The organism is Lacimicrobium alkaliphilum (assembly GCF_002591895.1).
Lineage (GTDB): Bacteria > Pseudomonadota > Gammaproteobacteria > Enterobacterales > Alteromonadaceae > Lacimicrobium > Lacimicrobium alkaliphilum.
The window spans coordinates 57,672-115,342 of sequence record NZ_NISX01000012.1 but is presented as its reverse complement, the minus strand read 5'-3'; the positions used below and the strand labels follow the sequence as shown (position 1 = coordinate 115,342).

The 57,671-nt window shown below is 50.6% G+C and carries 41 protein-coding genes (2 of these 41 cut by a window edge); 24 read left to right on the top strand and 17 right to left on the bottom strand.

Going from position 1 to position 57,671, the window contains the following annotated elements; all coding sequences use genetic code 11:
• The 5 genes in view from CDA54_RS12600 to CDA54_RS12580 are tightly spaced (at most 5 nt apart) and all read left to right on the top strand, a layout consistent with a single transcriptional unit that may run on beyond the window.
• Positions 1–553: the 3' end of a sugar MFS transporter gene (locus tag CDA54_RS12600; protein WP_099035375.1), read on the top strand. The gene continues 701 nt to the left of window position 1, outside the view; only the last 553 of its 1,254 coding nucleotides appear in the window; its start codon lies beyond the left edge, outside the window; it ends in the stop codon at positions 551–553.
• Positions 550–1,575 carry a carbohydrate kinase family protein gene (locus tag CDA54_RS12595; protein WP_229748153.1) on the top strand — a complete coding sequence of 342 codons (1,026 nt, stop codon included), beginning with the start codon at positions 550–552 and terminating at the stop codon, positions 1,573–1,575. Before CDA54_RS12600 ends, CDA54_RS12595 begins: the two co-directional genes overlap by 4 nt.
• Positions 1,572–2,768, top strand: coding sequence for an AGE family epimerase/isomerase (locus CDA54_RS12590; protein ID WP_099035374.1), 1,197 nt, complete (start codon positions 1,572–1,574; stop codon positions 2,766–2,768). The genes CDA54_RS12595 and CDA54_RS12590 overlap by 4 nt, the downstream gene beginning before the upstream one ends.
• A gap of 5 nt (positions 2,769–2,773) precedes the next feature.
• Positions 2,774–4,990, top strand: coding sequence for a GH92 family glycosyl hydrolase (locus CDA54_RS12585; protein ID WP_099035373.1), 2,217 nt, complete (start codon positions 2,774–2,776; stop codon positions 4,988–4,990).
• Complete coding sequence (locus tag CDA54_RS12580) at positions 4,987–7,215, top strand: GH92 family glycosyl hydrolase (RefSeq protein WP_099035372.1); 2,229 nt, start codon at positions 4,987–4,989, stop codon at positions 7,213–7,215. The genes CDA54_RS12585 and CDA54_RS12580 overlap by 4 nt, the downstream gene beginning before the upstream one ends.
• A gap of 463 nt (positions 7,216–7,678) precedes the next feature.
• Here the strand turns inward: CDA54_RS12580 and CDA54_RS12575 are convergent, their stop codons facing one another.
• Together CDA54_RS12575 and CDA54_RS12570 are read right to left on the bottom strand one after the other, a co-directional pair.
• Positions 7,679–8,434, bottom strand: coding sequence for a GntR family transcriptional regulator (locus CDA54_RS12575; RefSeq protein ID WP_099035371.1), 756 nt, complete (start codon positions 8,432–8,434; stop codon positions 7,679–7,681).
• Positions 8,435–8,547: 113 nt separating this feature from the next.
• Positions 8,548–11,280: a TonB-dependent receptor domain-containing protein gene (locus CDA54_RS12570; protein WP_099035370.1), complete on the bottom strand. Its 2,733-nt coding sequence runs from the start codon at positions 11,278–11,280 to the stop codon at positions 8,548–8,550.
• A 233-nt stretch (positions 11,281–11,513) separates the two neighbouring features.
• On the opposite strand from CDA54_RS12570, the gene CDA54_RS12565 reads away from it, so the two are divergent.
• Both CDA54_RS12565 and CDA54_RS12560 read left to right on the top strand, forming a co-directional pair.
• Complete coding sequence (locus CDA54_RS12565; RefSeq protein WP_099035369.1) at positions 11,514–12,713, top strand: anhydro-N-acetylmuramic acid kinase; 1,200 nt, start codon at positions 11,514–11,516, stop codon at positions 12,711–12,713.
• A 116-nt stretch (positions 12,714–12,829) separates the two neighbouring features.
• Entirely contained in the window at positions 12,830–13,258 is a 429-nt protein-coding gene (locus CDA54_RS12560) for a universal stress protein (protein ID WP_099035368.1), read from the top strand.
• Between the two features lie 44 nt (positions 13,259–13,302).
• Here CDA54_RS12560 and CDA54_RS12555 read toward each other — a convergent pair whose 3' ends face one another.
• On the bottom strand, positions 13,303–14,349 hold the full coding sequence (locus CDA54_RS12555) for a metallophosphoesterase (RefSeq protein WP_099035367.1): 1,047 nt from the start codon (positions 14,347–14,349) through the stop codon (positions 13,303–13,305).
• A 49-nt stretch (positions 14,350–14,398) separates the two neighbouring features.
• The gene (locus CDA54_RS12550) at positions 14,399–17,440 is read right to left on the bottom strand and encodes a TonB-dependent receptor domain-containing protein (protein WP_099035366.1); all 3,042 of its coding nucleotides are present in this window, start codon (positions 17,438–17,440) and stop codon (positions 14,399–14,401) included.
• Between the two features lie 326 nt (positions 17,441–17,766).
• Between CDA54_RS12550 and CDA54_RS12545 the strand changes: the two genes are divergently transcribed.
• On the top strand, positions 17,767–19,860 hold the full coding sequence (locus CDA54_RS12545; RefSeq protein WP_099035365.1) for a winged helix-turn-helix domain-containing protein: 2,094 nt from the start codon (positions 17,767–17,769) through the stop codon (positions 19,858–19,860).
• Here CDA54_RS12545 and CDA54_RS12540 read toward each other — a convergent pair.
• Positions 19,841–22,576 carry an insulinase family protein gene (locus tag CDA54_RS12540; protein ID WP_099035364.1) on the bottom strand — a complete coding sequence of 912 codons (2,736 nt, stop codon included), beginning with the start codon at positions 22,574–22,576 and terminating at the stop codon, positions 19,841–19,843. The genes CDA54_RS12545 and CDA54_RS12540 overlap by 20 nt on opposite strands.
• Positions 22,577–22,884: 308 nt before the next feature.
• Here CDA54_RS12540 and CDA54_RS12535 point away from each other — a divergent pair, with 308 nt between their 5' ends.
• From CDA54_RS12535 to CDA54_RS12525, 3 genes are read left to right on the top strand one after another with little or no spacing between them, the layout of a single operon-like run.
• Positions 22,885–23,214 (top strand): GntR family transcriptional regulator, encoded by a 330-nt coding sequence (locus tag CDA54_RS12535; protein ID WP_099035363.1) that lies wholly within the window; start codon positions 22,885–22,887, stop codon positions 23,212–23,214.
• Positions 23,211–24,083, top strand: coding sequence for an ABC transporter ATP-binding protein (locus CDA54_RS12530; protein WP_099035362.1), 873 nt, complete (start codon positions 23,211–23,213; stop codon positions 24,081–24,083). Before CDA54_RS12535 ends, CDA54_RS12530 begins: the two co-directional genes overlap by 4 nt.
• A complete protein-coding gene (locus CDA54_RS12525; RefSeq protein ID WP_099035361.1) occupies positions 24,080–25,501 on the top strand; it encodes a hypothetical protein in 1,422 nt (473 codons plus the stop codon). Before CDA54_RS12530 ends, CDA54_RS12525 begins: the two co-directional genes overlap by 4 nt.
• A gap of 35 nt (positions 25,502–25,536) precedes the next feature.
• Here the strand turns inward: CDA54_RS12525 and CDA54_RS12520 are convergent, their stop codons facing one another.
• The 5 genes from CDA54_RS12520 to CDA54_RS12500 form a co-directional block, all read right to left on the bottom strand.
• Positions 25,537–26,274, bottom strand: coding sequence for a substrate-binding periplasmic protein (locus CDA54_RS12520; RefSeq protein WP_180237210.1), 738 nt, complete (start codon positions 26,272–26,274; stop codon positions 25,537–25,539).
• A gap of 149 nt (positions 26,275–26,423) precedes the next feature.
• Positions 26,424–27,524, bottom strand: a complete 1,101-nt coding sequence (gene mnmH, locus CDA54_RS12515) for a tRNA 2-selenouridine(34) synthase MnmH (RefSeq protein WP_373286096.1) — start codon at positions 27,522–27,524, stop codon at positions 26,424–26,426.
• Position 27,525: 1 nt separating this feature from the next.
• Positions 27,526–28,578, bottom strand: a complete 1,053-nt coding sequence (gene selD, locus CDA54_RS12510; protein WP_099035358.1) for a selenide, water dikinase SelD — start codon at positions 28,576–28,578, stop codon at positions 27,526–27,528.
• Between the two features lie 73 nt (positions 28,579–28,651).
• The gene (locus tag CDA54_RS12505; RefSeq protein WP_099035404.1) at positions 28,652–29,545 is read right to left on the bottom strand and encodes a glycosyltransferase family A protein; all 894 of its coding nucleotides are present in this window, start codon (positions 29,543–29,545) and stop codon (positions 28,652–28,654) included.
• A gap of 111 nt (positions 29,546–29,656) precedes the next feature.
• On the bottom strand, positions 29,657–30,313 hold the full coding sequence (locus CDA54_RS12500) for a GntR family transcriptional regulator (RefSeq protein ID WP_099035403.1): 657 nt from the start codon (positions 30,311–30,313) through the stop codon (positions 29,657–29,659).
• A 113-nt stretch (positions 30,314–30,426) separates the two neighbouring features.
• On the opposite strand from CDA54_RS12500, the gene CDA54_RS12495 reads away from it, so the two are divergent.
• The 9 genes from CDA54_RS12495 (at position 30,427) to CDA54_RS12455 (ending at position 44,548) form a co-directional block, all read left to right on the top strand.
• Positions 30,427–31,659, top strand: a complete 1,233-nt coding sequence (locus tag CDA54_RS12495; RefSeq protein WP_099035402.1) for a M24 family metallopeptidase — start codon at positions 30,427–30,429, stop codon at positions 31,657–31,659.
• Positions 31,660–31,710: 51 nt separating this feature from the next.
• Positions 31,711–32,148, top strand: a complete 438-nt coding sequence (locus CDA54_RS12490; RefSeq protein WP_099035357.1) for a nucleoside deaminase — start codon at positions 31,711–31,713, stop codon at positions 32,146–32,148.
• A complete protein-coding gene (locus CDA54_RS12485) occupies positions 32,129–32,902 on the top strand; it encodes a substrate-binding periplasmic protein (protein ID WP_180237208.1) in 774 nt (257 codons plus the stop codon). The genes CDA54_RS12490 and CDA54_RS12485 overlap by 20 nt, the downstream gene beginning before the upstream one ends.
• A 107-nt stretch (positions 32,903–33,009) precedes the next feature.
• A complete protein-coding gene (locus CDA54_RS12480) occupies positions 33,010–36,234 on the top strand; it encodes a DEAD/DEAH box helicase (protein WP_099035355.1) in 3,225 nt (1,074 codons plus the stop codon).
• A 337-nt stretch (positions 36,235–36,571) separates the two neighbouring features.
• Positions 36,572–39,535 carry a TonB-dependent receptor gene (locus CDA54_RS12475; RefSeq protein WP_099035354.1) on the top strand — a complete coding sequence of 988 codons (2,964 nt, stop codon included), beginning with the start codon at positions 36,572–36,574 and terminating at the stop codon, positions 39,533–39,535.
• A gap of 170 nt (positions 39,536–39,705) precedes the next feature.
• The gene (locus CDA54_RS12470; RefSeq protein WP_099035353.1) at positions 39,706–41,274 is read left to right on the top strand and encodes a tryptophan halogenase family protein; all 1,569 of its coding nucleotides are present in this window, start codon (positions 39,706–39,708) and stop codon (positions 41,272–41,274) included.
• 16 nt (positions 41,275–41,290) lie between these two features.
• Positions 41,291–42,010: a SapC family protein gene (locus CDA54_RS12465; protein ID WP_099035352.1), complete on the top strand. Its 720-nt coding sequence runs from the start codon at positions 41,291–41,293 to the stop codon at positions 42,008–42,010.
• Positions 42,011–42,021: 11 nt separating this feature from the next.
• Complete coding sequence (locus CDA54_RS12460) at positions 42,022–43,032, top strand: cupin-like domain-containing protein (protein WP_099035351.1); 1,011 nt, start codon at positions 42,022–42,024, stop codon at positions 43,030–43,032.
• A 31-nt stretch (positions 43,033–43,063) separates the two neighbouring features.
• A complete protein-coding gene (locus CDA54_RS12455; RefSeq protein ID WP_099035350.1) occupies positions 43,064–44,548 on the top strand; it encodes a tryptophan halogenase family protein in 1,485 nt (494 codons plus the stop codon).
• A 448-nt stretch (positions 44,549–44,996) separates the two neighbouring features.
• On the opposite strand, the gene CDA54_RS12445 is transcribed toward CDA54_RS12455, so the two are convergent.
• From CDA54_RS12445 to CDA54_RS12435, 3 genes are read right to left on the bottom strand one after another with little or no spacing between them, the layout of a single operon-like run.
• Positions 44,997–45,998 carry a LacI family DNA-binding transcriptional regulator gene (locus CDA54_RS12445; RefSeq protein ID WP_099035348.1) on the bottom strand — a complete coding sequence of 334 codons (1,002 nt, stop codon included), beginning with the start codon at positions 45,996–45,998 and terminating at the stop codon, positions 44,997–44,999.
• A gap of 34 nt (positions 45,999–46,032) precedes the next feature.
• Positions 46,033–47,364: a glycoside-pentoside-hexuronide (GPH):cation symporter gene (locus CDA54_RS12440; protein ID WP_099035347.1), complete on the bottom strand. Its 1,332-nt coding sequence runs from the start codon at positions 47,362–47,364 to the stop codon at positions 46,033–46,035.
• Complete coding sequence (locus tag CDA54_RS12435) at positions 47,365–48,738, bottom strand: GH1 family beta-glucosidase (RefSeq protein WP_099035401.1); 1,374 nt, start codon at positions 48,736–48,738, stop codon at positions 47,365–47,367.
• A gap of 213 nt (positions 48,739–48,951) precedes the next feature.
• Between CDA54_RS12435 and CDA54_RS12430 the strand changes: the two genes are divergently transcribed.
• Positions 48,952–50,220, top strand: coding sequence for a sugar MFS transporter (locus CDA54_RS12430; protein WP_099035346.1), 1,269 nt, complete (start codon positions 48,952–48,954; stop codon positions 50,218–50,220).
• Positions 50,220–52,766, top strand: a complete 2,547-nt coding sequence (locus CDA54_RS12425; protein WP_099035400.1) for a glycoside hydrolase family 3 protein — start codon at positions 50,220–50,222, stop codon at positions 52,764–52,766. The genes CDA54_RS12430 and CDA54_RS12425 overlap by 1 nt, the downstream gene beginning before the upstream one ends.
• Before the next feature lie 61 nt (positions 52,767–52,827).
• On the opposite strand, the gene CDA54_RS12420 is transcribed toward CDA54_RS12425, so the two are convergent.
• Complete coding sequence (locus tag CDA54_RS12420; protein WP_229748150.1) at positions 52,828–53,757, bottom strand: hypothetical protein; 930 nt, start codon at positions 53,755–53,757, stop codon at positions 52,828–52,830.
• 13 nt (positions 53,758–53,770) lie between these two features.
• Positions 53,771–54,007 (bottom strand): VF530 family protein, encoded by a 237-nt coding sequence (locus CDA54_RS12415; RefSeq protein WP_099035345.1) that lies wholly within the window; start codon positions 54,005–54,007, stop codon positions 53,771–53,773.
• Between the two features lie 295 nt (positions 54,008–54,302).
• Between CDA54_RS12415 and CDA54_RS12410 the strand changes: the two genes are divergently transcribed.
• Positions 54,303–55,115 carry a polysaccharide deacetylase family protein gene (locus tag CDA54_RS12410; protein ID WP_099035344.1) on the top strand — a complete coding sequence of 271 codons (813 nt, stop codon included), beginning with the start codon at positions 54,303–54,305 and terminating at the stop codon, positions 55,113–55,115.
• Positions 55,116–55,118: 3 nt separating this feature from the next.
• On the top strand, positions 55,119–55,667 hold the full coding sequence (locus CDA54_RS12405; protein WP_099035343.1) for an aldehyde dehydrogenase family protein: 549 nt from the start codon (positions 55,119–55,121) through the stop codon (positions 55,665–55,667).
• A 197-nt stretch (positions 55,668–55,864) separates the two neighbouring features.
• On the opposite strand, the gene CDA54_RS12400 is transcribed toward CDA54_RS12405, so the two are convergent.
• Together CDA54_RS12400 and CDA54_RS12395 are read right to left on the bottom strand one after the other, a co-directional pair.
• Positions 55,865–56,170 (bottom strand): Mpo1-like protein, encoded by a 306-nt coding sequence (locus CDA54_RS12400; protein ID WP_099035342.1) that lies wholly within the window; start codon positions 56,168–56,170, stop codon positions 55,865–55,867.
• A 3-nt stretch (positions 56,171–56,173) separates the two neighbouring features.
• Positions 56,174–57,671 carry the final stretch of an EAL domain-containing protein gene (locus CDA54_RS12395; RefSeq protein WP_180237207.1) on the bottom strand. Its footprint extends 3,008 nt past the window's final position, so the window shows 1,498 of its 4,506 coding nt (coding positions 3,009–4,506); the start codon falls outside the window, past its right edge; it ends in the stop codon at positions 56,174–56,176.

Here is a 57,671-nt window from a genome sequence, read left to right as displayed (position 1 = left end):
TACGCTGGCAATCTTTTTATATGTGGGCGCCGAGGTCACCATCGGCAGCTTTCTGGTCAACTATTTTGGTCAGCCTCATATCGGTGGTTTAAGTGAACATCAGGCCAGCCAGATGGTGTCCTACTACTGGGGCGGAGCCATGATCGGGCGCTTTGTGGGGGCCGCGCTGACCCGCTTTGTCGCACCCATCTATGTACTGGCGTTTAACAGTATTATGGCCATTGTGTTATTACTGGTATCCATCAACAGCAGCGGCGCACTGGCCATGTGGTCGGTGATCGCCGTCGGCTTTTTTAACTCCATCATGTTTCCGACTATTTTTACTCTGGCGATTCGCGGGCTCGGCCCTCTGACCAGCCGTGGCTCGGGGCTGTTGTGCCAGGCCATCGTCGGTGGTGCAATTCTGCCGCTGATCCAGGGACTGGTAGCCGATAGCACCTCGGTACAGTTCAGCTTTGTCGTGCCCATGCTTGCCTATCTGTATATCGGCTGGTATGCACTGGTAGGATCGAAACGCCCCGCCGCACAACAAGAGGTCCCGGTAAGCTTATGAACCCTAACGCTATGAAGCAAATCGTCTGCTTTGGTGAAGCACTGATCGATTTTCTGAATTTTAGTCAGTCACAACAAGGACCACTTAGGCTACCGGAATTCCGCCAGTACCCCGGCGGTGCACCGGCGAATGCCGCAGTGGCAGTGGCCAAACTGGGGGGCAATGCCCGTTTTGTTGGCCAGGTGGGCCAGGATGCATTTGGTGATTTTCTGATCCAGGCCATGACCACCTACGGTGTTGACACTTCGCTGGTTTTTCAGCATCCCGAAGCCAAGACCGCACTGGCGTTTGTTATGCTGGACGAGCAGGGAGAACGCAGTTTCTCCTTCTACCGCCATCAGACTGCCGACGTACTGTTTAATCAGCAACAATGTGATCCTGACTGGTTTGATAGCAACAGTATTTTGCACCTTTGCAGCAACACCCTGACCACAGAAGCCATCGCCGGATGCTCGTTACATCTGGTCAGCCTGGCAAAACAGCAAGGTGCGCTGGTCAGTTTCGATGTCAACCTGCGTCACAACCTTTGGTCGGCAGGCGAGGCGGATCGGGAGCGCGTAAACCAGCTGGTATATCAGGCCGATGTGGTGAAATTCTCTAAAGATGAGCTGGACTATCTGGCCGATGGTGAAACTGACACCTATATCCATCAATGCCTTCAACAGGGTTGCCGCTTGTTGTTGGTGACTGACGGCGCCAACCTGATCCATTACTACACTGCCAACCATCGTGGGGCGGTACAGCCACCTCAGGTTAAAGCCACAGACACCACCGCAGGGGGCGATGCCTTTATCGGTGGTTTTTTGTTTGCACTGAGTGTCATTGAAAACCCCGGGGCACAGATTGCCAGGCCAGAGACACTGGAGCCTTTGCTGATCTTTGCCAGCCACTGTGGCGCCCACGCGGTGACCCTGCCGGGAGCCTTCCCGGCACTGCCAACACTGACCACTGTGTTTGAGGCACTGGCTGAAAAAGGTTACCAGCCGGAACAATTCAGAACAATATTCGGGAGCCCGGAATGAATTTTTACGATCAGGATTTTCTTATTCAACATTGCCAGAGCATTGTGGATTTTTATACCCCAAGGGTAGTGGATGCCAGCGGCGGCTATCATCAGAACTATCTGGATGACGGCAGTTTATTCGATACCCACTTCAAACAACTGGTGAGCAGTACCCGGATTATTGTCAACTACGCCAATGCCTGGACGCTATTCAAACAACTCCAGTATAAAGACATTGCCCTGCATGGCCTGAATTATCTGGAAACCGTGCACTGGCAAGCGGATAGCCAGCGCTACGCCTGGACACTGAATAACCATCAACCTCTGGATATGACGCAACAGGCCTATGGCTATGCCTTTGTTTTGCTCGCCTATGCCGCACTGCGAAAGGCCGGGCTGATCGACAATGATCAACCTCTGCTTGACACCTATGCCCTGCTCGAATCGAGATTCTGGCAAGCTGAATATGGTCTGTATGCCGATGAAATAAGCGCCGATGGCGTACTCAGCCCGTATCGCGGTCAGAACGCCAACATGCACTTATGTGAAGCCATGTTGGCGGCCTGGGAAGCCACAGAAAAACCTCAGTTTTTGCAACGGGCGCAGCAACTGGCAGAGAATATTGCCCTGCACCAGGCCGATCTTACCGATGGCCTGGTGTGGGAGCATTTCACTGAACAATTCAAGCCAGACTGGGAGTATAACAAGACCGATCCGAAGAACCTGTACCGCCCCTGGGGCTTTCAGCCCGGCCACCAGACTGAATGGAGTAAATTGTTGCTGACGCTGCACCGCCACGCCCCTGCCCCCTGGCAACTGGAACGCGCCAGCAGCCTGTTTGACCGTGCCTGGGAAAAGGCACTGGATACAGAATATGGGGGGCTGGTATATGGTTTTGACCCTCAGGGCAATTGGTGTGACGACGACAAGTACTTCTGGGTTCAGGCGGAAAGCTTTGCAGCCGCAGCCATGTTATACAAAGCCACAGGAGAGAGTAAATACTTACACCGATATGAATCACTGTGGCAGTACAGCTGGGAGCATATGGTCGACCATCAGCATGGTGCCTGGTTCAGATTGCTCAATCGGGATAACAGCAAAACCAGTGACCAGAAAAGCGCCGCCGGCGCAAAGTGTGATTACCATACGCTGGGAGCCTGCATCGAAGTGCTGCGCAGCCTAAACGGATATGATGCTGAGTTCAGCAGTTGACTATTATGCTTAAAAAATCTCTGACAGCTTTACTACTGGCGGCGCTGTTAGGCGCCTGCAGCCAGCAACCCGCTAATACCGCAGACACCTCAGTCCAGACCGATCCGCTGGATTATGTGGATCCTTTTATCGGCACAGACGGAAAAGGAAAAACCTTTCCCGGGGCCACTGTGCCCCATGGCATGGTGCAACTGAGCCCGGATAATGGCCGGACCGGCTGGGACTGGATTGCCGGGTATTTTTACCCTGATAACGTTATCGCCGGGTTCAGCCATAAACATCTGTCCGGCACAGGCGCCGGTGATCTTTACGATATTTCTTTTATGCCCCTGACCCGCCCTTTCATGCGCCAGCAACTCGAAGGAGGGGCTGAACAGGGAACCATTGTATCGTCTTTCAGCCACGACAAAGAGGGCGCCTCACCCGGCTATTATCAGGTGTACCTTGACGACTACAAGGTTAATGTAGAGCTTACGGCTGGCCCGCGCAGCGGACTGCAACGCTATCGTTTTGATTCACATAATGGCAATGGCGTTGTCCGGCTGGATCTGGGTTATAGCCGCAACTGGGACAGTACCACCGCGACGCATATTGAAATTATCGACAATCAGACTATCGCCGGATACCGCAAATCCAGCGGCTGGGCAGAGGATCAGCGGGTCTATTTTTATACCCGTTTCTCTACGCCTTTTAACCAGCACCAGCTCGAACTGGATGGTCAGACGCTTGCCGCCCGAACAGCCTCAGGCAGAACACTGGCGGCAGAATTTGATTTTACCCTGCCTCAGTCTGGTGAGATTCTGGTGCATACGGCCATCAGTTCGGTAAGCAAAGCCAGCGCCAGGGCCAATCTGCAGGCAGAAGGCAATCAACTGGATTTTAGCGCAGTGCACCGACACGCGCGAAACGCCTGGCGTGAAGAGCTCAGTAAGGTCGAGGTTCAGGCCGATAAGGACACCCTTACTCAGTTTTATACCGCCATGTACCATGCCTCCCTCGCCCCACGGTTGTTTTCAGACAGCGATGGGCAGTACAAAGGTCCCGATGGTGAAATTCATCAGAGTAAAAATCATCCCAGATATGAGTTTTTCTCGTTGTGGGATACCTTTCGTGCCCTGCACCCCTGGAAAACGCTTATCGATACACGGCGTACCGGTGAGATGATGGGTAGTCTGATGGATCACTATGAGGTCAGTGGCCGTTTGCCGGTATGGATCTTCGAGGGCAACGAAACCGATATGATGATGGGCTATCATTCTGTGCCGGTACTGGTAGATGCCTACCTCAAAGGCCTGACAGATATTGATGGTGAGCGACTTCTCAAAGCAGCGATCCAGAGTGCCACTCAGGACGAATTCGGCATCAAAAGCTATCAGGAACTGGGTTATGTGCCCTTCGATGAGCGCAAATGGAATGTGTCGCTGACCCTGGAATATGCCTTTGATGACTGGGCTATCGCCCGGCTGGCCGACGCGCTGGGCAAAAAGGATATTGCCGATGAATTTGCCCTCCGCGCACAAAACTACCGCCATCACTATGACCAGAAAAGTGGCTTTATGCGCGCCAGAAACGCAGCCGGCTCGTTCCGCCAGCCATTTGACCCCAATGCTTATTATCCGGAAGACTATTGCGAAGCCAACGCCTGGCAGTACAGTTTCTTTGTGCCCCATGATGTACCGGGTATGATCGGGATGATGGGCGGTAAACAACAGGTCACTAAGCGACTGGATGCCATGTTCAACACCGAACAGGCAGTGGAGGATTTTCCGGAGTGGATCTCGGGCTACATCGGCCAGTATGTGCATGGGAATGAGCCCAGCCACCATGTACCCTACCTGTATCAGTATCTGGATGAAGCGGGCAAAACCCAGCAGCTGGTGCGCCGGATCATGGACACACTCTATACCACCAAACCCGACGGCCTGGCCGGCAATGAAGATGCCGGCCAGATGTCAGCCTGGTATCTGTTCAGTGCATTGGGCTTTTATCCGGTGGATCCGGTCTCCGGCGAATATGTACTTGGCAGCCCGGCGATTAGACGGGCGACAATCAATCTTGAAAATGGCCGGACTTTTACTGTAGTGGCAAGGGATCAGGGGCCGGATAACGTGTATGTCAGTCAGGTGACCCTGAACGGCCAGCCACTGAATGGATTTAAACTGACCCACCAGCAGATTATGGCTGGGGGTGAACTGATTTTTACAATGAGTAATACGCCATGAACAGACGTCTTTTCTTTTTGGCCGCGGCCCTGTGCAGCCAGATCGTAACCGCCGGGCCCGCCGAGTATGTGGACCCGTTTATAGGTACTTCCAACTTTGGTGCCACCCACCCCGGTGCTCAGTATCCTCATGGGCTGGCTTCGGTCTCCCCCTTTAATGTAGCCTTCGGCCAGCCGGATCTGAACCCTTTTGAGAAAGACGACGCCTGGAATTCCAGGGTCTATATCCACGAAAACCGGTTTCTCACCGGATTCAGCCATCTCAACCTCAGCGGAGTAGGCTGTCCCGAAGCCGGAATAATGCTGTTAATGCCCACTACCGGCAAGCTTAATCTTGATGCGAAAGAATACGGCAGCACCTATTCCAGTGAGCAGGCCAGCCCCGGATACTATACCGCCAGATTAGATAAATATGATGTAAAAGCCGAAGTCACCAGCACGGCGCGCAGTGGCCTTAGTCGCTTTACCTTTCCTGCAGGTCAGTCACATATTCTGCTGAATCTCGGGCTGGGGCTGACCAATGAAACCGGCGGTAGTGTTGAGATTGTCTCCAACACAGAAATTCAGGGCGTGCGTAATATTGGCACCTTCTGCTACCACCCTGAGAATGTGCGGCCGGTTTACTTTGTTGCCCGCTTCAGCCGGGCGGCTGAGGATTTCGGCGCCTGGAAGAAAATGCCCGCTTATAAAAATGTAGAAGCCGATTGGGTTGCCCACAACAACAGCATTAAACCCTACGCCAACTACCGCCATCCCCTTAGCGGCGACGATATTGGTGCCTGGTTCAGCTTTGATACCCAAAAAGATGAGCAGATACAGGTGCAGATAGGTATCTCTTTTACCAGCATAGAAAACGCCCGTGCCAATCTTGATGCTGAGCAGCAGGGCTTTGACTTTGCGTCTGTCAGACAGAATGCCGTAGAAGCCTGGGACAGATTACTGGGTCGTGCCGAAATAGAAGGAACAGCGCAGCACAAGACCATGTTCTATACCGCCCTGTATCACAGCCTGCTTCACCCCAATATTATTCAGGATGTGAACGGTGACTATCCGCTGATGGGGCAATCCGGCACCGGCAATACCAATGAAAACCGCTACAGTGTCTATTCACTGTGGGATACCCACCGTAACGTTCACCCCCTTTTAAGCCTGCTGTACCCGGAAATACAAACACAGATGGTGCGCTCGGCAGTGGCTATGGCCAAAGAGAGTGGCTGGTTACCGAAATGGGAATTATACGGCATGGAAACCCGGGTGATGGTAGGCGACCCCGGTACGGCCATGATCGCCGACTCCTACCTGCGGGGAATCAGAGATTTTGATGTGGATACAGCCTATAAAGCCATGATCCGCGCCGCCAATCAGCCAAAAGACAACCTGTTACGCCCGGAGATCAGTGACTATCTGAAACTGGGTTATGTGCCGGTAGATGATGAAGGCCCTTATGACGGCAGTGTGGCCACCAGCCTGGAATATTATCTGGCCGACTATAACATCGCTCAGCTGGCAAAAGCGCTGGGCAAAGAAGAGGATTTTCAGACCTTTAGTCGCAGAGCCGACAATTACCGCAAGCTGTTTGATGCCACCACCGGCATGCTCAGGCCGAAAAAACGCAGTGGGCAGTGGCTGACACCGTTCGACCCGGAACTGGGTCGCAACTTTGAGCCCGCTCCCGGCTATATTGAAGGCAATGCCTGGAACTATCGCTTTTACGTGCCCCATGACACGCCGGGGCTGATTCAGTTGCTGGGCGGCAATGAGGCATTTGTGGCCCAGCTGGATGCCACCTTTGACAGCGGTAATTTTGATATGACCAATGAGCCGGATATTACCTACCCGTTTTTATATAACTATGTTGACGGGCAGGCCTGGCGAACCTCGTTGAGAGTGCATCAGTTAATTGAACAGTATTTCGGTACCGGGCCCGATGGTTTACCGGGCAATGACGACACCGGCACCATGTCGGCCTGGCTGGCATTCAGCATGATGGGGTTGTATCCCGTTACACCTGGCAATACAGATTACGCTTTGTTTACGCCTTTGCTTGATAGCGTCACATTGCACCTGGATACCCGGTATTACCCCGGCTCCGGACTGGTAATTAATAACGCAACTACCGATAACACTGAACAAGGTGGTGATATCAACTTTAACCAACGAAAACTCAAGAAACCGTTTTTAGATCATAAGACTCTGGTTCAGGGAGGTGAAATCACTTTTAAGTGAAGGTTCATCGCTAGCCCATACAACATGGTGAGATTGTTAGCTTAAATGCAACTTAAAACCGCATCTTAAGCGAACGCATGACCAAACCGACAGGAAAAAATGGTATGAACAGAGCCGTATTTACCTTACTTCTTGTTACTACCAGTGGTCGCTGGCACTGACACGCTTAAAGTAGAGAGTTTTAACCTGCGCTACGATAATCAGGATAACGTTATCAATGCCGGGCTCAAACGGTGCGAAGTGGTTATTAGCCATATCCAGAGTGTGAAGCCCGACATCCTGGCATTACAGGAAGCGCTTGCTCACCAATTTTCGGGATGCTCTGAGTATCAGGCGCTTGTATTACCAGGCATTGTCCAACCGGGTAGCTGATCAGGTGACTTCCCGTCGGAACGCAGCCCGAAAAAAAGCACAATGCTACAGCAAAGGCTTAAGTATAGCGTTGGAGGGCTGAGAGCCGGTTTCAGTCCTGCTGAGGATCATTGTCCATACGCAGATGTGAAACAAATACATACTTATCCCCCCGATAAACCGAATGGGTATACTCCACGGGTGTTCCATCGGCAAGAAAAGTTCGGCGCTCTATTCTTAAGACTTCGGTGTGCTCCTGGATATTCAGCAATCCGGCTTCTATGGGGGAAGCCTTAGACGCTCTGATCTTCTGCGTTCCTTGTTGTGGATGCTTATTATTTTGCTTCAATGTCTGATAGAGAGAGTCCTTCACAGCTTCAGGATCACCAACAAACTCAGCGGGAACCACAGCGTGCTCAATTGCAAGCGGTTCACCGTTGGCCAGGCGCAGTCGTCCAAAACGAGCTACCATGGCCCCATCCGGCACATTAAGCAGACGCGACTCATCTTCTGTGGCAGGAGCCAGACTGCGCACCAGCCATACCGAGCTCGGTGACTCACCTCGGTTTTTTGCATCAACCGTGAAACTGCTTAAATGGTCACCTGACTGTTCTCTGGGCGGAGCAATATAGGTACCAGAGCCCTGCCGGCGCAGCAACAGGCCTTCCTCCAATAATAACCCTAATGCTTTTCTGATTGTCACGCGTGAAGTGCCGGTAATCTCCATCAACTCCCGTTCAGAGGGAAGCGCCTGGCCCGCACTGACTGCCTGCTCTTTAATCAGACCACGAATCTGTTCTGCAAGTTGCTGATAAAGGGGGGTCGCATTGTGTTGATCTGTAACGATGGTTTTAGGGAATGATGCCATGGCAACTAAGTAGACCTCTGAGTACTGGCTATTTAAACAGATTCAAGCGCAACAAAACACACCCCGGCAACAAGCCTGCGACTTTTCACCGGGGTGTTTCTCAACCGCCAGAATTAAGGACGATAGCGCAATGATAACCCTATTGTCCGGCCAACAGCATCATAGTCGCTGACACTGCCATACAGGTTGCCACCGGCCAATGGTTTTGGTGGCGCTTTATCAAACAGGTTATCGACACCCGCTGTCACCTGCAACGCATCGGTTACCTGCCAGGAGGCCGCCAGATCAATGTAATTCTGGGCCGACAGGGTATCCGATTGATCCAGAGCATTCGCGACACTCCCGATACGCCGCCAACTCAGCTGTACATTAATATCATCAATCAACAGATCCACCGCTGCACGATGACGGTAATCAGCCTGCAAAATACTGGCAAAATCACCTGTACAGGACGTTCCGAAAGTTCCTTTACAATCCAGCGCCGGCACGGTGGCGTTATTCTGACGACTCTGGGAGGTGACCACATTACCCTGGTAGCTGAATTGTAGTGTTTTACCCATATCCAGCAGACCGTCAACGCGATAGCGCATTCCCAGGTCAAAACCCGCCTGTTCCAGGGTAGCCAGATTGAAATCATTCACCAATGCCTGACTTATCAGGCCGGTATCAGGATCTCGCTGCACTGCATCACACAATGGATTGCCCTCGACCGGATCATCAATATAACAACTGGTGAGTGCCGAAATAGGCTGAATCTGACTAACCGCATCGGTAATTTCAATATCATAGTAATCCAGTGTGACATCAAAACCGTCCAGATAAGCTGGCGTATAAACCATACCAAGGGTATACGTCAGAGCCTGCTCTGGTTTGATATCCGGATTGCCACCAAAAGAGTAGGTCGCCTGGCTTGAATCAAATGTTGTACCCGGTTCTGCTGCACCATAACGGGCGCATTGTTCTGCATTACCGCGACCATCAAGGCAAGGGTCGCCATCAAAACGACCGCCGAGGCGAGGCACAAAGTCAGCGCTGGTCTCATCGAACAAAGACAGGGACAGCAACGTTTCGGGACCGGCAAACTCACCTAAGTTTGGCGCCCTGATCGCTGTCTGGCGGGTAGCCCGGAAACGTAAGTCATCATTTACTGCCCAGCTAAGACCCAGTTTATTAGTATTCGCCGAATCCGTATTGGAATAATTGGACGTGCGGTACGCGCCTTCGATATTCAGTTCTTTCACAAAAGACATATCGGCCAGCAGGGGCACTAACAGCTCAGCATAAAACTCTTTAGAGTCAAAACTGGCATCCATATCGAAAATACCACCCAATCCATAAGCTGTGCCATTTCTTAAAGCACTGCCAGCTGTCTGGATACCATGCTCTTTGCGATACTCATAACCCACTGCGTAGCTCACTGGTCCGGCTGGCAACTCCAGAATATCGAAGGTATCCCCGGAGAAAGTCAGCGCCATGACACTTTGCTCTCGCTGACGATCAGAGTGCAAGATAGGTGAGCTCAGGCTGCTGAGATCCGTTTCAGGATTGAATATATCCACCGAATTGGCGATGTTAGCGAACTGGCTGTTGCCAGCGGCGTCGTTACGGATGCCATTGTTATAAACGGTTGCTTTACCGTCGGTTCGACCATATTGCCCGTAAAGGTCCCAGGCAATATTATCGTTAATATCCCCCCGCAAACCAAACTGAACCTGCAGCGTATTGCGAGTCATTTTGGTTTCCTGTAAGCCCAAACCGAGATTACGCTCAACATTAACCCGGGCCAGGCCGTCATCACCGAAGGTGAGTAAATCGCGAATACGGTCGGTCAAAAAAGGGTTGTCGGCACTGATACTGACCGGCTCATTAACGGAAACCGGTGTTTGCCCGGTTGACCCCGCACCGGTTACCCTCACCTGAGTAAACAGGGCTCGCCCATAGGCCTCGGCTTTGCCTTCGATCAGATCGTAATTGAAAAACACACCGCCGGTGAGGCGCTTCATCGGCTGAACAAGATAACGCTCAGAGGTCACGTTGGTGGTTTGTCTTTGTGTGCTGAAATTACCGTTATTATCAAAGGCAAAGAAATTACCACTGGCAATATCAGTAAAATTGCCACCAGTACTCGGTACTATGGTTGCCGTATCAGCCGTAAAATCACGTTCGCCGGCCAACAGATCCTGGCGCTCAGCATAACCTACATAGCCACTGACATGGCCACGCCCATCGTTAATATTGCCACCAAAGGTGGCATCAAAGTTAAATTGTTCAGCGCCACCTTGTGGCATCTCATAACTACTTGATAATTCAAAACCATCAAACTGATCATCAAGAATGAAATTCACCACTCCAGACACCGCATCGGCACCATAAATAGCCGCAGCGCCTCCGGTCAGGATATCGACCCGTTTAATTAACCCTGCAGGAATCGAATTTACATCTACAGAATTGCGGAAACTGAAGGGTACAGCCCGAGTGCCATTTATCAGCACCAATGTGCGATTCTGACCTAAACCACGTAAATCAATTGTGGATGAACCCAGAGAATCCCCCACAGTCGCGCCGGTACTGTTAGCGCCGCCAGCAGCCTGCGGCAATTTCATGGCGATGTCTTCAACGGTTACGGCTCTGTCGAGTTGAATCTGAGCTTTATCCACCGACGTCACCGGGCTGGTTGCCGTTAGCTCAGTGCGGGCTATGCGGGATCCTGTCACCTTAATGACTTCGGTCTCCGATGCTGCCGGGTCACTTTGCTGTGCCATTAGTTGACCGACAACTAATGATTGAGTAAGCACAGATGTGACTGCAGCTCCTGTGAGGATCCTGGTAATTCTGTTTTTCTTCATATTGCTCTCCTGTTGAGATAATACATTGGTATCTTATTGGTATTATACTAATCATTACATTTAATACCACATGAACAAAATGATCCAGTTTTAGTCATAAGCTCCGTCTCGGAACTACCAATAAATAAAGGGATAATTGAATTTTTTGACGTGTAAAGATTGGCTGAGTTGAACTATGATACAGTAATACCACTTAACCAAATCAGTTGTCAGAGACATCAGGATAAAACACCATGCACAACCATATTCAACGACTCCACCAGCTTGCCAGCAAACCCGATCGGTTGATTGTCGGATTGATGAGCGGCACATCACTGGACGGACTGGATGTGGCGTTATGCCGGATTAGTAATGCGGGCCTGAGCAGCAAAATAGAGCTGCTCGAATTTACTACCGTTGATTATGATCATACCTACCGCCAACGGATTAAGTCGGTGTTTTCCAAACGCCAGGTTGATCTGCAGCAACTCTGCCTGCTTAACCCCTGGATTGGCACCCTGCATGGCAATATGGTGCTGCGATGCCTTGAACAATGGGGAGTCAGACCTGAACAGGTTGATCTGATTGCCAGCCACGGTCAGACCGTCTATCACGCCCCGAAATCAGAACATCAGCTGGAGAATTACCCTAACGCCACCCTGCAGATTGGCGATGGCGACCACCTGGCTTGTGCAGCCGGAATCATCACCCTCAGTGACTTTCGCCAGAAACATCTCGCTGCGGGCGGAGAAGGCGCACCGCTGGCGGTATATGGAGACTACCTGATTTTCGCCAGCCCAAAACAGAACCGGGTGATGCTGAATATGGGCGGTATCGCAAACCTGACGTATCTCCCATCCAGCATGGACGCCAGTGCCGTATTCAGCACTGATGTAGGGCCGGGTAATACGCTGATGGATGCCTATATGCAACAGCATTTCAATCAGAATTACGACGCCAATGCCGCTGTTGCGGGATCTGGTGAAGTATCCGGGCCGCTGCTGAAGGCACTGCAGCAAAACAGTTTTTTTGCCCTGCCGTTCCCCAAAACCACCGGACCTGAGCTGTTTAATCTGGATTATCTTGCCCGTGCCCAGGCTGCCAGCCAGACTGAGAACCTCGATCATCAGGATGTGATGGCGACCCTGAATCAGTTCTCGGCCAATATGATTGCTCTGGCACTGAAGCGCTGCGCAGATAAGCTCGGCGACTACCATCTGTATGCCAGCGGTGGGGGCTACCACAATCCCCTGCTGATGGAGAATATCGCCAAACAAGTCAGTGCAGTGCCAATCCATTCTACCGCCGAACTGGAGATTGATCCCGATGCTAAAGAAGCAGTGCTCTTTGCAGTATTAGCTAATGAATGTGTGGCCGGTGGTAAGGACAAATTCAGCAATATTAATGAGGGAATACCCGATATCACTATGGGGAAAGTCAGTTTTTACGATTGATACCAATCCATCGGGATCATTATCGTAATCAAATGGTATAAAGTTTGACCTGCCTCAAGCCAGCCTGCTCAATTTTGACTACAGTATGTGTGTACCCAAGCAAATAGGAGCTAAGCATGTATAAGAACGTTTTGATTGCTATCGATACCTCACCGGAAGCCAGGCAAGTACTGGATGCGGCGCTCGACAACGAAGCTGCCAAAGGCGCCCGGTTCCGCTTGCTGCATGCCACTGAACTGCCCGGGCCCGGCATGAGTGCTTATACGGGCTATGATTTTAATTTTGATTTCGAACGCATCCATACTGCGGCACGGGAGAAAATCGGCGAACTGACAAAGGGCACGGCTATCAAAGACAGTGACATCCAGATTCAGACGGGTATGGCTGCGGATCTTATTGTAGATATGGCCAAAGAGATGGATGCCGATTTGATTGTCGTCGGCAGTCACGGCCGCCATGGCATCCGTCTGCTGCTGGGTTCCACCGCCAACAGCGTACTCCATCACGCGCCTTGTGATGTACTGGCGGTCAGGGTTAAAGATTAAGCAGTAATACCAATTGCATAAGGCGTCTTATTGACGCCTTATGCTCACAACACCAGCCTGCTGCCATCAAGCAACCCCCGAAAAAACAGTTGCTTTTCAACCAGCAACATTTCACCGGTTTTACCCCGTTTTATCCCTGCATCCACAGCAATGACTTTGTTGTCAAAATAGCCCGTCACTTCATTCTGAGTGGTATGCCCGACTACAATATGATGCACATTGAAATGCTCTAATAATCCGTCGAGCTGGGCTTTTGTGGCCTGCGGTTCACGGAAATAGCCTCTGTACCAAACCGGCCCATCTGATTTGTGCAGGTAGCGGGCAAACCCATGACGTTCCTGCTGCCCTTCAATCAGATTACCTGTGAATTCCTGATTAATGTCGCTAAGTGTCTTTGACTGTGTGACCAGATCAGGATGAAGCCCACCGTGGGTAAACAACATATCATTGATCTTCACTAACACGTTGCGGCTTTGTAGCCATTGCCCCAGAACAGTGTTCTTCCCATATAGTTCAGGCAGAGATCTACCCAATACGCTTTGCACTGTTTGGTATTTATCATGCAGGTAGCGCAGATCATTATTTAGCACCATAACTTCATGGTTACCTAACAGATAGTGCACGCGACCACCGGCTGCTCTGGCCTGAAAATCCAGTTCATAGAGTAACCACAGGCTTTCCGTCTGTTGCGGGCCACGATCAAACACATCTCCTACCACCACCAGGTGACCATCAGAGAAGTTCCAGTTACCTTGATAATCCGTTATCCCCTGGGCCGCAAGCAGCGACCTGAGTATTCCTGCCTGTCCATGGATATCACTGATCGCAGCAATCTTCGCTACATCGTCGTAAATTAGTTCCGGTCTCTCAACAGACCCGACTGAAATGTTTGCAACGTATCCACATTTTTCAATAGACATCGGCGTCTGCGGGGGCGAAAACCGATACTCTTTTTTCACCCCCTCACACACCCAGAATGCCTGCCATTGCTGTGGCAGCTTAAAAACATATGGGCCATCACTGACCTCTGATTCAATCTGCTCACCACAGCCATACAATAACAATAGCAATACAGCTAGTAGCACTCTCATGGGCACTCCTGATTTAAAAAAGGCCAGGCTCTGCGCCTGGCCACCAGCTTCAGAAGTTCATGGAAAGGCCAGCATAAACATACCGCCCTACACCACCACCGAACTGACTTTCGAAATTGCCGCGACTGCCTGACTGGACATCTCCTACCCGGGGGACAAACGGACCCAGATTATCGAACAGGTTTTTAACCCCGGCATACAGTCGCATATCAGCCCCGGAAACCTCCTCGGGTAAATCGTAGGACACCGAAAGGTCATGGGTGATATAGGACGGGAAATAGAGATACGCCGGCACTTCGGGGTTTGTTATGCAGTCATCAGAGTTCTGCGCACAAGCAGTATCGTTCTCAGCAAAGAGTTCGAGATAGTCTTCTTCCCGTCCGAAGTCATCTACAGAATCACTTTTGTAACGGGCTTTCCAACGCAAACGCCAGCCATCCTGGCGCCAGGTGATCGATGCGACCGCGGAATCCGTAAAGATGCCGGAGTCCAGCTCACCGTCATAGCGATTGCTCTGAAGACCATCGCTGATCGTTTCCCGGGTAACGGTATATTCGATCACGTGGGTCCAGTCAGTACGGAATGTAAATTCCCCCCAGTTCTGTGTTTCAAAGCGATATTCGGCAGCCACATCATAGCCGCGGGTGATGATCTCATCCAGATTAAATACCCGCTGAAGAATTTCCTGCAGCTGCCCGTCTTCATCCCGGCGAATATCGTTACAAAAAGGATTGCTCTCCCCGTAGGGTGCGGAAGAGTTGTAGCACTCTGTAAGAATATCCTCATTTTCCACCTGGCCAATGGCATCTTTAATGGATATGTCATAGTAATCCAGAGCGATTCGTAGCCCTTCTATCTGCTCTGGTTGGGCCGATATCCCCAGCGTGTAGGTATCAGCAGTCTCTTCTTTGAGATTGGGATTTCCCGTATTAGGCGAGTAGCCGCTGGTTTCATCCTCGAACACACCATTTTGTGCTATGGCAGCCTGAATTCCAGGATCCTGTCGACAGGCCTCGTGCCCCTCGTCTGTAGAGTCGGCAGTGACGCCGTCACAGATGTCATTGAAACTATCATAGTCGCCCCGAGGTGGAGACAGTAACTCAGTAATATTGGGGGCACGCTGTGCACGGGCGAAATTTGCCCTGATTAAATAACCGTTCACCGGCACCCAGGTCAGACCGGTTTTGAAACTGGATACGATATCGATGTTTTCAGGACTATAATCTGCCAGACGCAGTGACAAATCCATATCCAGGCTTTGCGCCAGTGCAGCGTCCCGTACCAAAGGCAGCGAGAGTTCACCGAAGGCTTCAATAACATCCATGTCCCCTTTAAATGTAGGAACCACATTGAAGGTGATGCCACCATAGCGCTGCTCTTCACTGGTGCTTAGCTTTTGAGTGTCGCGGCGATACTCTATACCAAAGGCTGAGGAGACAGGTCCCGCCGGCAATTCAAACAACTCTCCGGACATATAACCAACTACATTTATCTGTTCAATATCCGTTGTAATAGTGGGGTTGGCGCGGATCCAATCTGCCATCTCCGGGGTAATACTGCCAAGCCCGAATAAATTAACAGGCACACATCCCGCTTGCCTGGCGGCGGCATCCTTACACTGAATGGTGCCATCATTGAGACGCTCAGCATTCAGCCCCTGGCTGAGGTTAATAATATTGATCTCATTCAGACGCGTCTGTTCTTGCTTAAATTTGCCGTAGCCTGCAGAGACATCCCAGTTCCAGTCATTAAAAACAAAACCGCGCAAACCGGCAAACGTGCGTAAGGTTTCGCGTTTGTTGTCGGTGGTCACATTGCCGACTTCAGTAAAACGGCGATCCCAGTCAATCTGGCTGCTGTGATTAGCGGCAATCTCATCCGGGATAAACGGATTGTCCGGCTGGATTTCTCCCGGTTCTGGTAGCTCGGCAACCGGCAGGTTGGTGTCTGGGTCCAGCAACAATTCGTCGTCATTCTCGTCCTGCCCTTCCGGGGTCTTGACGTTATAGGACTCGTTCAGGGAGTAGTGCAGTTGTCCGTAGAATTCCGTATCAGCACTAATCGCGTAATCCACTTTTACAGCGGTGGCAAATCGATCTTCGGGTATCTTCAGATTACCCAACTGAGACGAGGCGTAGCCGTGCTCATTCTGGTTAAAACCTGACTGCAGGCCCGCTTCAGTATAGTACCAGCCTTTGCCTTCATCGGCGCCTTCCTCTTCGAACACGCCTCCGGGAGCATCATCGCTTTTGTTGGCCCAGTCAGCCTGAGTAATATCGCGCATGCACTGGTCGCCATCGATGGTATCCATCTCGTTACACAGTAAGCTGGTGTTGTAATCAAAATCTGCCTCTACGGCAGAGCGCCCACGGTCAGTGGCCTTGATACCAAACTCTCTGTCCCAGGAACTGGCCATATAAACATAGCCCTTGCCATTGTCGAAACTGGAACCATAACCTGCATCCAGGCTAAACTCTTCGCCACCACCGTTGGTCGTACCGCCACCTTTGGCATTGATATTAAAGCCTTCAGAGCCCTGAGTAGTAATAATGTTTACCACGCCGGCAATAGCATCTGAACCATAGACGGCGGAGGCACCACCACTGATGATCTCCACTCTCTCGACCATTTTCGCCGGGATCGTACTCAAGCTAATATAATTACCACTGTAACTATTCGATACCACGCGGCGTCCATCAATTAATGTCAGCGTTCTGTCAGTACCCAGATCGCGTAAATCGATCGTTGACAATCCGGTATTCTGTACGCTGGATTGACTGTTGCTGTTACTGACCCCTGCGCTGAGACTGGGCATATTCTCAACCAGTACTTCAGCCAGATTTTCCAGGCCGGCATCCTGAATAGCCTCCTTGTCCATGACAACTAAAGGAGTCGATACCGAAAAACTGTCTCTCTTTATTCTGGTTCCAGTAATAGAAATACGCTCTTCATCATTGGCAGTTTGCGCTTCCGCACTGGTCTGTGCCGTGGTGGTGCGTTCAATTTCCTGTTGTGCCTGGCTGGCTCCACTGGCCACTAAGACCCCTGTCAGGGCCAGTTGCACTGCTCTGGTCAATTTATTTGCTTTCATTATCTGTGTTCCTGTTATTGTCGGTGTTCCTGTTGATGCTGTTTTTCTTGTTAATATGCTGCGGTGGGCTGAAGCCACCTCGATTTTCAAACCGCCGCAACCTACTATTAGGCGGTTCGTTGACAGACCACAACAGAGACAGGGTCTTGTTTACCTCACTTCTATATCTATTTACTCTCTATTCAAATTTTACTCTTTATTTTCAATTGGTTAATAAATATTCTGTGGCGTGCTGAATGTCACCAGAAATAGCACTATTGATGTTAAGCTAGGTTGCATATAATCAACGATAAACAGTACACGACAGGTATAACCAGAGCAGCAGGATGGGGAAATCTTTCAGGTTAGGTCAGTATCAGATAGAACCGGTTGAACGGGCGGTCTATCTGGACGACGGTGAAAAGCAGAATCTACAACCCAAATTCGTTGATGTGTTGCTGTATCTGGTGGCTGAATATCCACGCATTGTTTCACGCCAGGAGCTGATAGACAAAGTCTGGCAAGGCAATGAGTATGTGGGAGAGAAAGCACTGACCAATGCCATCTGGCATTTGCGACAGTCACTCAGCCATACTGATAGTTCTGAGGTGATAGAGACCATCCGTAAAACCGGATACAGGTTGGTTGTGGTGCCGGAGCCGCTCTTTCGGGAAGACGCTGTGCCTGCTTCTTCCAGCCGCCTCCAGTCTTTTAACAGCACAAAGTTCAGGTGGCTGGCACTGGTCACCCTGGTGATTGCCATGGCGATACTATGGTTTAGTCTGTCAGCATCTCAGCCCAACCCCCGACAAATAAGCCCCGTCACCACGGACCCCGGACTGGAGCTGTTTCCGGCTCCGTCGCCGGATGGGCGCTTTCTGGTGTACAAATGGGTCGCCCCTGACGGGCAGGTAGATCTGTTCCGCCGCGACCTTGAACAACCACAACTCAAAGCCACCAGACTCACCTATGACAGTGCGTCTGAAGGGCACTCGGTGTGGAGTGTCGATGGCCGCTTTCTCTATTTCAGCCGCAAGGATCGTGACGTGGAACGCTGCGATATTGTCAGGATGGATATGCACAGTTTTGAGGAAACCAACATAACACACTGTCCTCTGGTGGGAGGCTATCACTATATTGACATTTCCCCCGACAATACCACGCTGGCCTATTACAGTGATGACGAAGAGGCCGAATTATCCGGTATTTACCTGCTGGATATCAGCAAAGAGAACGCCACACCACAACGTTTCTCATGCGCCACTGATTGCGGATACAAAGAGCGGGACATGGCGTTTTCACCGGATGGACACTTTCTGGCAACGACGCGCAGGGTCAATCAGTTTAACGAAAATATCTACCTGTACGATCTGAGAAGTAAACAGGTCCGCCAGTTGACCTCTGGCGAAGAAGACATCGTTGGCCTGAGCTGGCACCCTGAAGGAAGTAAGCTGACATATGGTGTACAACGAGCGGATACACGCTCTGGTTATATACTGGACATCAACAGTAACCGCACTCAGTCGCTGGATATTGAAGGGATGAGCTACCCGCATTTTGCCCGTAACAAGCCGTGGATTTTCTTTCAGCACCGCAGTGAAGAGTACCAGATAGCTGCCATTCCACTGAACACCCCGGTCAACAACAGTCCGTTTCCGGTACTGAACTCCGGTTATAATCACAATTACCCGGATTATTCCCACCGCAACAAAAAAATCGCCTACCTGTCGAATGAGTCGGGTCATTATGAAGTATGGATAGCCGATGCAGATGGCAATAATCGTAACCAGCTTACCCACCTTGGCCGCTCTGTGCGTTATCCAAAGTGGTCACATGACGGTAAACGCATTGCCTTTCTGGCACCTGATGATGATGAAGCAGGCGATAATATTTACATCGTAGACGTTGCCACTAAACGTATTCAGACTGTCCCCAGCCCTTTTAAGGGGCATAACCGGCCTATGTGGTCGGCCGATGACGCGCGCATTCTGACCACGGTGTTTACCCAGGATCATGCTGACATCTATGCCTTTAGTCTGGAAGCTGAAGGGGTACAACGGCTGACCTTTAATAATGGTCGCTACGGCGTGATGACAGACCAGAACACCCTGATTTACAGTACCTACCGTAACGGTCTGTGGCAGTTAAACCTCAGCACCGGCGAGCTACAGCAACTGCTGGATGAACAGCAGTTCCGTGTTCGTTATACGTGGACCCTGGAAAATGACGCGGTGTATTACATTGAGGAAGAAAGCGACCACCAACGTTTGCTGCGCTACGACCTGAACGCCAAAGCCCATGAAACCTTGCTGAAAACACCGAGATCTACTTTCGAAACCGACAGTGCTCTGCGTCTTGACCGTGATCAGCAACGTATTCTGTTTACCAAAACTGAATTCCCGCAGTCCGACATCAAGCTGCTTATTGATCCTTCCCTGTAGTGCCTTTAGCCAGTACGCCTGTTAATGGTCCGGAAAGCAATAAAGAAGCATGTTCCCGGAATTCATCCAGTGACATCAACTTTATCTGTTGTTGCAGTTGCTGAGGGTGGTTATCTGCCCAGTCATAACGAAAATGATAACGCCTTGCTTGCGCTTCACTTTCTGCGTTGATGTAAGGCTGTTGCAGGGCGTCAATCAGACTGTGTTTTACCGTGTCGAATTGCACCACCGTTACTGAATCAAGATGGGTCATAAACCACTGATTAAAGTGTTCGATTCTGGCCAACAGCAGTGAGGGTGTTTTGCGTGAAGATTGCACATAATAGCCCAGATAAGGGTACCCGTATTTGGAATAGGCCTTTACCGACACGGAATAGCCTAACTGCTCCTGCGTACGCAGCTGATGAAAAAAGGGTGCAGTCATCATCGCTCCCAATAATTCCGTTGCAGCGTGTTGCGTTATTTTATTGCTGCCCGGAAGAACCATAAGGCGCACTGCATTGTCTTCTGCATCCAGGGCTACCTGATGCAGGCCCATCTCCGTTTTGCCGTTCCAGGCATGAGATCCCGGGCGGACAGGAAAGCGGATACGACGGCTCATTGTGGTAAATAAGCTGTCCAGCACGTCACGCTCATCCACCGATAGTTTACCAAAGTAAGTGGCCGTCAGTCTGGCGCGCTCAAAAGAACGATCAATATAGTCCTGATATTGGTGCTCTGAGAAATTCTCAAAATATCTCTGCGCATCCCGGGTCGATATATCCAGCCCCAGCTTGGTATTGAGGATCTGCAATGTCCGGTCTCTGAGCCTCTGATAAGCCTGTTGTGACAATGCTGAACGATGGCTGTTCAATGTCAGCGACATCGATGTGCTATCCAGTTGGGGAGATAGCAGGATGGCCGACAGGTCTCTGAGCAGGGCGACACGATCACCGGAATAGCCCGACACACTAAGCCGCCATCCACTTTGTGTCTCCACCAGGCTAACATCCATCCCCGCACTGTCAGCCTGGGTAATCAGCGGCTCCAATTGGTGCCTCAGGCGGCGTATGTATAATGGGTTGAGCACAAAAAACGCGGGCCTCTGGCGGTCAGCATCCAGATACAGATTAATTGATGCATAGTCGCTATGGCGTTTCTGGCCGGGTAACACACAACTTTCAAACCCCGTGGCAGGCTGTCTGCAACCGATCTCAGGTGTTTGCAACTCCCCTTCCTGCATAGCAAAATAGCGAGGTAAGGCAGGTAACTCAAACATGAGTTCCTGCAAGCTTGACTGGGGTGCTTCAAGCTGCTGCTGATAGCCGAACCCTGTGTTGTAATATGGCTCTGACTGGTCAAAGGCCAGGTTGCGGTGCTCGCGGATCAGCAGCGTGTTTTTTGCCGTGATTCCATCAAGCCAGGCCCGCGTAGCATGCGAATTGTAGTTGCCAGGGATCTGATTCAGCACCAGCGCTTCACTGGCCGGATAGAACAGCAACTGATCGGCGAGTTCGCGAATCTCCGTGGAGGACTTATGCGAGGCATCCTGATTGAACTGAGCGTGATGCAGCCGGGCAAATGTATCGTTAAAATGCGTCTCAGAAACCTGTTGTTTAATAGTATCCAGATACTGCCAGGTTATCTGCATGGCCTCACTCTGATGCTTCCAGCCCTGTGCCGTAAAGCGTAAGGTCAGGTTAAACAGGCGGTGCCGATCATCCAATACCGGCTGAGAAACATACAATCCTTTGATCCAGCCCTTGTCCTTCAGATGCTGCTCCAGCCCTTGTGGATTGTGCGCTTCCAGTAACCAGGATATATAGTCGCTAATCATTGCGCGACGCGTGTTCAGATTATCCGGAACCACAAAACTCAGGGTGAGACGGGAACGTTTCCTCAACGCCTGAACATTGATGACTTTTCCATCCGGCGGCTCAGCATAAGGAGATACCGCTTGCGACAGTGTTTCACCGCAGCTGGAAGACACCGCCGAGAAATACTTACCCGCCATCACTCGCAGTTGCTCCAGAGGCAACGGTGCCGCCATAACCAGCGCCATTCTCGGTGCACAATAATAATCCTCGCCAAAGTCCAGCAGGGCTTGCGACAAAGATATCTCTGGCTGGTCAATCAGGGTAGACAGGTTACCAGTAGAAAACTTCCGGTAAGGATGTTCAGGGGCAAAAGCCGTTCGCCACACTTCACGTTTACGCCGATAGGCGTCTTTAAACTTCATACGAAATTCCGCTTCTACCGCATGACGCTCTTTATACACCAGAGATTGCGGAATCAGTGGCTGAATAAACTGCCAGGCAAAACGCTCCAGGGCCCCTTCAAAACTGGCGCCGGCCACCTGAAAATAATAGTTGGTACGCAGCGCAGATGTACTGGCATTAGAGCGCCCGCCGTGATCTGCCAGAAACTGTTTATACGCGGCTGGCTGAGGGTATTTTTGTGTACCTTTTGACAGCATATGCTCATACAGATGAGCCAGGCCGGGAAGGCTGTCAGGATCCTGGAAATACCCTGCCCTGACAGACACAGAGCCATAGGCCTTGGTTAGCGCTGAATCGCTGACCAGCAAGACCTGCATACCATTTTCTAATTCTAACGAGCCATAGTGAGCCGGATCACTGTCCCCCTTAATCGGGCTGGCCATTTGTATATGATTAACCTGGCAACCTGCAAGGCAAACGAGAATAACAACGGCAACAATAGGGTGAAATAAGTGCATAGACTGGCCTCAGCAAAACGTGAGGGCCCACTCTAAGAAGAACCGCCTCGCTGGCAACCTATGCTGTATCCATTTTTCCTCTATTTAGTCTCTATCTGGCAATGACGACTCAGCAGATCGGCTTCGACAAGGAATTTATTCTCTTTTTTAAAATAGAAGAAGATTGCTCATTGAAAAAAGTTTGCATTTAACCACAGGTGTATTATATAAATAATACACCAATACAGTTAAAGGGTACCCCCTTGTCAGAAAACTCATGGCTCTTCTCAGTTAATCCGTCTTCGGGAGAGCCCATATACAGACAGATTATGGGCCAGATAAAACGGCTGATTGTCAGTGGTCAGTTGCATCAGGGCGATTCCCTGCCTTCGGTGAGGCAACTGGCCGGCGAACTGGAGATTAATCCTATGACTATCTCCAAGGCCTACAGTCTGCTGGAAGCACAGGAACTGGTTGAGAGGGTGCGGGGCGTTGGTATGCGGGTTAAAAGCAGCACCTCGCAAATGGCGGTACAACAACGCCTGAAACTGCTAACCCCATTGGCAGATCAACTCAGAGCTCTGTGTGGGCAACTGGATATAGAACAGGACCAGGCCATTCAATGGCTGGCTGAACAACTGAAAAAGGACGCAGGATGAATCTGATTGAAATGGAAAACGTCAGCAAAAGCTACGGCAAACAAAACGTACTGGATAACATCAGCTTAAATCTGCCACAAGGCCATGTAATGGGTCTGTTAGGTCAGAACGGTGCAGGAAAAACCACCTTGCTGAAGCTCTGTCTGGGATTGCTGAAAGCCGATAGTGGCAATATTCAGGTTATGGATGCGCCGGCCTGGGAGTTGACTCCGGCGATAAAAGAACAGTTGGGTTATGTTGCTCAAAAGTCCGATACCCTGCACTGGATGGGGGTAAGACAATTACTCGATTATACCGGTGCTTTCTATCGGAAATGGGATAACACTAAAGTCACTGCACTGATGCATCGCTGGCAATTGGATCCAAAGTCTAAGGTATCGGATCTGTCTGAAGGGCAGAAGCAGCGTCTGGCGATTATTCAGGCCATAGGCCATAACCCCAAACTACTTATTCTGGATGAACCGGTGGCCAGTCTGGATCCGGTACTGCGTCGTGAATTTATTCGCGAACTCATTGATATCAATATTGAAAATAACACTTCAGTGCTGTTCTCAACCCATATCCTCTCCGATCTCGAACGGGTCGCCAGTGATATCGCTATACTGCGGCAGGGGCACATCTGCTGTCAGGGCAGTCTGGATGACATCAAAGAGCGCTATGTGCGCCTGCATCTTCGCAGCAATAGTCCCCTCCCCAGGGAACTGCCGGTTCAGGGCCTGCTGCATGTGGAGTATTCTGCGCACCACCTTCGTGCTCTGGCAGAAAACCCGGATATGGAAGTCATTTCAGCGCTGGAAAAGCAACTGAATGCTACCGCCCATATCGAACCCCTTGGCCTGGACGATATTTTTCTGGAGTTGCACAAATGAGTGCCTATATCGCGATTTTAAAAAGAGACATGCGTCTTAACGGCTTCGCCTATCTGCTGCTGCCGTTTTTCATAATGATTGTGCTCTCCACAGAAAGGCAATCAGGCAGCCTATATGCAAACATGACCACTATAGTATTGCTGCCCGCGGTACTTGGCTGGCTGCAAGCAATCAGCCTTAAAGCCATGACGGCTGATTCAATCTCGTTACTCTCACCCAACGGACGAAACGCGCAGCTAAACTATTCCATCTTGATCAGTATCACGCTGTTACTGGTGACTCATCTGCTCATTGGCGGCGCGCCAGACAACGCCTTAAATGTATGGTTAATACTGAGTCTCTCATCTGTGGTAATGCTGATCAGCGTCTGTACTGCAGTACCTGAATGTTCCGGCTGGGCCAGGCTGTTTCAGCTTTTAGTCCTGATATGGCTGAGTAGTGATCTGATGGGGCTCGTCTATCTGGCTGATATCAGTGAACTTAGGTCGCTGATGGCGCTCCCTGAGCTGGCAAGAATCAGCATTGCCTGTATGGCAACAATATGGTCAGTACTGATGTTTCAACTATTCCGACGGACATACTTAGCCTCCAGAGAGCTGAATGAGTCACGCCTGCCACATAGCTGGCTTAGTCGTACCAATGAAAAAGTCAATCTTTGGCAAAGTATCGGATTTGCCTCACCTCACTGGCTCAGTGCATTGGTACAGAACTGGCAACGCCGCTGTTATCTGATTAGTCCCGGCAATCCCCTGGAGCAAGGTTTGTACAACGGTCACCGAAGCACCAATGCCATGACCGTAATACTGATATGTAGTTCTTTGGTTTTGCTGGTGATGACATTGCTAAGTATACCGGCACGAGCCCAGGGTGAACTAAATCCTGAAGGCTGGCTGATCATTGTAGGCATGTTTTTTACCCTGACGGCCTTTATTCTCAGTTTTAATCTGATACTGGAATTTATCTCTTTGCAGCCCACAGTGGCGAAACTCTGGCTGCTGGATAAAAGCCCTGATCGCAAAACGTATATGGCCCGCATTGGCAGAAGCTTCTGCTTCAGAATGCTACGCTTTTACGTCTTCTTCGCTCTGGTTTTTATATTTGTGGGCATTGCAGTGGCAGGCTCTTTTGACGGAATACGAGTCTATTTTATGATCATAGGTTTCAGCGCCATGATTTTACCATTTCAGATTGCCATGGCACTTTACTGTGCCCCTCGATTTAAATACCGTCCTTTACTGATAAACACCCTGTTACTCATCACTGTTAGCATTTATGTGGGCGCATTATTGCTGACTAAAGTGATTGTTCCGGCTGGCGGCTTAATCGCGGCTCCGGCAATTCTGGGCAGTATCGGGTTTGCCATGGCTGCTCTGCAATACGACCGGTGGTGTAACACTGCGCTAGAGGTGACCGACTAAAATATATCAATCAATAAAGGCCCTTTGAGCTAACACTATTCAGTGTAATTCTGATAAAGCAGATCGTATAAGCCGCTGGCTTTAATTTTGGCCAGCCCTTCTTCGAAGTCACGGGCCAGCCGGGCATCCCGGAAGTGCACCCCGTACCAGGTTTTTCCGGGGAAAACGTCATGGTAGGAGACGGGTTCGTGGGTATCTAACTGCATATCCATACTTTGGCGATACCAGTCAAATACGGTTTTATCGGCTATCACCACCTCGGCTTTATCGGTCCAGAACATGGCCATTTGCCGGCGCTGACTGGCCGTTTCACGGTAGTCGCGGTTATGGCTGCCATCTCTGGCAAACAACTGCCTGAATTCCGCACCGAGATACTGGCTGGCCCCTTCGAATGCAATCACCTGATAGTTGACCAGATCACTGACCTGTTCTATCTGCAAGTTGGCGGCTTGTCTGGAAAGGGCAAAATTATGGTAGTAAGTAAACTCATCAACGAAGTGCCAGGGAGACCCTGACACCGGCTTTTGTGTGGTTACTGCATCCAGTTGTGGTATGGCCTCCAGCGCCCGCTGCAACTTGTTGTTGCTAAGGTGCACTACCAGCAGATCATGGCCTTTAACGGCCAGGGCCTCACGAAAAATATCAATCTCCAGCCCGGTACGTGTCTGGCCCATCACATAGGGGGGTTTATCGATACCAAAAGCAACCGTCAGGCGCTCTGACTGGGAAAAAGTGCTGAATAGTAAAAAACTGAGTAATAAAACACGCAACATCGTTCTCTGTATTCCTTTGATTCGACAAATTTTCAGCACAATTTCTGATAGCATTTTTAAAGGCTGACGGATCAATTCAGGCTTATTTTTATCCCGCAACCGCTGAGTATAGACGCTAAAGTCTGATCCATTTGTTACAGATTGCAGTCCTATCGGGTAATGTGAAGTTGCTGATGCCAGAATGCCGCAACCTCTGATGCCTGACCTGCATATAAACAGTGGCGGGCTTTTTTGCCCAACTGATAGTCATACATAGGATCATAGTATCGGCGGAGTAACGTGGTTATCCACTCACGGTGAGCATCAGGATCACCTTTCTGGTGGCTGGCTAGCGCCTGCTCCATCATTTGTTGCAATTGCTGATAACCTTCCATTCCCAGTCGGCGACGGATCCGATAAAGACTTTGCCTCAGATACAGACTGAAGTGCTCAAACCCCTTTTCACCGAAATACCTGATGGATTCCGCCAGCCGCTGCCGGATATATTCATCAAAAATATTCTCTACCCGCTGCTCAAAAGGCGTTTCCAGAATCACTACCGGGGCGGCGGCCATTTTCTCTCGCAGAGACTGAGGCAGCATCAGTGAGCCAATATGACCCGACTCGTCTTCCAGTAAAATCGCTGCAGGAGCATGTTGACTCTGCTTTAGCAGGTTAACCGACAAGTCATTCTCGAACGCTATCTGAGTCGGCTGGGGCTCAATCTGCCCCCCAAAACTTGAACCACGATGGTTTGCCAGACCTTCAAGGTCTACTGTGCCTTTCAATTCCACTAATAATTCTGTTTTACCGCAACCGGTTCGACCCGCCAGCAACACCAACGGTGTATCGGCAATCAACCGCTCAAGCTCATCAATAAGAAAACGGCGCAGCGCCTTATAACCGCCGGCTATGCGGGGATAATCAATACCGGCTTCAGCGAGCCATTGCTGGGTGATCTGTGAGCGCAAACCGCCGCGCCAGCAAAACAGCGCTCCGTTTGGATGAGCACGGGCAAACTCTGCCCAGGCTGCAAGTCTGTCGGCTTTAAGCTGCCCACTCACCAGTTTATGCCCCAGATTAATCGCCGCCTGCTGGCCATAGTATTTATAGCAGGTGCCCACTTTCGCCCGCTCTTCGTCACTCATCAGCGGTAAACTGACTGCCTGTGTAAATGATCCTCTCGCGAATTCTGCCGGAGCGCGCAAATCCACCAGTGGCCGGTCCTCAATAAACAGCTGCCGATAATCCGTAATCAGCTGATGGGAAATGTCAGACACCGACAATTACCTGATGCTCCTGACCGGCACTGACTAAACTGCCAATGGGCGACAAATCCAGCTGATGCTGTTGAAACAATCTATGCACTTTCTCCAGCGATTTTTGCTCGTCACGGATCGCCACTAACAGGCCGCCGCTGGTTTGTGGATCGCACAGCAGGGCTTTTTGTTCAGAATTGAGGGACGACACCTTATGTCCATAACTGGCAAAATTGCGCTCTGTACCGCCTGGCACACAGCCCATGGCAATATACTCAGCTACCGCCGGCAGTGCCGGCACGGCTGAAGAGGTTATCCGGGCCGCCACCCCACTGCCTTCACAGATTTCCAGTAAATGCCCCAGCAGACCAAATCCGGTAACATCAGTCATCGCCGAAACCTGCTCCAGTTTAGCCAGCTCAGCACCAATATTATTAAGCTGGCACATACTGTCCCGGGCCAGAAATGTATGCTCGTCTTTTAGCTTACCCTGCTTCTGCGCGGTTGTGAGTACGCCAACCCCCAGAGGTTTGGTGAGAAACAAATGATCGCCTGTTCTGGCTGAAGTATTCTGCTTTAATTGTGCAACCTGCACCTGACCGGTTACCGCCAGCCCGAAGATGGGCTCTGGAGAGTCAATACTATGGCCGCCGGCGAGCATGATACCGGCCTCCTTACAGGCCTGGCGACCGCCATCAATCACTTGCCGGGCTATCTCTGGAGCCAGCTTATTCACCGGCCAGCCAAGAATAGCGATAGCCATCAGGGGTTTGCCGCCCATGGCATAGATATCACTGATGGCATTGGTGGCGGCAATACGGCCAAAATCGAAGGGGTCGTCGCAAATGGGCATAAAAAAGTCGGTGGTGCTGAGCACGGCCATACCATTGCCCAAATCATAAGCGGCGGCATCATCTTTACTACTGTTGCCCACTAACAGTTTCGGGTCCGGTTTTATATCCAGTTGCGAGACCAGCATACTGTCGAGGATTTTGGGTGAAATCTTACAGCCACAACCGGCGCCATGACTGTATTGGGTGAGCCTGATTTGATCAGCTTTAGTCATCTGTTACCTCTTGCCATCGCAACGTCAGACATTGAAGGTGGTTAAAATACATGCAGGCCTTTTCAGCATTACTTCAGGTGTTGAGTTTGTCGCGTAACTGACGATTGGCTTTGCGAATTCCGGATATGTGCGAGTCCTTACGGTAACGCCCCTTTTCAGCGTGGCGGATCAGCATCATGCCATCCAGTTCCAGGCCTTTTCCATGGGTGCCCAGCAGCCAGCGGTAGGCACGATCTTCATAACACTTTGCCCAGTGCTCGCGTGCTTGCTGATAACAGTTTACCTGACCACAGTAGCCATAGTCTCTGGCGATCTCGCCCCTTACAATCTGAAAGGCTCCGGCCGCCTTGCAGTATGAACGCTCAACGAATTCGGCCTGTTCAAGATGATTGAACACCTCTTCAACGGCACCCTGGAGCATCGGATTGTCTTTTTTCAACAATGCCGTCTGACATATCTTCTCAGGAAACACCAGAATCTCTGTTTGCTGCTGCAGCTTGTTGGCCAGATTGTCCAGACTGCCCGGAGCAAAAGCCAGGTCACAATCAGTAAACCAGACCCAATCTGCACTGCTGGCCTTAGCTGCTATATTGCGGCCAATGGCGCGGCGCAATAATTTTTCTTTTGGCAGGGCAATAAAGTTCCAGCGAATACCGGGCACATTTTTGTTCCGGTATTCGTCGACCAGTGCTGTCGTATCCTTATCTTCCCGGCAATAAAAACCGGTGAAGGTTATTTGCAATTTTGCGGGCGGGTTTTGAACCAGAGACTCCAACTGGTAAACAAACAAATGCGCGTAGTTCCAACAGTGACTTATCAGCTCCAGATGCAGTTCCTGCTTTGCTAATGGGCGTAAGTGGGTGTGCCTGGGCACCTTATAGAGCCAACGGGCCGGAAATAATCCCGATGCGGCAAACCTCATCAGAAACTCGGCTATGGAATAGTAACGCTGTTTAAAAAACTGCATCAGTACTTTTCGCTCCCCAACTCGCAATAGTACAATGGCAATAATGCCATACTTAGGCAAAGGATCTGCGTTTTTTCAAAAAAAGCATTGGGGAGTTGTTGCAGACACCGTTTATGCTGACTTTTTCAGCATTGACTTAATATCCTGCATCGCCTGCAGAATATGCTGGCGTAAATAATCACAGGCCAGCTTGCTGTCACCGGCCTTACACAATTCAAGTAACTGGCGGTGTTGCTCAGAGGAGGTAACAATTTCACCTTCACGGATGATATACATACGGGTATAGCGCTCTGAATTCTGGCTCAACATACGCACAAACTCTTCTGTTTGTGGGCGATCGGCACGACTATAGAGTTTCTGATGAAACTGACTGTTCAGGCGTCCGGTAATATTGTTGCTGTCACCATCTTCAGTAGCCGCCTCAAGCTGTGCCAGAATATTTTCCGCCTCGTCAAAGTCCTGCTCCGTCAGCCCACTGACAGAATACTTTAGCAACTCAGCTTCAAGCATCGCGCGCAACTCGAACAATTCATCGATCTGCGCAATTGAAATCTCCGCCGCCGTTGCCCCTTTATGGGCTTCAAGGTTAACCAGCCCCTCAGCCTCAAGTTGCATCAGGGCTTCTCTGACAGGAATGCGGCTGACCCGCATTTCTTCGGCCAGAGCGGCCTGTCGCAGCGGCTCTCCGGCCTTGATCTGCCCGCTGACTATCTTTTCTCTTATGGCCTCAGTCACCAGTTGCGTACGTGTTTTATGTTCAATGGCCATATCTCTCTCTTTATAATTGCATACCAAATACATTATACGGATCTGCAAAACAGGCGCCATAGAATCCGGCAACAGGTGATATTATGGATGTCATAAAACAACAGGAGAATGTTATGCAACACAACGGCATTGGTGGCAGTACCGCAGAACAGGCGCTCGCCAGACTTGAAGATATGACCGGCGATCTGTCACCTGTCGGCATTACGGAGTACCGGCAACGTATTGCCAAAGCGCAAGCATGGATGCAACAGCAAGGGGTAGAGGCGTTATATCTGAACGCCGGAACGAACCTGAGCTATTTTACCGGGCTGCACTGGTATGCCAGTGAGCGTATGGTAGGAGCCATTCTGCCTGCACAGGGGCCACTGAAATATATCGCGCCGGAATTTGAAATCGGCAGTCTTAAAGATCATATGCTGCTTGATGGCGAGATCCTGGCCTGGCTGGAACATGAAAATCCTTACCAGCTACTTGTTTCTGCTCTGCAAAAAATGGGCATAGCCAGCGCGGGCACCCTGGCTATCGATGAAAGCACGGCATTTTTTATCTTTGATGGTATCCGCCAGGCGGCGCCCGCTTTAAACTTAGTCAATGGCAGTCTTATCACCGCCCATTGTCGCATGCACAAATCCGCCGCCGAGCTTGCCCTGATCCAGCGCGCCATGGACATGACCCTTGCCGTGCATCAGGCTGCCGCCAGTATTTTGCATGAAGGCATCAGCACCAAAGACGTTGAAGCCTTTATCCATCAGGCCCACCGCAAAGTCGGCGCGCCCGGCTCCTGGTTCTGCATTGTTTTATTTGGTCAGGCCACGTCATTCCCTCATGGTGTCAAAGATCCCCAGTTTCTTAAAAGTGGCGACATGGTACTCATCGATACCGGTTGCAAGGTGCATGACTATTTGTCCGATATTACCCGTACCTATGTGTATGGCGAACCCAGTGCCCGTCAGCGACAATTCTGGCAGTATGAGAAGCAGGCTCAGGCTGAAGCCTTTACTGCAGCCCGCCCCGGCGCCACCTGTGGCGATGTGGATAAGGCAGCCCGTGACTATCTTGTAGCTCAGGGGCTGGGACCCGACTATCAGTTACCTGGCCTGCCCCACCGCACGGGCCATGGCATCGGTATGGATATTCATGAATGGCCCTATCTGGTCAAAGACAATCCGCAGATGCTGGCCCCTGGCATGTGTTTCAGCAACGAGCCTATGCTGGTAGTACCCGGCGAGTTTGGAATTCGTCTTGAGGATCATTTTTATATCACCGAACAGGGTGCCAGATGGTTTACCCGGCCGAGTCACGCTATCGATGATCCCTTTGGTTATCAGGCTGACTATTCCAACTAAACAGAAACTGGTTTATGCTGAAATCCGGGCATAGGGTGCAGAGGTTGGAGTATGGATGTATTTCTTGAAGCCGCAATAGAACAGGCCAGGCTGGGGTTAGCCGAAGGAGGCATTCCTATTGGTTCGGTACTGGTTCACGATGGCAAAATACTCGGAGCCGGCCATAATCGCCGGGTGCAACAGGGCAGCGCCATACTCCATGGCGAGATGGATGCTCTGGAGCAGGCCGGTCGTCATCCGGCCAGTGTCTACCGGGAATCGATTCTTTATACGACCTTGTCACCCTGCAGCATGTGCAGTGGTGCCATCTTGTTGTATGGCATTCCAAAAATAGTAATAGGCGAGAATCAGACCTTTATGGGTGAGGAAGAACTTTTGCAGTCCAGAGGCGTCAAATTGCAGGTCGTGCAGGACAAAACCTGTATCGCATTGATGGAAGAGTTTATTCAACGTAACCCGGATTTATGGTTTGAAGATATCGGCGAGTAAGTTAACGACCCTGGCCCTTTGGCTATGGCTGCCATTTTCTGTGCTGGCTGCGCAAAAAATCAGCGTGGGTGTGTACGACTACCCTCCGTTTTACATTGCATCAGCCGAAGGCCATAGCGGCGTCACACCTGATATCATCAGGCTGCTCAACCAGGCTCAGCAGGAATTCGAGTTTGAGCTGGTTAATACGACATCAAGGCGTCGCTACCAGGACTTCGAAGCCGGCCTGTTCGATCTGATGCTGTTCGAAAGCGCCGAATGGGGCTGGCAGAACCACGATGTGGTTGCCACTGAGCCTTTTTTCTCTGGCGGTGAAGTGTGGATAGCCTATGCGATGCCGGATAGAGATCAGAGCTATTTCAAAACCATCGGTAAGAAAAGTCTGCTTGGCGTACTGGGTTATCATTATGGTTTTGCGGCACTGAATTCAGATCCGGACTATTTAACCAACAACTTTTCTATCCACCTGCTGGATAATCAGGAAAAAATCATTAACCTGATTGCCGAACAGAGAGCCGATATGGGCATAGTGGCGCTGTCTTTTCTGAACAACTACCTGCACCAACATCCGGGAATGCGCGAAAAACTGCTGATTTCGGAAGAGTTTGATCAGACCTATGAACATGGCGCGCTGCTCAGAAAAGATGCTCCCCTCAGCGCCGGTTGGCTGAACAGGCTGTTTAGTCAATTGCAGGATAAAGGAGAGCTCGAGCGTCTGTGGTACAAACACCATTTACGTGAAAAGGAAGAGTAATACCAGGTCACCCGGGCAATACTAATAAAATTCAGGTTTTAGCATCCCTGCCCCTATGCCATCATTAGCCCCTTAAATTTTAGCAGCCATACCACCAAATAATTTTCATGCATTCCATTAAGCAGCTTCAGAGTGTGTTCCACCAGCGTGACTGGGAGAAAGGCCACCGTATGTATCAGGCCGGTTTCGTGCTGGACATCACGTACGATGAAGAATTACATATGCTTAGCGGTGAAATCGAGAGTGAGCGCGGTGCCGGCAGTTATGACAGTTTTCTGGACTGGGGCATGAAGGATATCCTGTCAGACTGCAGCTGCCCGGTAGGTGGTTTTTGCAAGCATACTGCGGCCATGGTGCATGCACTGCTGGCCCAACGGCAGCAAAGCAAGGGTGCATCGGAGCGGGATATCAGCCGTTGGTTGCAACAGTTTGAAACACCGCAGAAAAAGCCGACTGAAAATGAGGAAATATTGCTGTTTTTCCTCGACAATAAGCAAGCCGGAGAGCTCAAAGGGGTGCAGGTCAGTGTAAAGAGCAGCCGCCGACTCAAATCAGGCCAGCTCAGTAAGAGTCTGCGCGGACAATACATCTCAGAGCATTTCCTGCGCGCCTCATCACTGAGCGAGCAGGACCGGCACCTGTGTGCCGATCTGCTGGCCAACAAGACCCCCTTCGATATGGTGGAATCTTATGCTTTGCTGGAGAAACTGATTGCCACGGGTCGTTGCTACTGGCAAAACATCAACAACCCGCCCCTGACGCTACATAAAAACAAACAAGCCCGTCTGGGATGGCAACATAAAGATCATTGCTACGCCCTCAAAGTAACAATCGACGGCACTCCGTCTGCTCAGGTATTGCAATGTCTGCCTCTGGCCTATGTGGATACAGAGCAGATGCAACTCGGACAACTGGAATTTACCCTGCCGCCAGGCAAGGTAAAAACACTGTTAGCGGCACCGCCCATGTCCGGCGAACAGCTCTCTCATATCTGGCCTCAGGTTGAACAACTGCTGAATACTGAAACACAGCTCCCGCTGCCACAAGGCATCAGGGCGACCCGGCCGGAAGCGCCTGTGCCCAGGCTCAGTTTTGTCTCACCACCGAATAATCCGGATTCATCCAGAGCCCTTCTCAGCTTTGATTATCAGGGTAAAGGTATCAGCCCCCATAGCCAGGACAACCAGCTCACAGGTGATAACGGCGAGATTCTGTATCGACACCAGGCCTTTGAACAACAGGCCATAGAACGGCTTACCGAGGCAGGGTTTAAGCCAGTGGCAGCGTATCAGCAACATTGGAGAGCGCCGGATTTCGAACTCAGATTAAAAAAACAACAATGGTATCCGATACTCCATCAACTGGTGCCGGAACTTGAATCTGAGGGCTGGAAAATTGAGTTTTCCCCTGATTTTCATTTTCAATTACTTGAATCTGACGGGCATATCGAAGCCGAGTTTGAACAGCAGGATAATGACTATCTGTCACTGGCAATGAATATCGATGTCGATGGCCATAAGATGCCCTTATTTCCCATATTGCACAGCGCTATTGAGCAACTTCCGGCTGACCACTGGCAACAGAATGAAAGCCAGAACAGGGAATATGAAGAAAAAATTGTCTATGTAGAACTGCAGCCCGGACAGTGCCTGCCGCTGGCCCTGAAAACCGTTAAGCCACTCATAGACCAGTTTATAGAGCTTTTTATGCCGGGAAGACTCAACAAAGACGGCAGCCTTAAACTCTCAAAACATGTCAGTCATCACGCCCTCGGCATATTAAACAATCAGGGGATTACCAGTGGCGGTGAAGGGAAGTTACGTAATATGGCTGAACGCTTACGCCATTTTGATGGCATACAGCCAGTACCCTGCCCGGATACGCTGCACACGGAGTTACGTGAATATCAGCAAAATGGCCTGAACTGGATACAGTTTTTACGCGAGTATGAACTCGCCGGTATTCTTGCCGATGATATGGGTCTGGGAAAAACACTTCAGGCGCTGGCCAACCTCTGTATCGAGAAACAACAGCGCAGATTAACCACCCCGGCGTTGGTACTGGCGCCCACCAGTGTCATTTTTAACTGGCAGGCAGAGGCAAAACGCTTTGCACCAAACCTGAAAACCCGGGTAATTTACGGGAATCAGCGCCAATCACTTTTACAGGATGTCACAGGGCTGGATTTGCTAATCACCAGTTATGCCCTGCTACCCAAAGATATAGCTCATTATCAGGAGACAACCTTTCACTACCTGATCCTGGACGAAGCCCAGTATATAAAAAATCCCAAGACCAAACTCTACGCTGAATTACTTAACCTCAGAGCCACTCACAAGCTGTGCCTGACGGGCACACCGATTGAAAACCATCTCGGTGAGCTGTGGTCACAATTCAACTTCCTGCTACCGGGCTTGCTGGGCAATCAGCAGCAGTTCAACCACCTGTTCAGAAACCCGATTGAAAAAAAGCACGACAGGCAGCGCCTGCAGTTGCTGAATGAGCGCATTGCTCCGTTTATTCTGCGCCGCACAAAAGACAGAATTGCAAGAGAATTGCCCGCCAAGACCGAGATTCTGCGACCAATAAAGATTCAAGGAAAGCAGGCACAACTCTATGAAAATGTGCGTCTGGCGGTAGATGACAAATTACGACAAGTGATTGCCGCCAAGGGACTGGCCAAAAGTCAGATTGAGATCCTCGATGCCATGCTCAAACTGCGCCAGGTTTGCTGCCATCCGCAGTTGCTACCCGGGAATATGTGCAAAAATATCACTCAGTCGGCCAAACTGGATGTGCTCATGCAGATGCTTCCTGAGCTGATTGAAGACGGGCGACGGATACTGGTCTTTTCGCAATTTACTTCCATGCTTGCGCTGATAGAACCCGCCCTGAAGCAGGCAGAAATTCCGTACGTCACACTAACCGGTGCCACTCGCAACCGTGAAGCCATCATCAACAGCTTTAAAGACGGCGAAGTACCCCTTTTTCTGATCAGCCTGAAAGCGGGTGGCACCGGACTCAATCTTACTGAAGCCGATACGGTGATTCATTATGATCCCTGGTGGAATCCGGCAGTGGAAAATCAGGCAACAGATCGTATTCACCGCATTGGCCAGAACAAGCCGGTATTTGTTTACAAGCTTATTATCGAAGGCTCTATCGAGGAAAAGATACAGCACTTACAGCAGCACAAAAGTCACCTGGCAAAAGCCATATTGTCCGACCGGCTATCCGATACCGGTACCACGCTGGATCAAACTAACCTTAAGGCTCTGTTACAACCTCTGAGCCACTTCGTAAGCCCCCCACCCAAAAGCCCATCTCATTAACATATTAAAAACACTTGCATTACAAAACAAAAGACGCTAATTTTGCATGAAAGCGCTTACATTTTAATTCTAATGGATTTAGAGTTGTTCAGAAATTGCGCTTAGTACTGAGTAAATGCAATTAGAACAATTAGTTGCAGATAAAGTGTCAGGGAATAAGCCCTTATCTACATGGGCTGAAAATTTGTTAACTCAGAACAAATTCTTGTAGCTAAATTTTTACACCAGCTACATAACGGATAATCAGGCTAACAAGGTATAGATGTTTTTTTGATATACAATTGTAAGCGCTTACAAAAAACACCAAAGAGCACGATGTTATACGTCGGAGGGACACATGAAGCAAAACAGATTTAAAAGAACACAACTGGCCAGTTGCCTGTCGGTAATACTGGGTACTGGCATGAGCGCGGCTTATGCACAAGACAGCAACAACGACACAACGGCCGATAACGGGCCTGTTGAGGTCATCGAGGTATCGGGTATCCGTAGCAGCCTGATCCGGGCAATGGATGTCAAACGTGAGGGTACCGGTGTTGTTGACGCCATCTCAGCCGAAGACATCGGCAAGTTCCCGGATACTAACCTTGCGGAATCACTTCAGCGTATCACCGGCGTATCTATTGATCGTCAGAATGGTGAAGGTGCCCGGGTAACCGTTCGCGGCTTTGGTCCGGATTATAATCTGGTGACCCTGAACGGACGCCAGATGCCCACCTCCTCTATCGAGGCCACAACGGCATCATCGTCACGCTCTTTTGATTTCGGTAACCTCGCCTCCGAGGGTGTTTCAGCAGTTGAAGTCTATAAAACCGGACGTGCGGATATCTCCACTGGCGGTATTGGTTCAACCATCAACATATTAACCACCCGTCCGCTGAATGCGCCGGGTATGCAGGCCACCTTCGGCGTCAAAGGTGTACATGACACCTCCAGCGAAGACGGCAGCGCACTGACACCGGAGCTTTCCGGTCTGTACAGCAATACCTTTGCTGACGATACTTTCGGTGTGTCTGTCAGCGGTAGCTACCAGAAGCGCGAAAGCGGCAATCAGCAAGCCAACACAGGTGGCTGGCATTCATTTTCCGGTGTCGCTGACCAGGACTGGGGTGCAGGTACTGCCGAGTGGGGTGGTATCCCTGACGGACCGGATTCAGGTCATATAAACCGCCCCAGTGAAGACTCTATTTACTCTGTACCTCAGAGTTTGGGTTATGCCTTTAATGAGGTTGAGCGCACCCGTACTAACGGTCAGCTGGTGCTGCAATACCGCCCTGTCGACGATGTGACCGCTACCCTGGATTATACCTATTCAAAAAATGAGGTGGCGACCCAATTCCGGGATCTGTCTGGCTGGTTTAACTTCGGTCCTTCCACAGGTGAGTGGACCGATGGCCCCATAGCCTCGCCGCTGGTTTACGCCGAGCAAACGCCGGGGCTTTCCGATCTTGCCATGGGCGCGGGCAAATTTGCCTCTGCCAATGAAAACAAGTCTCTTGGCTTTAATCTTGAGTGGCAGGCCACTGACAATCTGGAATTGGAACTTGATGCCCATAGCTCTTCTGCCGAATCCGGTCCCGACAGCCCCTGGGGCAGCAACAATGCATTTGGTGTAGCGGCCTTTGTCCGTGCCGAGAGCATTGGTCACTTTGATCAGGACTTCCCGGTACTGGAAATCGTCTATCCTGAGGGTTATTCCGCTTTGGATCCACAGGACATTCGCATTGCCGGCAGCTCGTTCAGAAACAGCTATATGCGCAGTGAAATCGATCAGTACCAGATCAAGGGCCGTTATACCTTTGACGAAGGCGTCCTCAGCAGCATTGATTTCGGAGTGGGCAGCACAGACGTCGACAACCGCTCTGCCTTTTCTAACGTTCAGCGTGATACCTGGGGTGGTGTTGGCGAAGCCGGTGATTTCGACAGTTCATTCTGGCCAATTTCGTCCGTTGCCGACAGGTTTGATCTTCCCGGCAGTGGTAGCCCGAATCTGCAGAATGAATTTGCCGTGTTTGACTTTGAGAGCGTCAGAGCCCGTGCAGCCGAACTTTATCCTGTTGCCGGTGCCGGCGACTGTGGCAACGGCTTCTGCCCGTCTTCTGATTACACTACCGACAGACGGACTCAGGAAGAGAATACCTACGCCTATTTCCAGGCTAATATGATGTTTGATATCGGCGACATGCCCGCCAACCTCTCTGCCGGTATTCGCTATGAGAAAACCGATGTGGCTTCTCAGGCGCTGGTACCGACCTACACCAACATTGGCTGGGTAGCTGCCAATGAGTTTACACTGATTGGTAATGGCGAACAGGAGTTCACGGATCTCAAAGGTGATTATGATTATTACCTGCCCAACCTGAACTTTGATGTTGAGCTTAGCATGGATATAAAAGCCAGGTTCTCTTACAGCAAAACCATTGGCCGTCCCAGCTATGGTGATATCCAGGGTGGCCTGACCGTTAACCAGTTGCTTCGTATCGATGGTGGTACGGGCTCCCGCGGTAACCCTGAACTGTTACCCCTTGAGTCAAATAACTACGACCTGTCACTGGAGTGGTACTACGATGAGGGCAGCTATGCGTCAATTGGTTATTACCGTAAAGACGTGAAGAACTTTATCGGTACCTCTATTGTTGAAGAACCAGTGTATAACCTGCCACACCCGGCTCAGGGCTCGCGCTACGCTGAAGCCGTAGAGGCAACAGGCAGTATGGATGCTAATCTGATTCGTGATTACATCATCGAGAACTATCCGGATTCCGTGGACGGTGACATGATTCTGGGTATCGAAGGTGATGACGCGCCGGCAAACTTTGATATCACCATTCCGGTCAATGACAAAGAAGCGGAACTGGATGGTTGGGAAGTGGCCGTTCAGCACCTGTTTGGTGACAGCGGCTACGGCATCATTGCCAACGCGACTATTGTTGACGGTGATATCAGCTACGATGACTTCAGCCTTGAGCAGCAGTTTGCCCTGATAGGCTTGAGTGATTCGGCTAACCTGATTGGTTTCTACGACAAAGATGGCTTCCAGATTCGTCTGGCCTATAACTGGCGTGACAAGTTCCTGTCTGCTACCGGTCAGGCCACAGGCGCACATCCTGCTTATGTTGAGGAATATGGCCAGTGGGATATGAATGCCAGCTATGAGGTGAATGAAAACCTGACGGTCTTTGTCGAGGCGATTAACATCACCGACGAGTATGGTCGTTCACACGGCCGTGCTGAAGAGCAGGTGCTGAATGTAACCCAGACAGGCCCGCGTTATAACATCGGCGCGCGCTACAAGTTCTGATAGCCAGCGTCCGTTAAGCTAGAGCCGCTTTTGCGGCTCTTTTATTCTCTTACAGCAAAATCCATCAGATTAACCTATTCCGGTCTGAGTAATTTAATCTGATTTGGATTTTTAACAGTAAAGGCTTCAGGTCGTATTGACCCCGGCGCAAAAGCGGGTAAGTTGTCACTATGCATAATAGTAAAATTCGCGTTGTAGTGATCGGTGGAGGTACAGCAGGCTGGTTAACTGCTAACCTGCTGGCTGCGGATCATGACACCCGCGAGCAGGGCAACCTGGATATCACCCTGATCGAATCCCCCGATATTAAAACCGTCGGTGTGGGTGAGGGTACCTGGCCCTCCATGCGCACAACGTTAGAGCGTATTGGCCTGTCGGAAACCGATCTGATCCGGGAATGTGACGCCAGCTTTAAACAGGGCTCCTTGTTTCATAACTGGTGTAGCGCCGATGGTAGCGAACACTACTATCATCCCTTCAGCCTGCCAGCGGGTTATCAGCAACTGGAATTCAGCCGCTTCTGGCAGCAACACCGTAAAGACATTGATTTTGCCAGCGCTGCAACGCCGCAGGCCAGTATCTGTCGCCGGGGACTGGCGCCAAAACAGGTGTCTACGCCGGAATATGCCTTCATACTTAACTATGGCTACCACCTGAATGCCGCGAAATTTGTTGAGCTTTTGACGCGTCATGGCAAAGAAAAGCTCGGCATTTGCCATATCCGGGATAAGGTGACAGACATTCTCTGGCCTGAACATTGCGACAAACAACAGAGTCCCATCAAAGCGGTTAGTACAGAAAAGCATGGTCTGCTGGAAGCGGACCTCTTTATTGATTGCAGTGGCTTTAGCGCTCTGCTGGTAGGTAAGCATTATCAGATACCCATGCACAGTGTGCAGGATGTGCTGTTTAATGACCGGGCGCTGGTGCTGCAACTGCCTTATCAGAGCGAACAGTCACCCATCCAGTCCTGCACGCTTTCAACCGCGCAGCGAAATGGCTGGATCTGGGATATCGGCCTGTCTTCACGCCGGGGTGTTGGCCACGTGTATGCCAGTGCCTATGAGTCACAGGCTGAGGCTGAAAAACGCTTACGCGACTATGTTGCCAAAGATATAGGCGAACAGGCCGCCAGCGAGGCGGAACTCCGTGAATTGAGGTTCAATTCCGGGTATCGCCAGCAATTCTGGAAACAGAACGCCGTAGCAGTTGGCCTCAGTGCCGGTTTTATAGAACCTCTGGAGGCGTCGGCGCTGGCGTTAATCGAGATGTCAGCACGCTTTATCAGTGATAATTTGAACGCCCTTGAGCAACAGATGCCCGTTGTCAGTGAGCGCTTTAATCAGCGTTTTTTATACCACTGGCAGGGCATCGTTGAATTTCTTAAGCTGCATTATTGTCTGTCGCAGCGGCAAGATAGCGCATACTGGCGTGATAACCGCGAAAACCTTAGCGACTCCCTGAAGCAGAAACTGATGCTATGGCAGCACCAGTCGCCCTCTGTCTATGACAAGCCCCTGGCTGAAGAATTGTTCCCTGCAGCGAGCTTTCAGTACGTCTACTATGGTATGCAGGGCGCAACAGACTTCGCACCACTGCGCAGGCAGGCACAACAGGCTGACCAGGCCGAACAACTGCTGCAGGAGAATCAGCACAAGATCCAGAGAATGACTCAGGCTCTGCCTAGCAACAGAGCCCTGATTAATGACATAAAACAACAGGGGCTTCGCCACCTGTAATTGTTTCGGAGCATCCATGAGCCAACACGTATTACTCAATAGTGAACAACATCGGAACATCCGTGTTCGTACCCAGCGCAGCGCCGAACTGGGTGATAATCTGATGTTTGCCGTCACCTTTGTCGAAGAACTGCGCACCATCCAGGCGCACTACCCTGTGTTTTTCCAGAAAGACCCACAAAGTGGTGAATTTCAGTGCGTTGCCCTGTTAGGCTTTGAGCAGGGTGAGAACCTGTTTCTGACTGACCAGGGCTGGGATGCCCCCCATATCCCCGTACTCATTGAGCGTCTGCCTTTCTTAATCGGTCTGCAGAACAAGGGGGGCGAACAGGAACGGATGGTGCATATTGATATGGACAATCCCAGAGTCAATGAAGAAGAAGGTGAGGCCCTGTTTAATCAGTTCGGCAGTCCCACCGAATACCTTCAGCGTATTTCGGCCCTGCTGGAAGCCACTCACCTGGGTTTGCAGGAAAACAAATCTTTTCTTGGCATGCTCAACGAGCTGACCCTGATTGAGTCATTCAGCCTGGATGTAGAGCTGAACAATGGCAGTCAGCATCAGTTGCTGGGTTTTTACACCATCAACGAGGATAAGCTGGCACAACTGTCGGGGGCTCAGTTACAGATGTTGCACGAAAAAGGCTATTTGCAGGCACTGTATATGATTCTGGCTTCCCATTCTCACCTCAAAAGCCTGATCGCCCGTAAAAATCAACGGCTTGAACAAGGCTGACAGGACCAGCAATGCGCCCGCTGAACAGCCTTACCATCAAATCAATGACAGAACTCGATGAGTTGCTAAGCTCATCAGAGCAGCCTGTGCATATCAAAGGGCTGTGTCAGCACTGGCCGGCGGTTACCGCTGGCAAAACCTCGGATCAGGCTCTTGTCAGCTATTTAGCACAGTTTGATCAGGGCCTGCCAGTGACAACCTATCGCTATCCGGCAGGGTCGACAGGACGGATCTTTTATAACGAAGCCCTGACTGGCTTTAACTTCGAAGCGCAACAACTGCCTTTTTCGGCGTTTGCCGAGCAGTTGCTTGGCTATAAAGACGATGCAAGTGGTGGGTTATATCTGGGGTCAACCTTATTGGATAAGTGGTTTAGCGGTTTTACTGATGCTAATTGCCTGGATGTGTCGACCCCTTATCAGCATATGACGCCGCTTGTAAGCCTGTGGATGGGTAACCCCAGTCGCGTTGCTGCACACTTTGATTTTCCTGATAATCTGGCCTGTTGTATTAGCGGGCGCCGTCATGTGACGCTTTTTCCTCCTGAGCAAATCGACAACCTTTACATTGGCCCACTGGATTTTAATCCGGGCGGCCAGCCTATCAGTATGGTTGATCTGAAAGCGCCTGATTATGCTCGTTTTCCGAAATTCAGGCTGGCACTCGAACAGGCGCTGACAGCCGAACTTGAGCCTGGTGATGGGTTATTTATTCCCAGTATGTGGTGGCATGCCATCGATGGCCGGGAACGGGTCAACACACTGGTCAACTATTGGTGGCGCAACACGCCAGCATACCTTGGTGCCCCCATAGATGTGCTGTTACATGCCATGATGAGCCTGAAGGAGCTACCGAAGCGCCAGCGTGAAGGCTGGAAACACCTGCTGGATCACTATGTGTTTAACCATGAGCAACAGGACAGCGAGCACCTCCCAAAACAGCGGTTGGGCCCGCACACTCCGATTGATGCCGGTGCGGCACAGCGACTCAGAACCATGCTGCTGAACAAATTCGGCCGCTAATTTATTGATACTGCTATAAGAGAGATTAACGTTGAACAGGGTAAAAAAAGTCATAATCGCAGGGGGTGGCACAGCCGGTTGGATGGCTGCTGCGGCCATCTCAAAACTATTGGGTAAGAACCTGGAAATATGCCTGGTGGAATCTGATCAGATCGCCACCGTCGGCGTTGGTGAAGCGACCATCCCTCCCCTGTTGACCCTGCATAAATTGCTGGAAATCAAAGAGCAGGATTTTATGGTGGCTACCCAGGCCACCTTTAAACTGGGAATCAGCTTCGAAAACTGGCGCGACGTCAATGAAGACTATATTCACTCTTTTGGCACCACAGGCCAGGATTGCTGGGCCGCAGGCTTCCAGCATTTCTGGCTGAAAGGAAAACAACAGGGCATTGCATCAGATTACGGCGACTACTGTCCTGAGCTGTTGGCCTCACTGGCTGGGAAATTTGCCGTGCAGCCCAAATTGGGACTGAACTATGCCTACCATTTTGATGCCGGACTCTATGCGCAGTTTCTGCGCAAAATGGCAGAAAAGCACGGTACCCGCCGGGTTGAAGGTAAGATCAGTGAAGTGCAGTGCTGCAATCAGACCGGCATGATCGACCGGCTGATACTTGAAAGCGGTGAACAGCTCGAAGGCGATCTCTTTATTGATTGCACCGGGTTCCGTGGGCTGCTGATCGAGCAAACCCTGCACACGGGCTATCTGGACTGGACCCATTGGCTGCCCTGCGATTCAGCGCTGGCGGTGCAGACCGAAAACACCCAACCACCCATCCCTTATACCCGTTCCATTGCCCGCGAATCAGGCTGGCAATGGCGCATCCCGCTGCAGCATCGTACCGGCAACGGTCTGGTCTACTGCAGCCGCTATATGAGCGATGAGCAGGCAGAGAAGACCCTGTTACAGAATCTCGAAGGTGAACCTATCACCGAGCCACGCCAGATTCGTTTCAGAACCGGCCAGCGCCGTTTGCACTGGAATAAAAACTGTGTGGCGCTGGGACTGGCCAGCGGTTTTATAGAGCCGCTGGAGTCCACCAGCATTCATCTTATTCAGCGGGGCCTTGTGCGCCTGATGCAGATGTTTCCTCACTCCGGCATTGTGCAGAGCGATATTGATGAATTTAACAGCCAGATGTTTTCCGAAGTGGAAAATATCCGCGACTTCATCATACTCCACTACCACGTCACCAATCGCCGTGACTCTGCCTTTTGGCGTCATTGTGCCGGCATGGATATTCCGGATTCTCTGGCCCACCGCATTGAGCTGTTCAGGGAAACCGGCAAAGTGTTTAAAGTGCCCAATGAATTGTTTGGTGAAAACTCCTGGACGCAAGTGATGTTAGGTCAGGGCATCATGCCACAACAATACCATCCCATTGTTGATCAGATGAGCGATGAGGAACTGGCGCATTTTCTCAACCAGATCCGCACTCAGTCGAAACGCATGGTGGAGCAATTACCCAGTCATCAGGATTTTTTGCGTCATTATTGCCCGGCGACCATGCCTTAATGACCGTCAGCTAAAGATATCTGACTATTGCAAATTGAGTTAAACGAGACATCGACTTCCCTGTCTTCAATGTCTCTCGTCCCTTCGAGCCAGTTACCTTTGTAAGGACACAAAGGTAACCTAAAAGTCCTTCGCTCAGGACAGCTTCTGATTCCGTTTCCAAAGCAGGCTTACTGAGCGCACCGGCCTTAGGTAACATCCATGTAAAACTGGCGGCCTCTGGAGAACGTCCCTGTTCGCCAGTGCGGTAAGCCTGCTTCTGCAACGGGAAGCTGTATTCGCGGTTACGGCGGGAAAGCGGCCTGCAAGGCATTGGGCAGGGATGCCCAATGCAAAGGTCACTGGCACACCAGGGGCGGTGTGTCATACCTGCAGGGAAAGCCAAACTATCTGATTTGCCAGAGTGTTTGATGAGGTATTAACTAGCACCCTGGGAGTCGAGACGGTTTTAAGCTAAACCCCTGACCGAGTCACGCATCACAACCGTTGGCTCGAACAGGTTCTGTACGGGTTTCTTGCTGTCCTGATAAATATGCTGACGCACCCAGTTAGCAGCCATTCGCCCCATTTCCCCTGAAGGAAAATCAATAGTAGTGAGATGGGGAAAGGTGTAGCGGGACATAATTACATTATCAAAGCCCATCACTGACAGATCACCCGGCACGTCCAGATTATTGTCACGGGCACAGTTCATTACCCCGCAGGCCATTTCATCGTTGGCGCATACCACCGCAGTAAAGGGTTCTGGCTGCTGCAACAATTGCAACATCGCCTTCACTCCGCCCTCTTCGTGGAAATCTCCTTCGATAAATAACGAATCCGGTACCACGCAATCAAACTCCTGAAGGGCGCGGCGATGTCCCGCAACCCGATCGCGCACGTCGGTCTTCCACATAGGTCCGGAAACATACGCCACCTTGCGATGGCCCATTTCCAGCAAGGTTTTAGTGGCCAGATAGCCCCCCAGTTGGTTATTCAGACAAATGCAGTTTTCCATCAGCCCCGGAATACTGCGGTTAATCACCACCACAGGCGTACCACTTTGATTCAATTCCAGCAGATATTGGTCAGACACGGCATCCACATGCAGAATCAGCGCGTCACATTTGCGGCTGATAAGAAACTCGATGGCATCCTTTTCACTGGCTTCATCACTGTGACCAGCAGCAACAATAACGTGCTTGCCCGCCGCACGCAGTTCTCCCTCTACGCCGCTCATCATTTCACCGAAAAAAGGCCCATATAATTCGGATACCAGCAGACCCACACTGTTGGTGCAATTGGAAGCCAGTGACTGAGCAATGGAGTTAGGCCGGTAATTCAGCTCTTTCATTGCCTCCAGTACTTTGGTCCGCTTCGCTTCGCTGACCCGCGTGTTTCCGTTCATTACCCGGGATACCGTCGCCAGTGACACCCCTGCCAATTCCGAGACCTGATATATGGTTGCCATGAATCCTTCAATACCCTGTTATTATTGTTCGTGTTTACGTGGCGGTCTTTTCCAGTTCGTTTCTGACCCGCACCACTTTAGCGTCGTTAAGTTTATAAAATTTCATCACTACAGCCACCAATACAAAAGTAATCGCCGGTAACAATGTGAATGAATGGAGAATCCCCTGTCGGGTCTGCTCAGATTGTACCTGATTTGGCTCGTAACCATAATAGGCCAGCAACCATCCAGCCACAGCCCCACCTAACGCTAATCCAAGTTTGATAAAAAACACGATGGACGAGTATGTCATGCCGGTAATCCGCAGCCCGGTGCGCCACTGACCATAATCGACAATGTCTGCCATTTTGGCCCAAAGCAACGGCGTGCCCATCTGCAACACAAAACACCAGGCAATATAGATGACAAATGCCAGTATCAACTGCTCTGAATCCACAAAGAATGCGGCCACGCAAAGTACCGCAGCGATCAGTTGAATGTAGATATACGCCTTCACTTTACATAGCCGTTTTGCGATGCCCTGGGCCATAGCACAACCGAGAATATTACCTATCATGCCCAGTGTGACAAAAAGGGTGATCAGGTCTTCCCGGCCAAGAAAATACTTCACATAATAAATCGCCAGGGTATTACGAATCACCATACCAAAGAGCACCAGGATCGCGGCAACACACAATACCCGCCACTGATCATTCTGCCACAGAGCCGCCATATCCTGTCTGAAAGACGACTTCTGCTGAGCAGGTGGAAAAATGCGCTCCTTGGTACCTGCAAAGCACAACCAGAAAAATATTACGCCAATGGCACTCATTGCAGCGATGGTAAGCTGATAACCGAGGGCCTTGTCTCCTTTGCCAAACCAGTCCACCAGCGGCAGGGTAAAGGCGGTCACCAATAAGCCCCCGAGCATACCGAACACAAATCGATAAGACTGCACCGAAACCCGTTCGCCAGGGTCGGCGGTCAGCACGCCCCCCAGAGCTGAGTACGGAATGTTAATGGCGGTATAGGCCAGCATCAGCAGGCCATACGTGACAAAGGCATAAATCACTTTGCCGTCGGCGGATAGATCCGGTGTGGTAAAGGCGAGTACACTTATCAACCCAAAAGGCACCGCCAGCCACAGCAAATAGGGTCGGAATTTACCATGCCGGCTGTTGGTACGATCATTAATAGCGCCCATTAGTGGGTCGGTCACGGCATCAAATATACGCACCACTAAAAATAAGGTACCGACAATGGCCGGGGAAATGCCGAACACATCCGTATAGAAGAATGACAGAAACAGCATTACCGACTGAAAGACAATATTGCTGGCCGTATCCCCAAGCCCATAGGCGACTTTTTCTTTTACCGACAAAGCCATTCAGCGTGCTCCCGCTTGTTGTTTACCTGCACCTTGCTCTGCCTTTTGCAGCAGAAAGTCCCTGTAGGCGTAGCCACTGGATTTGATAATACGCTGCTGGCTCTCATAGTCTACATAGACGATACCAAAGCGTTTCAGGTACCCTTCAGCCCATTCAAAATTGTCCATCAGGCTCCAGGCAAAGTAACCTCGCACGTCAACGCCCTGCATGGCCGCATCATCAACGGCCTGTAAATGACTTTGCAGATAGGCCAGACGTTCAGGATCATCCACTTTGCCATCCACCAGCTTGTCCACCATGGCCGCACCGTTTTCGGTGATATATACAGGTGGCAGAAGATAGCGTTGATGGTAATCCAGCAGCAGATCTGTCAACCCCTGAGGAAACACTTCCCACCCCATATCGGTTAATGGCTGCTGCTCATGCTCAAGTTTTTCAAACAGCTCCGAGGCCGATGCCTGATAGCGTTCACGGGTATAATAATTAATGCCAATATAGTCCAGCTTATGGCCAATTATGGCCATATCTCCGGGCATCACTGGTGGGTGTTCACTCCGGGGCAGCTTTTCCAGTACATCCGGATAACGTTGCTCTAACAGCGGCTGCAGATACCAATGATTGAAATACTCATCGGCCATGTTTGCCGCCTCAATATCTTCTGCTGAATCAGACTCCGGATAACAGGGGCTGAAATTCAATACGATGCCATTCAGCGCTTCGGGAGCATTTCGCTCCAGTACTTCCATGGCCAGACCATGGGCAAGCAGCAAATGGTGTGCAGCCTGTTTACCGTAGGCGCGACTCTTATGGCCTGGCGCATGAATACCAGCCTCATAACCCAGATAAGCGCTACAGAACGGCTCATTCAGCGTGGCATAGGAGTGCACTCTGTCACCGAAAGCCCGTGATACCCGATCCGCATAATCGCGGAATTTGTAGGCCGTCTCACGATTCAGCCATCCCCCCTGATCTTCCAGATACTGGGGTAAATCCCAGTGATACAGCGTAACAAAGGGCTTGATTGCATATTCGTTGAGGCGGTCCAGCAAGGCGATGTAAAAATCCAGTCCCTGCTGGTTCACACTTCCATCGGCATGTATAACCCTGGCCCAGGATACAGAAAAGCGATAGGCATCCACCCCCATGGAGCGGATCAATCTGAGGTCCTCCTCCCAGTGAGATACATGTTCACAGGCGGTTTTACCATCGGAACCATCCCGGATCTTGCCCGGCGTAGCACAAAATGTATCCCAGATCGTATCCAGCCTGGAATCTGCCGCTCCTTCAATCTGAAAAGAAGCGGTCGCCACACCAAAAATGAAGTCATTTTTAAGCAAAGGGGACGTTGCCGGTAATGTAATTGCCTTGTTAATCAATGTTCTGTCCTGTTTCACCTGTTTTCGATGGTCGTTAGCTGTTGCTGTTCAGCGCCTCAAATTCAAAAGGCAAATGTTGATAATTTGTTGCACAACGGATTTCATGATGCTACAAATGTAAGCGCTTTCACAAAGTGTAAACCTAATGTTAGTCAATGGTCAATGTGAAGATGACCGGCTGCAAAGACTGGCTTCAAAAAAGGCACCTGTATGACAACTTCAATACCACCTCAACAGCCATTGCGCAGTAATAGTCTGCCGATGGCAATGATTTCACTCACAGCATTGTTTTTTATGTGGGGATTTATCACCGCACTGAACGATATTCTGATCCCGCATCTGAAGAGTGTATTCAGTCTCAGTTATACCCAGGCGATGCTGGTGCAGTTTTGCTTTTTTATGGCCTATTTCCTGGTCTCTGTACCAGCGGGGCGTATCGTCGATAAGATAGGCTTCCAGAAAGGCATTGGTCTGGGCCTGCTTACTGCGGCGGCCGGTTGTCTGCTGTTTATCCCCTCGGCGTTGTACACCACTTACTGGATGTTTCTGGGGGCGCTGTTTATTCTGGCTGCCGGCGTAACTATTTTGCAGGTAGCCGCTAATCCACTGGTGACCCTGCTGGGCGATCCGGATACCGCCGAGTCCAGACTGACCATGACTCAGGCTTTTAACTCTTTAGGTACCACGGTGGCGCCGGTGATCGGTGGCATACTGATATTTTCCCATGCAGAAGGCAGCGTTCAGTCTGCCGATTCGGTGATCGTACCCTATATCGGTCTGGCCCTTGTTCTTATCGGACTGGCCGCTTTTCTGGTCAGAATGCGTCTGCCTGAAACCGGTAACCATGTACCCAGTGCCGCCGACCTGCTCGACTCTAAAGCTAAAGCCCCCCTTAAAAACTACCCACACCTGATCCTCGGAGCTCTGGGAATCTTCCTTTATGTCGGGGCCGAAGTATCTATTGGTAGTTTTCTGGTTAACTACCTCGGCGAAGACAGTGTGATGGGCATGAGTGAAGGCCAGGCATCCAAATATATTGCCTATTACTGGGGTGGTGCCATGGTAGGCCGTTTTATTGGCGCAATACTGATGCAAAAAATCACGCCGGGGAAATTGTTGGGCTTCAACAGCGCGGCCTCGATAGCCTTGCTGCTGGTGAGTATTTTCAGCTCAGGGCAACTGGCAATGTGGAGTGTGTTGTTGGTGGGATTGTGTAACTCCATCATGTTTCCCACCATATTCAGCCTCGCCTTAAAAGGTCTGGGCAAAGACACCAGCCGCGGTTCCGGCCTGCTTTGTCTGGCCATAGTAGGTGGTGCCATTGTGCCGCTGTTACAGGGCATACTGGCTGATAGTATTGGTCTGCAACTGTCCTTCTTACTGCCAATGCTGTGTTATCTGTATATCGGCTTCTATGGTCTGGCGGGGGCGGCAATCCGCGCCAGGAAGGCAAACGAAACCATTCAGGAGGGGATATGATGCGACTTAAATATACTACATCAGTCCTTTTGGGCGCATTGAGTCTGGGCGGTATTGCAGCCTGCAGCGGGCCTGCAGACATTGACCAGACGCCACTGGCAAACCAAAAAGTTGTACCGGATTACTGGCCTCATATTGAGTCAGAGGTCAAACAGAGTAAGGACACCGAAACTCAGGTCAAGAAACTTCTTGCAGGTATGACGCTGGAACAGAAAGTCGCACAGCTGATACAGCCGGAAATTCGTGATATCAGCGTTGCCGACATGCGTCGCTATGGATTTGGCTCGTATCTGAACGGGGGCGGCGCTTTTCCTGACAACAACAAACATGCCTCTGTACAGGATTGGATCGACCTGGCCGAAGCGCTCTATCAGGCCTCCGTGGATGATTCACTAGATGGCAGCACGATCCCCACCATGTGGGGAACCGATGCGGTGCACGGGCATAACAATGTGATTGGCGCTACGTTATTTCCGCACAATATTGGTCTGGGCGCTGCCAATAACCCTCAGCTGATAGAAAAAATTGCCGATGCTACCGCTAAAGAAGTCGCTGCCACAGGTATTGACTGGATATTTGCACCCACTGTGGCGGTAACCCGCGATGATCGATGGGGGCGCACCTACGAAGCCTACTCCGAAGACCCTGAAATTGTGCGCGATTACGCCTATGCCATCGTTAAAGGTCTGCAAGGCCGTGACGATAATTTCCTTTCTCAACATAAGGTGCTCAGCACAGTAAAACACTTCGTCGGGGATGGCGGTACACAAGGTGGTGATGATCAGGGCAACAACCTGGCCAGTGAACAGGAACTCTATGAGATCCACGCTCAGGGCTATGTGGGCGGCCTGAGAGCCGGAGCTCAGTCGGTGATGGCTTCCTTTAACAGCTGGCATGGCAAGAAATTACATGGTAGTGAGTACCTGCTTACGAAAGTGCTGAAAGAACGTATGGGCTTTGATGGGTTTGTGGTTGGCGACTGGAATGGCCATGGCCAAATCTCAGGTTGTAGCAATGACAACTGCCCGGCGGCGATTAATGCCGGCCTGGATGTATTTATGGTGCCAACCAATGCGTGGAAACCTCTGCTTGAAAATACGGTTAATCAGGTCAGAGAAGGGGTTATTCCCTTATCACGCCTGAATGATGCCGTCAGCCGGGTCTTACGTGTAAAACTCAGAGCCGGACTTTTCAACAAACCCTCACCGGCCAACCGTCCACTGGCTGGTGACAGCACACTGATCGGACACCCTGAACATCGCCAGATTGCCCGCCAGGCTGTGCGGGCATCACTGGTGTTACTGAAAAATAAAGGCCAGTTATTACCCCTTGATCCCAATCAGCACATTCTTGTTGCAGGTGATGGCGCCGACAATATTGGTAAGCAGTCTGGTGGCTGGACGATTACCTGGCAGGGTACGGGCAATAAAAATACTGACTTTCCCGGAGGTACCTCCATCTATGGCGGGATCTCTGAGGCTGTAAACGCCGCCGGCGGTAAAGCAGAACTGTCAGTAGATGGCAGTTTCAGTCAGACACCGGATGTTGCCATCGTCGTATTTGGTGAAGAGCCGTACGCCGAAGGAAATGGCGATTTGGCTAATCTCGAATACCAACGCGGCAATAAACGGGATTTAGCGCTACTGCGCAAACTGAAACAACAAAATATCCCGGTCGTATCCGTATTTTTAAGTGGTCGGCCGATGTGGGTTAACCCTGAGCTGAATGCCTCTGACGCATTTGTAGCAGCCTGGCTGCCCGGCTCAGAAGGTCAGGGCGTGGCGGATGTATTACTCGCCGATAATGAGGGAAATATCCGATATGATTTTAACGGCAAACTGTCTTTCTCCTGGCCGGCAACGCCGGAGCAAGCCACCGTTAATATCGGCGATGATGACTACCAGCCCTTACTGCCCTATGGCTTTGGACTGCGTTATGGTGAAAAAAATATACTCAGTGACACACTGGATGAAAGTGTCGATGCCGATAGCTCCGAATTAGAACCTTTAGCGCTGCTTGAGAATGCGATCCGTGCGCCATGGTCTATGAGTATTGGCACCGCACAAAATCAGACCGCGGTCACCAGTGCCGTAATGACCGCTGGCCCGGTAAAAATGCGCACCATGGACAGATTTGTACAGGAAGATGCCCGAAGTATAATTTTTGATGGCTCAGCGTCAGGGCAGGTGAGAATTGGTGCGCCCTTCCCACAGGACCTGCGCAGCTATCTTGAGCGCAGTGGCGCACTGAGTATGGATATACTGGTGCAGAATAAACCAACTAAAGCCGTAATACTCGGGATGGATTGCGGCCCGGATTGTGGTGCCGGAGTGGATATAACTGAGCAGTTACAATCCATGCCTGCAGACAAATGGCAGACACTCAGTATCGGACTGGCCTGCTTTCGTGATGCGCAAGAACTGGCCGGAGTATTCAGTCCATTTATTCTGACCAGCAAGGGTACGGCAAGCCTGAGCTTATCGAAGATCTCTATCCGACCTGATGTCGAAAGTCCCTCAATTAAGTGTGGCAACCCGGGACCCTGAATACCTACCAGCTGACCTCCTGGCGCACAAGCCGGAAGGTCAGCAAATTCAGCTAAGAGACTCAGGCCTTGGGTAGCAATCTTGCCATTATTGCAATGGTGATAACAGAGAACGCCAGCCTTGCCCAGAGTATTGCCGACAAATGGGCGCCGAGCAGCATCACCAGTAACGTGTCTTCAATCAGGCTATGGCAGAGGCCAAGAAAACTCACCGTTAACAACACATCCCGTTTATTCAGCTTGCCCTTACCCACTTCATTCAGCAGAATGCCAGCGCCAAAGCTCAGCCCCATGGTGATGCCGATAATAGTGATATTGGCTGCGTCGCGGCCTATTCCCAAAAGCCGCAGCAATGGGAACAACGCCCAGTGCAATAGCTTTTCAACCCCCAGTTTTCTGAGCAGCCAGAGCAGGCTGACAAGGGCGAATATGATAAAGAAAATCGCCCCAATGGTAAGTAATTGATCTTTAGCCCAGGCAAACAGCGAACCGTCAGTCTCGGGCGCCTGCCAGGCCAGCTGGTTGGGCTGTTGCAGCCAGCCAAAATGCTGATAACACAGGTGCACCAATGCGCCGAGGATCAGCGCACCACCGATACGTAACAGCAAAGTAAACCACCAGGGCACACCGGCTTTTTTCGCCACTGCCCCTTCAAAGGGCAGCGCATGCGCAATCAGCATCAGGGTGCCCAGCACACTGACCTGCGCCACAGTCATACTCTGCTGCTCGGCCAGTGACAAAAATACCACCATACCGGTATAAATATTGGTCAGCAGAGTGGTAGCCCACACCAGCCCGGCAGATTCAGGCAGGCCAATCAACGCCATTACCGGTCCCAGCAGGGTCGCCAAAAATGCGGTCGCCCCAAGCATTTCAAGCACCTTAACGATGATCAGTGTGGGCACCAAAATCTTTAGTAACGTCAGATAAATACTAAAGCTTTCCCTGATGAGTTGGGCACCGGTTCCTCTCATATCCCTGATCTTTTTCATCGTCACGGCTTGCTCAGGATCCCTGCCCCCATACATTGAATACATTCAGGTAAAGGCGCTCTACTTTCTCTCTCGCCCAGGGTGTGCGGCGCAGGAATTTCAGGCTGGATTTCACCGAAGGGTCGTGGCTGAAGCAACGGATATTGACCACCCTCGCCATTTCTTCCCAGCCGAGTTTTTGCTCCAGCCTCACAATCATCTGCTCCAGAGTTATCCCATGCAAAGGGTTATTCACCTGAGTTCCGGGCATAAATAAAATGGTGTCCGCACTAATAAACTGAACGGTCGATCATACCAAAGAGTCACGCTGCAAGGGGATCAAATTATTGCCGTCTTTTTCAGACGCCCTGCAAACACAGTGTGTTACTGATAGTGACCCATTCACTAAGCTCTGAGAATAGTGCCAATTCACCTCTGTTGGGAAGTTCATAAAACGCTCTGTAAGCGCTTTCTAATTTTAAGTGGCAGGAATAGAATATTTGTAGAGACACACCGAAGTCACTTTAATGATTCATTTATCTGTAGAACAACCGGGAAGCTAATCCATGACAAAAATAAACCGAATCAGGTCTGCAACAATGGGATTTGCTCTGCTGTTAGCGCTGTTTTTCGTTTCCTCAGTAAACGCAGATTTCAGCTGGCCAGATGGCACTCTGGCAGCGGTCAGTCTGGCTTATGATGATGCTCTGGAGAGTCAGTTGGATAATGCCCTGCCCGTTCTGAACCGCTACAACTTTCACGCCACCTTTTATCTGACACTGAGTTCCCCAACCCTTACCGGTCGTTTAGATGAATGGCGCCTTGCTGCCAGACAAGGCCATGAAATGGGAAATCACAGTATAAACCATCCCTGCAGAGCCTCATTACCGGGTCGTGACTGGGTTACACCACATAATGACCTGGATAACTGGACTGTGGCCGCGATCACGCAGGAGATTAACAACGCCAATAGTTATCTGTTTGCCATCGACGGTGAAACGCAGCGCACCTTTACCCCTCCCTGCGGCGATACACAAGCAAAGGATGGTGAGTATCTGGCCCGTGTGGCACCACTATTTGCGGCGATCAGAAGACCTGGCGAGCCAGTGGGTGAGATACAACAACTCAATCTTCACCACATTCCCACCTGGTTTCCGGTCAATCCGTCACTGCAGGAGCTCACCGACTACGTCAGCCAATCTGCCAGACATGGCACACTGGCCAGTATCACCTTTCACGGCGTAGGAGGCGATTACCTGGCTGTCTCTGCGGAGGTACATGAACAGTTTCTGGCCTGGCTAAATGCCCGCCGCGACCAATATTGGGTAGACAGCCTGATTAACCTCAGCCGGTATATTGAAAAACAACAAACACACTAACCTGTGTTGCTATCAACAGCGGTTCACGGCCGCATTATTAATGACAGTCATTTTCAGCGCTTGCAGGGCTATCTGTCGGACACGCACCTGACCTTCGGCGGCCAGACTAACCAGGCAGAGCGCTATATCGCCCCGACTCTGTTATTGGATCCGCCACTTAGCAGTAAGGTGATGCAGGAAGAAATATTCGGACCTATATTGCCGGTGATTACGGTGGAAAACATTGAAGACACCCTGACTTTTATCAACTGCCGCCCCAAACCTCTGGCATTGTATCTGTATACCCGCTCCACTGACCTCGAACAACAGATTCTCAGCCAGACCAGCGCGGGCAGTGTATGCGTTAATGACGGAATGATGTTTATGACTAATCCGGCATTGCCCTTTGGTGGCGTGGGCAGCAGTGGTATGGGTAACTATCACGGGCAATGGGGATTTGACACCTTCAGCCATATCAAATCGGTAATGAAACGCAGCAACTGGTTTGATATAAATTGGCGCTACCCTCCCTTTAGTCTTGCCAAACTAAAAAAGCTCAAATGGATCAGCTAATACGAAATGGTAAAAACATGAACACAATTCAACCCTTTCATCTGGCCATACCGGTGACCGATCTTAATCACGCAGAAGCTTTTTAAGGACATGGGTCAGTTATTTGCCCGCTAAATCGCTGTGCTTAATCCTCTTCACCTTTGACAAGCAGTGTTGCTGCCATTAAGAGTCCGCCACAGCATGTTTACTACCTCGGGTTAAAACTTTATGCGTCCGGTAAGCATGTCTCTGAACATGACCCAATCACCCAGTAAGCTGTACCAGGGATGCTTAAAGGTGGCAGGCCGGTTCTTTTCAAAGAAAAAATGGCCGGTCCAGGCAAAGCCATAGCCGACTAATGGCATCAGCAACAACCACCAGGCATTCTGGCTGAAAAGGCTCCAGAAAATGACCAACAGAACCAGAACAGAACCGACAAAATGCAGACGCCGGCATGTCCTGTTACGGTGCTCTTTGAGGTAATAGGGATAAAATTCACCAAAGCTCTGATATGCCGGGGGCATTTGCTATTCCTCCTGTGACTTTGCTGACAAAGGCAGCATTTTACGCCAGTCTCTGCCCAGCATAGCAGGTATTTCACTGGCCGGCTGGGGTCGCGAAAACAGGAATCCCTGCAGTAACTTGCAACCCTGCTGCTTAAAAAAAGCAACCTGTTCAGGCGTTTCAATACCCTCAGCTACACAGTTCATATTTAAGCTTTCAGCCATCAGCAATGTGGTCTTAATTATGGCTTCGTCATTGTGATCGACACCAATGTCCCGCACAAAGCTTTGATCAATTTTGATCGTCTGGATAGGGAAGTCTTTCAGGTATTTCAGTGAAGAATACCCTGTACCAAAATCATCCAGAGAGAAGCGCAATCCCGCATTGTGCAACTTTTGCATACAACTTCTGGACTTGTCATAGTCCTTCATCAGCACCCCTTCTGTTATTTCAAACCTGATCGCAGATACAGGCAACCCGAAGCAGTTCAGTCTGGAGACCACTTCTTCGGGGCGTAGTCCGGCCTCAAAATGCCTGGCTGAGAGATTAATCGCAAGATATGGCTTCGTGCCAGTGGCATGCCAGTGAGAAAGTGCCAGCATTCCCCGGTCCATTGCCTGCCAGGTCATAGGTACAATCAGGCCAAGCTCTTCGGCAAGTGGAATAAATTCACCGGGTGAAATCATTTCCCCATCACAACGCCAGCGCAACAACAGCTCAAAGCCCACAGTCTGACCGGACTCAATATCCACGATAGGCTGATAATGATTTTCAAACTCCCCTTTTTTGAAGGCGGCCTTAAGCCGATTCTCCATCAGTAAACGGTTATGCACCTGCTGATTCATCTGAAGGGTAAAATATTGATGTCGGTTGCGGCCATTCGCTTTAGCCTGATACATGGCAATATCCGCAGACTTCAGCAAATCAGAGGGAGCCTTCGCATCATCGGGATATAATGCAATACCGACGCTTGCCGAAACGCTAACCTTATGGTTACCAATGGCGATGGGTTGATCGATTTCTGCAATAATTTTACGTGCCAGACCAGCGAGACGTGACTTGTCCTGAATATCCTCAATCACCACCACAAACTCATCGCCACCAAGGCGCCCAACGGTATCATCCAGACGTAAACTGTCTTTAAGGCGAGCAGCGATTTCAAGCAATAGTTGATCACCGGCTTCATGGCCCAGTGAGTCATTAACCTGCTTGAACTTGTCGAGATCAATAAACAGCACGGCCAGTTTCTGCCTGGCACGTCTGGCATGATCGATTCCATGCTGGATACGGTCCAACAGAAGATTACGATTAGGCAGCCCGGTGAGACTGTCATAATTGGCCATCAACCGCAGTTCTTCCTGGGCGCTTTTCTGTTCGCTGATATCTGTCATCACAACAATGTAGTGGCTAATCTCATCATAAGACTCCGCCGAAACCGCATTGATGCTGACCATCAGGTTGTGCAGCCTGTTATCCTGCCCTTCAATGTCTAATTCGCCGCGCCAGTGCTGGCCCGCTTCC

Bases quoted from the DNA above. Each gene is read 5' to 3' on its own strand.
- CDA54_RS12580 (WP_099035372.1), top strand. From the start codon at position 4,987: ATGAACAGACGTCTTTTCTTTTTGGCCGCGGCCCTGTGCAGCCAGATC.
- CDA54_RS12500 (WP_099035403.1), bottom strand. From the start codon at position 30,313: ATGGCCATTGAACATAAAACACGTACGCAACTGGTGACTGAGGCCATA.
- CDA54_RS12565 (WP_099035369.1), top strand. From the start codon at position 11,514: ATGCACAACCATATTCAACGACTCCACCAGCTTGCCAGCAAACCCGAT.
- CDA54_RS12490 (WP_099035357.1), top strand. From the start codon at position 31,711: ATGGATGTATTTCTTGAAGCCGCAATAGAACAGGCCAGGCTGGGGTTA.
- CDA54_RS12575 (WP_099035371.1), bottom strand. From the start codon at position 8,434: ATGGCATCATTCCCTAAAACCATCGTTACAGATCAACACAATGCGACC.
- CDA54_RS12550 (WP_099035366.1), bottom strand. From the start codon at position 17,440: ATGAAAGCAAATAAATTGACCAGAGCAGTGCAACTGGCCCTGACAGGG.
- CDA54_RS12475 (WP_099035354.1), top strand. From the start codon at position 36,572: ATGAAGCAAAACAGATTTAAAAGAACACAACTGGCCAGTTGCCTGTCG.
- CDA54_RS12555 (WP_099035367.1), bottom strand. From the start codon at position 14,349: ATGAGAGTGCTACTAGCTGTATTGCTATTGTTATTGTATGGCTGTGGT.
- CDA54_RS12430 (WP_099035346.1), top strand. From the start codon at position 48,952: ATGACAACTTCAATACCACCTCAACAGCCATTGCGCAGTAATAGTCTG.
- CDA54_RS12590 (WP_099035374.1), top strand. From the start codon at position 1,572: ATGAATTTTTACGATCAGGATTTTCTTATTCAACATTGCCAGAGCATT.
- CDA54_RS12420 (WP_229748150.1), bottom strand. From the start codon at position 53,757: ATGAAAAAGATCAGGGATATGAGAGGAACCGGTGCCCAACTCATCAGG.
- CDA54_RS12460 (WP_099035351.1), top strand. From the start codon at position 42,022: ATGCGCCCGCTGAACAGCCTTACCATCAAATCAATGACAGAACTCGAT.
- CDA54_RS12425 (WP_099035400.1), top strand. From the start codon at position 50,220: ATGCGACTTAAATATACTACATCAGTCCTTTTGGGCGCATTGAGTCTG.
- CDA54_RS12440 (WP_099035347.1), bottom strand. From the start codon at position 47,364: ATGGCTTTGTCGGTAAAAGAAAAAGTCGCCTATGGGCTTGGGGATACG.
- CDA54_RS12415 (WP_099035345.1), bottom strand. From the start codon at position 54,007: ATGCCCGGAACTCAGGTGAATAACCCTTTGCATGGGATAACTCTGGAG.
- CDA54_RS12540 (WP_099035364.1), bottom strand. From the start codon at position 22,576: ATGCACTTATTTCACCCTATTGTTGCCGTTGTTATTCTCGTTTGCCTT.
- selD (WP_099035358.1), bottom strand. From the start codon at position 28,578: ATGACTAAAGCTGATCAAATCAGGCTCACCCAATACAGTCATGGCGCC.
- CDA54_RS12400 (WP_099035342.1), bottom strand. From the start codon at position 56,170: ATGCCCCCGGCATATCAGAGCTTTGGTGAATTTTATCCCTATTACCTC.
- CDA54_RS12525 (WP_099035361.1), top strand. From the start codon at position 24,080: ATGAGTGCCTATATCGCGATTTTAAAAAGAGACATGCGTCTTAACGGC.
- CDA54_RS12570 (WP_099035370.1), bottom strand. From the start codon at position 11,280: ATGAAGAAAAACAGAATTACCAGGATCCTCACAGGAGCTGCAGTCACA.
- CDA54_RS12530 (WP_099035362.1), top strand. From the start codon at position 23,211: ATGAATCTGATTGAAATGGAAAACGTCAGCAAAAGCTACGGCAAACAA.
- CDA54_RS12480 (WP_099035355.1), top strand. From the start codon at position 33,010: ATGCATTCCATTAAGCAGCTTCAGAGTGTGTTCCACCAGCGTGACTGG.
- CDA54_RS12495 (WP_099035402.1), top strand. From the start codon at position 30,427: ATGCAACACAACGGCATTGGTGGCAGTACCGCAGAACAGGCGCTCGCC.
- CDA54_RS12535 (WP_099035363.1), top strand. From the start codon at position 22,885: ATGGGCCAGATAAAACGGCTGATTGTCAGTGGTCAGTTGCATCAGGGC.
- CDA54_RS12545 (WP_099035365.1), top strand. From the start codon at position 17,767: ATGGGGAAATCTTTCAGGTTAGGTCAGTATCAGATAGAACCGGTTGAA.
- CDA54_RS12520 (WP_180237210.1), bottom strand. From the start codon at position 26,274: ATGTTGCGTGTTTTATTACTCAGTTTTTTACTATTCAGCACTTTTTCC.
- CDA54_RS12505 (WP_099035404.1), bottom strand. From the start codon at position 29,545: ATGCAGTTTTTTAAACAGCGTTACTATTCCATAGCCGAGTTTCTGATG.
- CDA54_RS12465 (WP_099035352.1), top strand. From the start codon at position 41,291: ATGAGCCAACACGTATTACTCAATAGTGAACAACATCGGAACATCCGT.
- CDA54_RS12470 (WP_099035353.1), top strand. From the start codon at position 39,706: ATGCATAATAGTAAAATTCGCGTTGTAGTGATCGGTGGAGGTACAGCA.
- CDA54_RS12560 (WP_099035368.1), top strand. From the start codon at position 12,830: ATGTATAAGAACGTTTTGATTGCTATCGATACCTCACCGGAAGCCAGG.
- CDA54_RS12445 (WP_099035348.1), bottom strand. From the start codon at position 45,998: ATGGCAACCATATATCAGGTCTCGGAATTGGCAGGGGTGTCACTGGCG.
- CDA54_RS12585 (WP_099035373.1), top strand. From the start codon at position 2,774: ATGCTTAAAAAATCTCTGACAGCTTTACTACTGGCGGCGCTGTTAGGC.
- CDA54_RS12595 (WP_229748153.1), top strand. From the start codon at position 550: ATGAACCCTAACGCTATGAAGCAAATCGTCTGCTTTGGTGAAGCACTG.
- CDA54_RS12410 (WP_099035344.1), top strand. From the start codon at position 54,303: ATGACAAAAATAAACCGAATCAGGTCTGCAACAATGGGATTTGCTCTG.